This window comes from Pedococcus sp. P1_H8 (assembly GCF_056405175.1).
The window spans coordinates 1-57,671 of the sequence record NZ_JBFUCP010000002.1; the positions used below are offsets into that span (position 1 = coordinate 1).

Here is a 57,671-nt window from a genome sequence, read left to right on the forward strand (position 1 = left end):
GCTCGACGACGTCGGCCCCGGCTGGTTCGTCGACTGGTTCGTCGACCGGTACTGCTGGTGACACGACCTCGGGTCAGGACGCGACGGGTGGTGGCAACCAGGTCACCGCTCCGGCGGCGGCTCCGGTGTCGGCCAGCGGCAACGCCGTGTCGGTGCTGGGGGACTCCTCGTCCTCGGGCTCGACGGCGTCGGCCCCGGCTGGTTCGTCGACTGGTTCGTCGACCGGTACTGCTGGTGACACGACCTCGGGTCAGGACGCGACGGGTGGTGGCAACCAGGTCACCGCTCCGGCGGCGGCTCCGGTGTCGGCCAGTGGCAACGCCGTGTCGGTGCTGGGCGACTCCAGCACGACGGGGAGCACCAGCACGGACCCCGTGACGCCCAGTGGCTCGGATCCCGGCGCGCCGGGCAACCCTGGCACCTCCACCGGTGGTGAGCTGCCGCCCGGTGCTGCCACTGGCAGCGGCGACAGCGGGGGCGCCGCCTCCGCCGACGCTCCGGCCGCCTCCGCGGTGCCCTCGCTGTTCTCAGCGGCGCGGGCAGCGGCTGCCTTGGCCATGACTGGCAGTGACAGCTGGCCGTTGTTGTTGCTGGCCGTGCTGCTGCTCCTGGTCGGGGCTGCGTCCAGGATCACCAGTCGGCGTCTCGTCGCCGTGACGTGACGTTGCCCTGACCTGGCGTCGGCGGGAACGGACGGACCGCGGGCTCGTCGCGGTCCGTCCCTTCCCCCTGCCCGGCGTCGCCCTCCAGACTGGCGGGGTGAGCCCTGAACGCCTGCGCGACCTGCCCAACCTCGGGCCGGCGAGTGAGGCGATGCTGCTCGCGGCAGGCATCGCGACGCCCGACGAGCTCGACCGGCTGGGTCCGGTCGAGGCCTACCTCAGGGCGGTTCACGCGGGCGCTCCGCGACACACGATGTTGCTGTGGTCCCTGGATGCCGCACTGCTCGGCGTCGACTGGCGTGACGTCCCGCTCGAGCGACGACGTGAGGTCAGCGCCCAGGCAGACCGAGCGTTCGGCGCCCCGCCTGGCGCCGAACGCCGCTGACCCACCGAAGCGCCGGGCCAACGCTGCAGCACGAGCGCCGCCCGGCGCTGTTCCGTGGGACGCCTGTGCGTCGCCTCCGCAGTGACCTATACTCGAACACATGTTCGAATCCTGCGCGGTCGTGGATGCCCACGTCAGCCCGCCGCGCTCCTGACCCGGGCCGCCGCCTCAGCCCGGGTCCACAGGTCCAGAGGGTGCCCAGTGCGGCGGTGCCGCCGGGCTGGCCTCCACTCGTCCCGCCGCCGGAGTCGACCGGCTGGCAGGTGCCAGCGGTGTCGTGGTTGCTGGACTTCTGCCCGTCCGAGTACCGCCTGTATGCCGGGTGGCGTCGTCAGCCCGTCGCGTTGGCCTGGGTGACGACCCGGCACATCGACGCCCAGCTGGTGGCGATGCGTCAGGCCTATCGAGAGGTGCGGGTCGAGCTCGGCGACCACGTGACGGCCGAGGGGCTGGCGCAGGTGCTGGCGGACCTGGAGGCAGAGGGCGTCCGCCTGCTGGCGGCCCGACGCAGCGCGGGACTGGTCTACGACGCGTTGCAGGGCAAGCGCTACGTGCCGCGGCTCTGAGGTGAGCCGAAGGTCCTGCCGGGCACCGCGGCATACCGGTCGGGGTGTGCAGGCCGGCTGGGCGCGCGGGACGGGGGTGCACGCACGCCCAGCCGGGGTACTGGGAGGTGGACTTCAGCCCTTGACGCCGGCCTCCGTGGCGTCTGGGACAAAAGTAGCGCTGGAAGGTGACGAACAGGAGGGCTACCGGAATAGTGGTGAGTCGAGATCGTGGCGACCGCGCGAGGCTCGTCCAGAGAGGGAGCACCCTTGAGCACCGAGCAGGCGCCACGCCAACCGTGGCTGCACGACCTGTCGATCATCGTCCACGGCAACGCGACGGCGTTGTCCGCCGCGGACGGCGACCTGCGTCCCGACGCCGGCCACGGATTGTTCGTCGACGACGTCCGAGTGCTGTCTCGCCTCGAGCTGACCGTGTCCGGTGAGGCCCCGAGCGCCGTGGCGTCCGAGGCAGGCGGAGCCGTCGCTGAGTTCTTCGGGGCCGCCAGGGGACTGGGCGACGTGGGCGCCGATCCCACCGTCGAGATCCGCCGGCTACGCACTCTCGTCGACGGCGTGATGCGCGAGGACGTCACCGTCACCTCGCGGGCCGCCCAGACCGTCCGGGCCCACCTCCGGCTCGAACTGGCGTCCGACGGAAATCCCATCGCGCAGGTGAAGTACGGACTCGTCGACGTTCCCGCCGTGCAGCCCGTCGCAGTGGAGGGCGCGGGCAACGGAGCCGTCACCTTCAGCACCCCGCGCCACCTCACGACGGTCGACTTCGACCCAGCCCCCACCTCACTCGAGATCACGCCCGACAGGGTCGTCGTCGCGCACGAGGTCGTGGTGGAGCCGGGCGAGAGCCAGCGGTTCCGGATCAGGGTCACTCCCACCCGGACCGCGGCCTCGGAGTTCGACGCCGACCCCGGCAGCGACGGGGTCCACTGGGATGCCATCCGCGTCGTCGCCGACGAACCACGCCTCGCCCCGCTCGTGGCCCAGTCCGTCAACGACCTCCAGCACCTCCTGCTGCGTGACCCGCTCGACCGGGCGGATGTCTTTGCTGCGGCTGGATCGCCTTGGTACCTCACGCTTTTCGGACGCGACTCGATCTGGACCGCGCGAATGATGCTGCCGTTCGGCACCGCGCTCGCCGCCGGCACCCTGCGCGCCCTGGCCCGCCGCCAGGGGACTCGGCACGACATCGACTCGGCGGAGCAACCAGGCAAGATCCCGCACGAGGTGCGCCGCACGGCCTACACAGGGTCGCCACGCAAGGGCGACCTGTCCCTGCCGCCGCTGTACTACGGCACCGTCGATGCCACTGCCCTCTGGGTGACCCTCCTCGTCGAGGCCTGGCGATGGGGACTGCCAGAGGTCGAGGTGCGCGCGCTCCTGCCTCACCTGCAGGCAGCGCTGACCTGGCTGACCGGCGACGGGCAGCCCGACGACGACGGTTTCCTCAAGTACCTCGACACCACCGGACACGGGCTGGTCAACCAGGGCTGGAAGGACTCCGGCGACTCGATGCGGATGCGGGACGGCCGCGTCGCCGAGGCGCCGATCGCGCTCGTCGAGGCGCAGGTCTATGCCGTGGAGGCCCTCCTCGCGGCCGCCGAGCTCCTCGACACGCTGGGTGAGGCAGGTGCCGACCAGGCCCGCGCTGACGCGCACGCACTGCGCGACCGGATCCGGGCTGCGTTCTGGGTGGACGGCGACGCGGGGCGCTACCTCGCCATGGCCCTGGACGGCTCACGAAAGCCGGTCGACGGGCTCGGGTCCAACATGGGTCACGCGCTGGGCACCGGTGCCCTCGACCGGGCCGAAGCCGCCGCCGTGGGCGCGACCGTCACCGGTCCCGAGCTGCTCGACACCTTCGGGGTGCGCACCCTGGGCACCGGAAACGGCGGGTTCAACCCGATCGGCTACCACACGGGCTCGGTGTGGACCCACGACTCGGCGATCGTTGCGCTCGGACTGGCCAGGGAGGGCCTCACTGCGCAGGCCGCCCGCGTCGTAAAGGCCCTCGTGGCGTCCGGCGAGGCCTTCGACTACCGCTGGCCCGAGCTCTACTCCGGGTTGCCGATGCTCGGCCGGCCGTCGCCCTACCCCGCCTCCTGCCGTCCGCAGGCGTGGTCGGCGGCCTCGGCCGGCGCCCTCCTGACCGTGGCCCTGGGACTTCGCGCAGACCTGCCCGCCGGTGTCCTGCACGTCGCACCGATCCGGCCCACACCGTTCGGCGCACTGCACGTGGAGGGCCTGCGGCTCGGCGCGTCCGAGTTCACGGTCACGGTGACGCGTGACGGCGAGGTCGAGGTCACTGGGGTGCCGCAGGAGGTCGAGATCAGGCGGGGCGCATAGACTCGGGCGGTTCCCCTGCAGTGACAGGGCCCCTGTGTTGATCACCACCGGAAAGGACGGCGTGCGTGGGACTGCTCGAGACCATCAACGGCCCGGCCGATCTCAAGGCGTTGACGCCTGCCCAGCTCACGCGGCTCGCCCAGGAGATCCGGGACTTCCTGGTCGAGTCCGTCTCCAAGACCGGTGGGCACCTCGGTCCCAACCTCGGTGTCGTCGAGCTGACGATCGCGCTGCACCGGGTCTTCGACAGCCCCCGGGACGCCATCGTCTTCGACACGGGCCACCAGTCCTACGTCCACAAGCTGCTCACCGGTCGTCACGACTTCAGCAAGCTCAAGAAGCAGGGCGGCCTGTCCGGCTACCCCAGCCGGGCCGAGTCCGAGCACGACGTCGTCGAGAACTCGCACGCCTCCACCGCACTGTCCTGGGCCGACGGCATCGCGAAGGGGAGGCGGCTGCGCGGCGAACGCGGGCGGCATACCGTCGCGGTGATCGGTGACGGTGCCCTCACCGGCGGGATGGCCTGGGAGGCCATCAACAACATCGCCGCCGACAAGGACCTGCCGCTGACCATCGTCGTCAACGACAACGAACGGTCCTATGCGCCGACGATCGGCGGGCTGGCCGACCACTTGGCCACACTGCGGACGACCCGCGGCTACGAGCGCTTCCTCGACTGGGGCAAGAACACGCTCAGCCGCACGCCGGTCGTCGGGGGAGCGATGTACGAGACCCTCCACGGCGTGAAGAAGGGGATCAAGGACATCGTCGCCCCCCAGGGGATGTTCGAGGACCTCGGCCTCAAGTACCTCGGCCCCGTCGACGGCCACGACGAGCAGGCCGTCGAGTCCGCGCTGCGCAGGGCGCGGGCCTTCGGTGGCCCGGTGCTCGTCCACGTCATCACCGAGAAGGGTCGCGGCTACGACCCGGCCCGCCGGCACGAGGGCGACCAGTGGCACGCCATCGGCAAGTTCAACCCCGAGACCGGACTGCCGTTCGAGGTCAGCGGGAGGATCTGGACCGACGAGTTCAACGACGAGATGGTGGCCATCGGGAGCGAGCGCAAGGACGTCGTCGCGCTCACCGCCGCGATGCTCATCCCCGTCGGCCTCGACGGCTTCGCCGCCGCCTACCCGGAGCGTGTCTTCGACGTCGGCATCGCCGAGCAGCACGCCGTCACCATGGCGAGCGGCCTCGCGTATGCCGGCCTGCATCCGGTCGTGGCGGTCTACGCCACCTTCCTCAACCGCGCCTTCGACCAGCTGCTCATGGACTGCGCACTGCACCGAGCCGGCGTCACGTTCGTGCTCGACCGCGCCGGGATCACCGGCAGCGACGGCGCCTCCCATAACGGGATGTGGGACATGACCATCGCCTCGGTCGTCCCCGGCCTGCGACTGGCCGCTCCTCGCGACGGCGACCAGGTCAAGCGTCAACTCCGCGAGGCGATCGACGTCACCGACGGGCCGACGGTCATCCGCTTCCCCAAGGGCGACGTGGGTCCGGCAGTGGCGGCAGTCCGTCAGGAGGGGGTGGTGGACGTGCTCCACGAGACCTCGGCCGAGGCGTGCGATCTCCTGCTCGTCGGTGTGGGTGCGTTCGCTGCCATGGCCGTCGAGATCGCGGGAAAGCTTGAAGCGCAAGGACATTCGGTCACCGCAGTGGACCCCCGCTGGGTGCTGCCCGTCAGTGATGACCTCGTCGCGATGGCTCGTCGCGCCGGTGCCGTCGCCGTGGTCGAGGACAACCTCGTGAGCGGCGGTGTGGGGGCTGCCGTGACGCTGGCACTGCGGGACGCCGACGTCGGCGTCCCGGTGCACGTGCACGGCATACCCAAGCGTTTCCTCGACCACGCCTCACGCGGTCAGCTCCTCGAAGAGGTCGGGCTCACAGCGGACGCAGTGGCTACATCGTTGGCGTCCCGCCTGCGCTGAGTCGCATCAGGCGCAGTGCCAGCTGGAGCTCGAGGGCGTCGTCGGGGCGCTGCCAGTGCGGTCCGAGCAGCGCGGAGATGCGTTCCAGGCGCTGGCTGACGGTGTTGACGTGCACGTGCAGGTCGGTGGCTGCGTGTCGAGGACTGCCGCCGGCGTCGAAGTAGGCCTGCAGGGTCTTCACCAGCTCCGACCCACGACGCGCGTCGTAGTCGAGCAGCGGTCCGAGGTGCTGGCGGACGTAGCCGCCGACGTCCGGAGCCGAACCGACGACGAGCCCGGCGAAGCCCAGGTGGTCGGCACTGGCACCGGTGCCGGCCAGCCCGAGGGAGACCAGCGCGGAGACAGTGCGGACCGCTTCGCGCCAGATGGCTGGGACGTCCTCGGTCAGCGTCGTCGGTCCCGCGGCACCGACGGTCACGGTTGCCAGGCGGCTGAGCCGACGGGCGAGCTCCGTGGCCGACTGGTGCGGGTCATCGGACGGGAGCAGGGCGACGACGTGTCCATCGTGCTCGCCGACCACTGATCCGTGGCCGGCTGCCGCGTGGGCGGCGAGCAGAAGGGTGCGACGTGGGGTGTCGGCGTCCGCGTGTGCCACGAGCACAGCGTGGGGCGCAGACGGGTCGATGCCTTGGGCGCGGGCACGGTTCGCCAGCGAGGTGGTGTCGCCACGACCACTGAGCAGGTCGGCGACGAGGTCCGTCCGAACCCGTTGTTCGGCCTCGGCGGCGGTGCGCTCGAACAGCAGGACCAGGGCGCTGACGACCGAGGCGCGCTCTACGGTCCGCCGGTCGGCATCGTCGAGCACTCCGACTCCACCGAGGACGAGGATGCCCAGAGGGGTCTGTGGAGCCTTGACCACGATCGCCCACTGGTCCCTGCGGGCGTCGTGCGCGAGCCGACCCGACGCCTCGGTCTCGCGGACGACCGACGAGCGCGCCAGCGCCGCGCCGGCACCATCCTCGGGCAACGGTGCCGGGCCATGGCTGCTCAGGGTCTCGCCCTCGGAGTTGAGCAGCACCACCCAGCCGCCGAGCAGGTCGCCCAGCGCCTTGGTGATGTCGTCGACCCCTCCGCCCGCCAGCACGAGCTCGGCGAACCGGTCGTGCGCCGCAGCGGCCCGCTCGACCCCTGCGGTGTGTCGGCGGACCTCCTCGGCACTGCGGGTCTGCACGATCGACACGGCCGCGAGGGCCGCCAGCGACCCGAGGAGGGCGACCTGGTCGGGAGAGAACGGCCGCGGGGAGCGGTTGGCGGCGAAGAGCACTCCGACGAAGTCGTCCTCGACCACCAGCGGCGTGCCGCAGATCGAGACCAGGCCCTCGTCGCCGACGGCGCTGTCGATGGTGCCGGTGTGCTGGAACCGGTGGTCGTGGAGGTAGTCCGCGCTCCAGTAGGGCTTGCGCGTGGAGGCCACAAGCCCGCCGAGGCCGTCGCCGAGAGACAGGCGGACCACCTGGAACTCCGCACTCACCGAGCCGTCGGTGGCACGCATGAAGGTGTCCCCGGCCTCAGGGTCGAACAGCGTGAGGTAGGCGACGTCGGTGCCCAGCAGGGCCCGTGCCCGGCGCACGATCGCCTCGAGGATGCCGCTGGGGTGGCGCAGGGCCGCGAGGTCGCGCGCAGTCTCGACGAGCCCCGTCAGCTCGGCTTCTCGGCGACGGCGGGAGTCGAATGCCGCCCGCACCCGCAGGGCGAGCTCGCGGGCCTCTCCGGACTCGTCGCTGACGGTCTCGAGCTCGGAGGCGGGCGCCCCCTCAGCGAGCAGGCGCAGCAGCGCTATCGCGGGGGAGTCGTCGTGGGCGTCCATCGAGACGGATCCTAGGCGCCGGACCCCCTCAGTGGGCGGTCCAGCCGCCGTCCATCGAGAAGGACGAACCGGACACCGAGTCAGCAGCCGGGCCGCAGAGGAACGCGACGAGCTCAGCCACCTCGTCCGCCTCCACGAGGCGCTTCACGGCCACGGGCTCGAGCATCACCCTCGTGATCACGTCGTCCTCGCTGATGCCGTGCGAGGCGGCCTGGTCGGCGATCTGCTTCTCGACAAGGGGGGTCCGCACGTAGGCAGGGTTGACGCAGTTGCTCGTGACGCCGTGTTCGGCGCCCTCGAGCGCCGTGACCTTGGACAGCCCCTCGAGGCCGTGCTTGGCCGAGACGTAGGCCGCCTTGTAGGGGCTGGCCCGCAGCCCGTGGACGCTGGACACGTTGACGACCCGGCCCCAGCCCTGGGCGTACATGTGCGGGAGCACGCGACGCGTGAGCCGGAACGGCGAGGTCAGCATCAGCCGGATGATCAGGTCCCAGGTGTCGACGGGGAACTCGTGGATCGGAGCGACGTGCTGGATGCCCGCGTTGTTGACGAGGATGTCGATCGTGCCGGGGAGGGCGTCAACCACGTCGAGGTCGGCGAGATCGAGGGGGATGGTCTCCACCGCACCGAAGCCGGTGAACCTGGACAGGCCCTCGGCGTCGCGGTCCACGGCATAGACGCTCGCCTTGGCGGCGACCAGGCGCTCGACGCACGCAGCCCCGATGCCGCTCGCGGCGCCCGTCACCAACGCCGTGCGTCCGGACAGGTCGAGCAGCGCTGGCGTCGTCGGCATCAGGCGAGACTAGGTCTGCCGTCAGCACCCGAGCATGTGGTGGCGAGCCACAGTTCGGCATGATCCTGTGTGGGTGAGCACACAGGGACCTGCGCCGGCCAGCTACTGCACGGAGTCGAGGACACGAGCTGGGAAAGTGAAATGAGCCTGACGAAACCGTCAGGCTCATTTCACTTTCCGGAGATCAACCCGCGAGGGTCGGCACGCTCGCGGCGCCGGGCGGGAGGAAGCGCTGGCCGGTCACCTTCTCGGCGACGCCCTCGCGGTCGAGCAGAGGAGTGAGGCCGCCGTTCCAGAACTGGAAGCCAGCACCGGTGATCATCGCCAGGTCGAGGTCCATCGGAGCCGCAACGACGCCTTCGTCGAGCATCCGACGCGACTCGTCTGCGAGCACGCCGAGCACCCGCTCACGGACCTCCTCGGTGGACAACACGACCGGGTCGGCCGGCTTGTCGAACAACGCCTCGACCTCCGGGTCGACGACCGGCTTGCCCTCGGGCCAGACGTAGATGGCCGACTTCTTGGCCGCGACGACCTTGCGCAGGTTCTCCGAGACGTAGAAGCGGTCGGGGAAGGCCTTGGCCAGGGTCTCGTTGTTGTGCAGGGCGATGGCCGGACCGACCAGGCCGAGCAGGATGAACGGCGGCATCGGGGCAAGCCCGGCGAAGGCGCGGTCGGCGACCTCGATGGGAGTGCCCTCGTCGACGACCTTGGCGACCTCGCCCATGAAGCGACCGAGGAGGCGGTTGACGATGAAGGACGGGCTGTCCTTGACCAGGATGGTCGTCTTCCTCAACGTCTTGCCGGTCGCGAACGCCGTGGCCAGCGTCGCGTCGTCGGTCTGCTCGCCCCTGATGATCTCGAGCAGCGGCATGACGGCGACCGGGTTGAAGAAGTGGAAACCGACAACCCGCTCGGGGTGCTCCAGCTCCGCGGCCATCTCGGTGATCGACAGCGAGGACGTGTTGGTCGCGAGGACGCACTCGGGGGTGACGATCGCCTCCACCTCGGCCCAGACCGTCTTCTTGACGGACATCTCCTCGAAGACCGCCTCGATGACGAAGTCGGCGTCCGCGAAACCCTCCTTGGACGTGGCTCCGGTGACCAGGCCCTTGAGCCGGTTGGCCTTGTCGGGGCTGACCCGGCGCTTGCCGAGCAGCTTGTCGACCTCGGCGTGGACGTAGCCCACTCCCTTGGTCACGCGCTCCTCGTCGAGGTCGGTCATCACGACCGGCACCTCGAGGCGCTGGGCGAACAGCAGGGCGAGCTGGCTCGCCATCAGCCCGGCGCCGACGATGCCGACCTTGGTGACCTTGCGGGCCAACGCCTTGTCGGGGGCGCCCGCGGGACGCTTGGCCCGGCGCTGCACCAGGTCGAAGGAGTAGAGACCTGCGCGCAGCTCGTCACCCATGACGAGGTCGGCGAGCGCCTCGTCCTCGGCAGCGAAGGCGTCGTCGCGAGTGGCGGTGCGAGCGGCCTCGACGAGGGCGAGGGCGCGGTACGGCGCCGGTGCCTTGCCGCCGGTCTTGAGGTCGACCAGGCTCTTGGCGGCCTTGAGGGCGGCGGCCCACTGCGCCTCGTCGCGGGAGATCCCGTTGCCGTCCTTGGTGCTGCGTTCGACGACGGTCTCGCCCGTGAGGACGCCTGCTGCCCACAGCAGAGACTCCTCGAGGAAGTCTGCCGGTGCGAACAGCGCATCGGCGATGCCCAGCTCGAAGGCCTGCGGGCCCTTGAGCATGCGGTTGGTGTTCATCGGGTTCTCGATGATGACCTTGAGCGCGTTCACCGGACCGACCAGGTTGGGCAGCAGGTAGCAGCCGCCCCAGCCCGGGACGAGCCCGAGGAACGTCTCCGGCAGCGCGAGCGCGGGCACTCCTGCGGAGATGGTGCGGTAGTCGGCGGACAGCGCGATCTCCACACCGCCACCCATGGCGGCACCGTTCACGAACGCGAAGGTCGGGACGGGCAGGTCCATGATCGCCGCGAAGGCCGCGTGACCGGCGCGGGCGACCTCGATCGCCTGCTCCCGGTTGCCGGCCTGCGACACGGCCTTGAGGTCCGCGCCGACGGCGAAGATGAACGGCTTGCCGGTGATGCCGACCGCCTGGATCTCACCGGCGTCAGCGCGGGTGCGCAGCCCGTCGATGGTGGCCTTCAACCCGGCGATGGTCTGCGGGCCGAACGTGTTGGGCTTGGTGTGGTCGAAGCCGTTGTCCAGCGTGACCAGCGCGAGGGTTCCCGCCCTCCCCGGGAGGACGACGTCCCGCACCGGGGTGTGGGTCACGACCTCTTCGAATGCGGGCGTCTGGGACGTGGTCGAGTCGCTGTCCATTGGCTCGCTTCCACGCTCACTCCGCGCCTCGCTCGTACCTCGCTCGGGTGCTCGTTTCGCTGTCCGCTCGCTCATGCCGCGACCTCCTTGCCGTAGTCAGCGTGGTGGGGGTTCTCCCAGATGACGCTGGCGCCCATGCCGATACCGATGCACATGGCGGTCAGGCCGAAGCGGACCTCCGGGTGCTCCTCGAACTGTCGGGCCAGCTGGGTCATGAGCCGCACGCCCGAGGAGGCGAGCGGGTGACCGATCGCGATGGCGCCGCCGTACTGGTTGACGCGGGGGTCGTCGTCCGCGATGCCGAAGTGCTCGAGGAACGCCAGCACCTGCACGGCGAAGGCCTCGTTGAGCTCGAACAGGCCGATGTCCTCGATCGAGAGGCCCGCCTTGGTGAGGGCCTTCTCGGTGGCCGGAACCGGGCCGATGCCCATGACCTCGGGTTCGACGCCCACGAAGGCGAAGTCGACGAGGCGCATCTTCACGGGCAGTCCGAGCTCCTGTGCGGCCTGCTCGGAAGCGAGGATGCACGCGGTGGCACCGTCGTTGAGCCCGGCCGAGTTGCCGGCGCTGACGTTGCCGTGCGGACGGAACGGCGTCTTGAGCGAAGCCAGGTCCTCGACGGTGGTGCCGGGACGCGGTGGCTCGTCCTGGGTGGCCAGGCCGTAGCCCAGCTCCTGGTGGCGGGTGGCGACCGGCACGAGGTCGGGCTGGATCTGGTCGTTCGCGTAGGCCTTGGCGAGCTTGTCCTGGGACCCCACCGCGAACGCGTCGCTGCGGTCCTTGGTGATCGACGGGTACCGGTCGTGCAGGTTCTCGGCGGTCGAACCCATGACGAGGGCGGAGGGGTCGACCAGCTTCTCCGCGACGATCCGCGGGTTGGGGTCGACGCCCTCACCCATGGGGTGGCGGCCCATGTGCTCGACGCCCCCGGCGATCGCGATGTCGATGGAGCCGAACGCGATCGAGCTCGCCGCCGTGGTCACGGCGGTCATGGCGCCGGCGCACATGCGGTCGATCGAGTAGCCGGGCGTGGTGTTGGGCAGGCCGGACAGGAGGGCAGCCATGCGCCCGAGCGTGAGGCCCTGGTCGCCGATCTGCGTGGTGGCGGCGATGGCGACCTCCTCAACGCGCTCCGGGGGGAGCTCGGGGTGGCGGCGCATCAGCTCGCGGATGCAGCGGATGACGAGGTCGTCGGCGCGCGTCTGGGCATACATGCCCTTGTCGCCGGCCTTGCCGAACGGTGTGCGAACGCCGTCGACGAACACGACCTCATGAAGGGTGCGGGGCACGGGTGGCCTCCCTTGGAGTGAGTCTTGGGGTGATTGAGTCCTGGGTGCGGATTCACCGGTATGCCGGTGGGTACGGCACCGATGCTACTTCCCGGTAACAACCAGGTCACCAGAACGCGCGCGTGAGAGCCGTCACCCGCCTCAGGCGTCGGGGTTGGCCTCGAACGCCGCCTCGATCATCGGCGCGACCACGCTGGCCTGCCAGTGCCTGGCGCCGAGGGCGGACAGCGCGTCGGCGAACCCGGCGGCGGTCTGGTCGGCCGGGGGCGTCCAGATCACCCGGCGCAGCGGCTCCGGCGACAGGACGTTCTCGATCGGGATCACGTGCTCGGCGGCGAAGGCCGTCAGTGCCTCGCGCGTGGCGGTCAGCCGGGCGGCCGCGACGGGGTTGCGCTCGGCCCACGCCCGTTGGGGCGGCGGACCGTCCGAGCGCAGGGTCATCGGCGGCAGGTCACCTTCGGGGATCGCGTTCGCCCGGGTGACGGCGTCCAGCCACTGGCGCTGGTAGCGCCGGATGGAGCGGTGCCCGCCGGGAAGCGTGCCGGGGTTGGTCGGCGACTCCATCGCCACCTCGACCAGCACCGCGTCGGGCAGCACGCGCCCGGGGGCGACATCGCGGTCCTGGGCGATCTGGTCGCGGGTCTCCCACAGCTCTCGCACGACCGCCGCGATCCGGCGGTGGCGGACGCGGTGCATGCCGCTCGTGCGTCGCCAGGGATCGATGCGCTGCGCCGGTCCCATGAAGTCGAGCAGTGCCTCGAATTCCTCGCGCGCCCAGCTGTCCTTGCCCTGCTTCGCGAGGTCGACCCCCATCAGGTTGCGCACGTCCACCAGCACCTCCACGTCGAGGGCGGCGTAGCGCAGCCACGGCTCGGGCAGTGGCCTGGTGGACCAGTCGACCGCCGAGTGCTCCTTGGCCAGGGACAGACCCAGGTAGTGCTCGACGACCGCAGCCAACCCGACACGGGGCAGGCCCAGGAGCCGCCCGGCGAGCTCGGTGTCGAACAGCTGCTGAGGTCGAAGTCCCACCTCCGCGAGACAGGCGAGGTCCTGGGTGGCCGCGTGCAGGATCCACTCGGCACTGCCGATGGCGTCGTTGAGCGGCGACAGGTCGGGGCACGCGATCGGGTCGATCAGCCAGGTGCCCGAGCCCTCGCGTCGAAGCTGCACGAGGTAGGCACGCTGTCCGTAGCGGTAGCCGCTGGCACGCTCGGCATCGAGGGCAACAGGGCCCTCGCCGGCGGCGATTGCGCGGGCGGCCTCCATCAGCGCCCGCTCGGACTCGACGACCGGGGGCACGCCGTCGACGGGCATGTCGAGCGGGGTCAGCGGGTCGGCTGGCTCCTGCTCGGGCTCCTCCGTCGGCACGGCCTGCATCTGCAGGGCCTGCGACTGGTCGGCCGCAGTCTGCTCGGCCGCAGTCTGCTCGGCCTCGGTGTCGGTCACCGGATCAACCTACCCGGCCGACGCCATGGAACACGCCCCGAGAAGTCAGCACTCCACTGTTAACGGCGTGGTCCGGGCAGGGCGATGACGCCCTCCGGCAGCGGTGGCAGACCCGCGATGGTGCACAGCAGGTCGGACCACGCGACCAGGTGGGCGCCGACGTTGCCGGCCACGGGGGTCCACGAGGCGCGGACCTCCATCTCGACGCTGGCGGGCCGGTCGGCGAGACCGGCGAAGCTCTCGGAGACCACCCTCGTGACCGTGCCGGCCTCGGCGGTGTAGCCCAGGTGGTGACTGGCCAGGGCGTCGGTCAACCAGGACCAGCCGACCGCACCCAGCATGGGGTCGTTGGCCAGTTCGGGCTCGAGCTCGGCCCGGGCGAACGTCACCGCACGCCAGGCCCCGTCCCAGGGGTCGGGGACCGAAGGGTCGTGCAAGAGCACGAAGCGTCCCGACGCCAGCTCGTCCTCGTCATCCGCGGCGCCCAACACCTCGGCCGTGAGGGCCACGGCATACGGCGCGATGCGCTGGGGAGCGGGCACCTCGGTGAGGCGGACCTCGGGGCGCAAGCGTGCTCCGCGCAGGTCACTGAGCGCCTGCGTGAACTCGGGGGATTGGTCGCCAGGGACCGTTCGGCTGCCCACCATCAGAGGGTATGCCGCGATGTCGAATATCACAGGGAGGTTGCCGTCCGCGTCGTGTCGCGTCACCGGTACCGTGCGGCCATGCTCTCCCTGCTCGCGCTCGCGTCCAGCGCGAGCTGGGGGACGGCGGACTTCTTCGCCGGGCTGTACTCCCGGCGGCGCCCGGCAGTCGCGGTCGTGGGGTGGACGCAGTCACTGGCGTTCCTCGTGCTCTGCGTCGCCGTCGCCCTCCGCTGGGACCACCTCACGTGGACGGGCTGGCCCCTGTGGTCGGTCGGCGCTGCGGTATCAGGGGTGACGGGGCTGCTCTGCTTCTACACCGCCCTCGCGAGCGGCACCATCGGCGTCGTCGCCCCGATCGCGGCGCTGGGCGTGGCCGTCCCCGTGCTGCTCGGCGTGGCCACCGGCGACGAGCCGTCCTCCTGGACCTGGGTGGGGATCGTGGTCGCCGTCGTCGGGGTGACCCTGGCGTCCGGGCCGGAGCTCAGCGGCGGAGTCTCCCCGAGACCGGTGGTGCTGGCGGGTGTGGCGGCGGTGGGGTTCGGTTTCGCGCTGTTCTGCATCGACCGCGGCGCCCGTTCGTCGACCCTCATGACCCTGTGGGGGATGCGCGGGGTGTCCTTCGTCGTGTTCCTCACCCTGGCGTTGGTGCTGCGGTCCCGGGGAGGCGTGCAGCCCCGCGAGCTGCCGGCCCTGCTCGCCATCGGCTGCGGTGACATGGGCGCCAACCTGCTGTTCGGGATCGCCTCGTCGCGTGGACAGGTCAGCGTGGCGAGCGTGCTCGCCTCGCTGTATCCGGTCGTCACCATCGTGTTGGCGCGCATCCTGCTGCGCGAGAGGCTGCGCAGGATCCAGCAGGTGGGCGCCGTGTTGTCGCTGGCGGGGGCGGCGATCATCGCCCTCTGAGCAACTTAGGATTGCGGGGTGACCTCCCCCCACGACTCCGCCCTCGTCCGTGCTGCCCGCTGCCAGCCGGTGAGCCACACGCCGGTCTGGTTCATGCGTCAGGCTGGGCGCTCGCTGCCGGAGTACCGCAAGGTCCGTGAGGGCGTCGGGATGCTCGAGTCCTGCCGGCGCCCCGACCTGGTCACCGAGATCACCCTCCAGCCGGTGCGCCGCCACGGCGTCGACGCCGCGATCTTCTTCTCCGACATCGTCGTGCCACTGGCCGCGGTCGGCGTCGACCTCGACATCGTCGCCGGCGTCGGGCCGGTCGTCGCCAAACCGATCCGAACGCGCGGTGACCTCGACCGCCTGCCCGAGCTGACGCCGGACCAGGTCCCCTACATCACCGAGGCCGTCCGGCTCCTGACCGCGGAGCTCGGCGACACCCCCCTCATCGGTTTCGCGGGGGCACCGTTCACCCTGGCGAGCTATCTCGTCGAGGGCGGCCCGAGCAAGAACCACGAGCACACCAAGGCGCTGATGTACGGCGACCGGCAGCTGTGGCACGACCTGTGCGCCCGCCTGGCCCAGATCTCCGGCGCCTTCCTCGACGTGCAGGCCGCCGCAGGCGCCTCAGCCGTCCAGCTGTTCGACTCCTGGGTCGGCGCCCTCCCGCGGGCCGACTATGAGCGCTTCGTGGCCCCGCACTCGACCACCGCGCTCGCCGCGGTGGCGGCCCGCGGCATACCCACCATCCACTTCGGGGTCGGCACCGGTGAGCTGCTGCCTGCCATGGGCGCTGTGGGTGCCGACGTGGTCGGCGTCGACTACCGCGTGTCCCTCACTGATGCCCTCGCCCGCCTCGACGGTTCGTATGCCGTGCAGGGCAACCTCGACCCCGCCCTGCTCTTCGCGCCCTGGGAGGCGCTGGAGGCCAAGGTCCGCGCGATCGTCGAGGAGGGCCGGGCCGCGCCCGGTCACATCTTCAACCTGGGCCACGGGGTGCTGCCCGACACCGACCCGGACGTCCTGACCCGCGTCGTCGAGCTCGTGCACGAGGTCGGCCAGCGCTGAGTCGCTGACCGACCTCGCCCCTGCCGTAGTGGGGGCTACTGCGGCAGGACGGCGGGCGGCGGCGTCACCAGACGACGGCGGCGCACGTACCACCACACCGGCAGCCCCATCAGGCCGAGCACGACGAGGAACGGCAACATCGCACCGAGGACCGTGAGCAGCACGGTCGCGGAGCCGGTGAAGGCGTCCCACCCGCCCTTGAGCCCCACGAGGAAGCCAGCCTGCTCGGGCTCCTCCACGATGGCGTTCGGCTCGGTGGTCAGGCTGATCTGGACGGGGGAGCGGGCCACGCTGCCCTTGAGGGAGGCCAGCTGCGCCTCGAGGGACTCGAGGTCGGACTGGCGCCGCGTCAGCTCGGCCTCCATGGCGACGATCTGGTTGAGGTCCTTGGCGTCCTTGAGGAAGGCGCGGACCCGCTCGACGCTGACCCGCATCGTCTCGAGTCGCGACGCCGTGTCGACGATCTGGCCGCCGACGTTCTCGCTCGAGCTCGTCGAGCGGATCACGGTGCCGACCGACCCGAGCTCGGCGATGACCCGGTCCAGCTCTGCGGACGGCACCGAGATGGTGATCTCGGCGTAGGTCGTGGCGGTCACCTTCGCGCCGTCGGCCAGCGGGACACCGCTGTTCGCCGTCCCGATGTTCTCCGACAGGACGATGCCTTGGGCGGTCGCTGTGGTGGCCCGCACCTTGGCCACTGCCTGGCCGATGTTCTTGACCTGCAGCGCGACCGTGGCGCGACGGGCGAGGGACGCCTGGTTGGCCGCGAGGTTGGCTGCCGTGACTCCCGTTGCGCCGGTGCCCGATGCGGGCTTGGCCGAGTCGCCTCCCGAGACGGGGCTGTCGCCGGCGGACGGCACGGCCGCCCGGCCGGACGACTCGTTGGAGCCACCGTTCGCGACCGAGGCGGCGCTGTCGCCGCTGGAGGAGTCGGAGCCGCCACCCCCGCAGGCGGCGAGGGCGAGCGTTGCGAGGAGAGCTGCGCCGACGACGGCGATGCTGCGGTGCGGACGAATGCGGAACATGGCGACCCCCTGGTCGTGTCGAGCTGGTCGTATCGGGCGGTGCGGAATACCGGTGCGACTCGCGTCGTGCGCTCGACGTTCCCACCCGGTGGTGTCGAAACAGTCACGATCTTGAAAGGGTGTGGGCATGGTCGGATCACGAATCCTCATCGTCGGGGGAGGCATCGCTGGACTTGCCTGCGCTTGGGAGCTGTCGCGTGCGGTTCCCGACGCGACCATCACGGTCCTCGACGCGGCAGACCGACCCGGCGGCAAGCTCCGACGCGAACCCGTGGCAGGCGTTGCGCTGGACGTGGGGGCCGAGTCGATGCTGGCCAGACGACCCGAGGCGCTGGACCTGATGTCCGAGCTCGGGCTGGACGGCGAGGTCGTCCACCCCGACACGACCTCGGCCTCGGTCTGGTCGCGCGGCGACCTGCACCCGATGCCCAGGGGCACCCTGATGGGGATTCCCTCGCCGGCCGCGTCCGCGCTCGGCATCCTGTCGGCAGACGAGGTCGCGCGAGCCGAGTGCGAAACGTCCTGGGACAGAGGCGATTTCGAGGACGTGTCGGTTGGTGACTACGTCGCCGCGCGGCTAGGCGACGCGGTCGTCGACCGTCTGGTCGAGCCGCTCCTCGGGGGCGTGTATGCCGGCCAGGCTCGGTCTCTGTCGCTGCGCGCCTGCCTGCCATCCGTGTTCGCGGCGGCTCGGCGAGGCGAGTCCCTCACCGAGACGGCGGCGGCGACGGCGGGGCAAGCTGGCCGGGCCGGCCAGCCGAGCCAGGAGGCCGCGCCGGTCTTCGCAGGGCTGGTGGGTGGCGTAGGTCGGCTCGCCGAGTCGCTGACCGAGTCGCTGCGAGCTCGCGGCGTGACGATTCGCAGCGGCACCATCGTCCGTGAGCTGCACAGGGAGCCGGACACTGCCGGTGGCGGCTGGTGGGTCGTCTTGGGCCCGCAGCCACGGCCCGAACGACTGTCCGCGGACGCGGTGGTCATCGCCGTTCCTGCCGCCCCTTCGAGCCGGCTGCTGGCCAGGCACCTGCCGGAGGCGGCCCGGGCGCTGCGTGAGGTCGAGTACGCCTCGATGGCGATCATCACCCTCGCCGTCGGGGCGGACGGACCTGGCACCGTGCGGCTTCCGGGCTCCGGGTTCCTGGTGCCGGCCGTCGAGGGCAGGACGATCAAGGCCAGCACCTTCTCCTCGACGAAGTGGCGATGGACCGCTGAGGCCGCCGGCGACCTGTCCTTCCTGCGCGCGTCCGTGGGCCGGTTCGGCGAGACCACCGACCTGCAGCGCCCCGACGAGGAGCTCGTGGCGATCGCCGTCGCAGAGGTCAGCGAGGCACTCGGACACCAGCTGCCCCGGATCGTCGACACCCACGTCCAACGCTGGGGAGGGGCGCTGCCGCAGTACACCGTCGGGCACCTCGACCGGGTGGCCCGCATCCGGGCCGCAGCGGCCGCCGCGCCGGGGCTGGAACTGGCCGGCGCGGCATACGAGGGCGTGGGGATCCCGGCGTGCATCGCGAGTGGGCGTTCGGCGGCGCAGGCGGTGGCCACCCACCTGCGGACGCGCGCGGTCGGCGCGGGAGGATAGGGGCATGAGCGAGCCGCACCCGTCCAACCCGAACGCCGCCCGGATCCGCGAGATCAACGACTCGATTCGCTATGCCATGTGGTCGGTGTTCTCCGTCACCGCGCCGCTGGGCGACAACCGGGACGTGATGGCCAAGGAGGTCGAGGACCTCTTCGCCCAGCTCGAGGCCGAGGGCGTGGTGACTCGCGGCGTCTACGACATCGGGGGCCTGCGGGCGGACGCCGACTTCATGGTCTGGTGGCACGCCGAGCGGATCGAGGACGTGCAGCGGGCCTACCGCTCGCTGCTGCGCACCGAGCTGGGTCACCTGCTGGAGCCCACCTGGTCGGCGGCGGCGCTGCACCGCCCGGCCGAGTTCAACAAGAGCCACATCCCGGCGTTCCTGGGCGACGAGCCGCCCAAGGACTTCATCTGCGTCTACCCGTTCGTGCGGTCCTACGAGTGGTACCTGCTGCCGGACGCCGAGCGCCGCGACATGCTGCGCGAGCACGGTCAGCAGGCGCGTGACTACCCCGACGTGCGGGCCAACACGATCGCGTCGTTCGCGCTGAACGACTACGAGTGGGTGCTGGCCTTCGAGGCCGACGAGCTGCACCGCATCGTCGACCTGATGCGTGAGCTGCGCGCCTCGCGGGCCCGCATGCACGTCCGCGAGGAGCTGCCCTTCCACACCGGTCGACGCGTGCAGGTCGACGAGCTCCTCGCCTCCCTCCGCTGACCCCGACTTCCCCTTTATCGGGTTTAGGGACTTGGTTGTGCTTCACCCGAGAAGCGTTCTCGGGTGAAGCGCAACCAAGTCCGGTCAAGTGTCTGAGCCGCCTCGGCGGTCTCCGTCCACAGGTCTGAGCATCGGCACCGTTGCGTCCACAGGCGGGCCGTCGCTCTGTGGAGCTCGCGTTGGTGCACACCCGACAGTGGCGCGATGGACACACATCTTGTTGACCTCGCCACGGCCCAGGGCGGCCTCATCACGACGGCACAGGCCCGCGCGGCGGGAGTGGACCGATGGGGGCTGCGACGGCTCGTCCGTGACCGACAGCTCGTGGGCGTCACCCGTGGTGTGTATGCCGCGTGGACCGAGCTGGAGGGCGGGCTCAGTGCCGAGGCGAGGCACCTTCGGCTCGGGCAAGCCATGGCACTCCTCTACCCCGACTGCCGGCTGGCTGGGCACACGGCGCTCATCGCCATGGGCCTGCCCGCGTGGGGCGCCGACCTAGCTCGAGCACAACTAGAGCGGCCGCTTGCGAGGGAGGTGCTGACGCAGGACGCGGTGATTCGTCCGGTGTTCGACACGCCGGCGAGGATGCCGGAGGGCCAGCAGGTGCAGGCTGCGACAGAACAGGACGTGAGTCGTCCGCCGACGGTCGCGCCGGGACTGGCGGTGGTCCAGCACACCCTGCAGCATGGTGCTGCCCCCGGCATCGTCTCGGCCGACGCGGCTCTGCACGGCGCACTGGTCGACGTCGACGAGCTGGAGAGGCTCGCCATCCGCGTCCGCGGATGGCCCCGGTCCAGCCGAGTGCAGACCATGCTGGCCCATCTCGACGACAGGTCGGAGTCGGTCGGCGAGTCGCGGCTCCGGTTTGCGATGGCGCTGCTGGGCGTCGAGCTGACTCCCCAGGTCCGGATCCAGGACCACCGGGGCGTGGTTGTCGCCCGGGTCGACTTCCTGGTCGCCGGGACAAATGTCGTGGTCGAGTTCGACGGTCTGGTGAAGTACCGAGAGGGCGGGTCCGAGGCGCTCATCGCGGAAAAGCGCCGGGAAGACGAACTGCGTCGACTGGGGTACATCGTCGTACGCGTGGTCTGGTCCGACCTCGATCGCCCGGGCGTCATTGCTGCCCGGATCCGGGCCGCAGCCTCCCCGGGGATGGTTGCGCTTCACCCGAGAACGCAAGTCGGGTGAAGCGCGGGAGGTCAGGGGCGGGTCGGGCGGGTCGGGCGGGTCGGGGGGAGGTTAGGCCTTGGGGCGCAGGGTCATCGAGATCGAGTTGATGCAGTAGCGCTGGTCTGTCGGGGTGCCGTAGCCCTCGCCCTCGAAGACGTGCCCGAGGTGGCTGCCGCAGTTGGCGCACCGCACCTCGACCCGCTTCATCCCCATGTCGTAGTCCTCGAGGTACTCGACCGAGTCGCCGGCGAGGGGGGAGTAGAACGACGGCCACCCGCAGTGGCTGTCGAACTTGGTGTCCGAGGTGAACAGCTCGGCACCACAGGCTCGACAGGCGTAGACGCCCTCGGCCTTGGTGTCGGTGTACTCCCCGACGAACGGCCGCTCGGTGCCCGCCTGCCGGAGTACCTGGTACTCCGCCGGGCTCAGCTCCTCGCGCCACTGCTCGTCGGTCTTGGTGACGGCATAGGTGCGGTCGGTCTGGTCCATGCTCACGCTGCGACTCCTTCGGGGGACGGTGACGGTGCTTCGTCGGCGGTACTTCATCAAGAGGTGCCTCACGACCATCTCAACGCAATCGGTGCCCATTCTGGTCCCGCCCATCCTTACGGCGCGATGACGGGCTCACGGAGACGGCGCCCCGGATAGGCTCGCGCCATGGCGGCCAAAGCAACCGAGCTGGAAGTCCCCGGGGGACCTGACGGACCGCGACTGGTGCGGGTTTCTAGCCCGGAACGGCTGATCTGGCCTGACGACGGCATCACCAAGCTCGACCTCGCGCGCTACGCCGTCGACGTCTCGGACGGGTTCATGCGCGCGCTGGGCAACCGCCCGGTGACGCTCCAACGCTTCCCCGAGGGCATCATGGGCGAGGAGTTCTGGACCAAGAACCCGCCCAAGGGCATGCCCGACTTCATCCATCCCGTCATGTGCACGTACCCCTCGGGTCGCAAGCACCTCCAGGTCGTCGTCGAGGAACCGGCGGCCGTGGTGTGGGCGATGCAGATGAACACCGTGACCTTCCACCCGTGGCCGGTTCGCACCAGCAACGTCGACAACCCCGACGAGCTGCGCATCGACCTCGACCCGCAGCCGGGACGCGACTTCAAGGACTCCGTCGAAGCCGCCCTCGTGCTCCGCGAGCTGCTCAGCGAGCTCGGCCTGACCGGTTGGGCCAAGACCTCCGGCAACCGTGGCGTGCACGTCTTCGTCCGGGTCGCGCCCACCCACGAGTTCCTCGACGTGCGACACGGAGTCATCGGCATCGCGCGCGAGCTCGAGCGCCGCCTGCCCGACCTCGTGACCACGTCGTGGTGGAAGGAGGAGCGCGGCGAGCGGGTCTTCGTCGACTTCAACCAGGCGTGCCGCGACCGCACCATCGCCTCGGCCTACAGTCCGCGCCCGCTGCCCGGAGCGCCCGTGAGTATGCCGGTGAGCTGGGCTGCGCTGGCGGGTGTCAGCCCCGGCGACTTCACCGTGCTGACCGTTCCGGGGATCGTCGCCGCGGATGGTGATGCGTGGGCGGCGATGGACGATGCCGTCGGTGACGTCTCCGCGGCAATCGCGCTGTGGGACAAGGACGTGAACGAACGTGGTCTCGGGGAGCTGAACTTCCCACCGGACTACCCCAAGATGCCCGGAGAGCCCCCGCGGGTGCAGCCGAGCAAGCGGCGCAAGGACAAGTCCGACGAGGACTACATGCCCCCCAAGGCGGAACGCGACGCAGACCTGCGCTCGGTCTGGGGTCCGGTGGTGCCTCCCGTCGCCCCGATGCTGGCCAAGCCGGTCAAGGGGATCCCCACGGGCGACTACCTCTTCGAGCCCAAGTGGGACGGGTTCCGCTCGATCATCTTCCGGTCCGGCGACCAGGTGGAGATCGGCAGCCGGAACGAGAAGCCGATGACCCGGTACTTCCCCGAGGTGGTGCAGGCCGTCCTCGCGAACTTCCCCGAGAAATGCGTCGTGGACGGCGAGATCGTGCTGATCGGCGGGACCGGTGACCGGCTCGACTTCGACGCACTGCAGCAGCGGATCCACCCCGCAGCCAGCCGGGTGAAGAAGCTCGCGGCCGAGACCCCCGCCAGCTTCGTTGCGTTCGACCTGCTCGCGATCGGCGACGACGACCTCACCGAGCGCCCTTTCTCGGAGCGCCGCGCGCGCCTCGAGGAGGCCCTGGTCGACGCGCAGCCGCCCATCCACCTGACGCGGGCGACCGACGACCCGAGCGTTGCGCAGGAGTGGTTCGAGCAGTTCGAGGGCGCTGGGCTCGACGGCGTCATCGCCAAGCCCCTCGACATCGGCTACGTGCCCGACAAGCGGCTGATGCTCAAGATCAAGCACGAGCGGACCGCGGACTGCGTCGTGGCGGGCTACCGCACCCACAAGAGCGGCGACGACCTGATCGGGTCACTGCTCCTCGGCCTCTACACAGCTGAGGGGTCCCTGATGAGCGTGGGCGTGATCGGGGCTTTCCCGATGGCGCGACGCAGGGAGCTGTTCGACGAGCTGCAACCGCTGGTCACCGACTTCGACGACCATCCCTGGGCCTGGGCCAAGGAGGAGATGGGCAGTCGCACTCCGACGGGCGGGGCGACGTCGCGCTGGAACGCCGGCAAGGACCTGTCGTTCACACCGCTGCGGCCCGACCGCGTGGTCGAGGTGAGGTACGACCACATGGAGGGCGCCCGGTTCCGCCACACCGCCCAGTTCGTCCGCTGGCGGCAGGACCGCACCCCGCAGTCCTGCACCTACGACCAGCTCGAGGAACCGGTCAGCTTCGACCTCGCCGACGTGCTGGGGGACAGGTAGTGGCCACCGGGACGACCCCGATGTCTCCAGCCCGCAAGGCGGCCATCGCGGGTGCCGTGACAGCAGGATCGGCGCTGGCCGCCGGTGCCCTGACCACCATGGGTGCCGCGACGTACTTCGCGCGCAGGGTGCTCACCCCCGACCGGCAGCGTCCCGATGACACCCAGATCCTTGCCGTCACCGACGACTCGGTGACCCTGGGCGTCAGTCCCGAGACGGTCTCTCCCGGACGGTACGGCCTGTGGCTCGACGGGGAGAGCGGTCACGCGCGACTCGGCGAGGTCCTCGAGCTCGACCAGGGTTCGGGGCGGGTGCGTCGAGAGCTGCTCGGTGTCGACTTCGGACACCTCGCAGGGGGGTTCGGCCGCTGGAACCAGTACTACTACCCGAGCCCTCCGGACCGTTCCCTGGGTCTGCGCACCGAGTACGTCGACGTGCTGACCGAACTGGGCACCATGCCGGCCTGGGTGGTGCCCGCTGCATCGCAGTCGCACCGGTGGGCGATCCTGGTCCACGGCCGTGGCGCGAGACGCCACGAGGGGCTCAGGGCCGTGAAGCCGCTGCACGACAGCGGGATCAACGTGATCATTCCCAGCTACCGCAACGACATCGGAGCACGCAGCGGACCGGACGGGCGCTACAACCTCGGCCTCTCGGAGTGGCGCGACATCGAGGACGCCGGCCTGCACGCGGTGCAGCGGGGGGCGCGGGAGCTGCTGCTCGTCGGGTGGTCGATGGGAGGGGCCATCGTCCTGCAGACCCTGAGCCGCTCGTGGCTGGCCGACCACGTCACCCACGTGGTCCTCGATGCGCCGGTCATCGACTGGGGTGACGTGCTGGCCCACCATGCGCGGGCCAACGGCATCCCGGCCCCGATCGGCGGTCTCGGCCGTGCCCTGATGGGCCGCCGCTCGGCGCGGCGACTCGTCGGCGTGCACGACCCGGTGGACGTGGCCAAGACGAACTGGGTGGCGCGCGCGGGCGAGCTGCAGCACCCCATCCTGCTCATCCACTCGGTGGACGACGAGTTCGTCCCCGTGGGCCCGTCCCGGGCTTTGGCGCAGGCGCGGCCGGACCTGGTGACGATGGAGCCCTGGCACACCGCGCGGCATACCAAGGAGTGGAACGTCGACCCGGTCCGCTGGGAGCGATCAGTCGCCGAGTTCGTGGCCAGCTGAGACGTCCTGGCCGGGTGACGAGGTCCGTCCGTCCCGTCAGCGGTTGACGAACGTCAGCGGTTGACGAACCAGCGTCCGAGGATGCTGCCATCCTCCTCGAGCAGGACCGCGGGGGAGGCGGGGACGTTCACGGCTGGTCCACTGACGATGGCAGGGTGCTGGCCGCCGAGGATGATCGGTGACCAGGTGAGGTCGAGCTCGTCGACAACACCTGCCTTCAGCAGGCTCCCGAGCAGGCTGGGACCCCCCTCGCAGAGGATCTGTCGAAAACCCTTGTCCTCCAACATGTTTCTCATCCGCACCAAGTTCACCGAGTCGGTGCCCGAGGTGAGGACGAACTCCTCACCGATCAACTCCCGTGAGGCGTCCAGGGCGCGCGGGTCGGCGCCGGTGCGCGTGACGAGCAGGACAGATCCGGGAGGTCCATCGGCAACGCTCACGGGCAGCTGTCCCGAGTGGCTGACGACGACGAGCGTCGGTGCCGCCGCATCCTCGGCCTTCAGGGAGGGGTAACCCTCAGCCCTGACGGTGCCGGCCCCGACCACGACCACGTCGGTCATGCGGCGCAGCAGGTCGAAGACCACGTGGTCTGCCTCGGTGTTGATGCTCCCCGACTTCTGGTCGGGTCCGTTGGCGGCACCGTCCAAGGTCGCCACGAAGTTGGCACGCAGCCATCGACGGGCAGGTGGGGCATACAGATCCGCGAGGGCGGCGTCGTCGACGAGGTCACCGGGGGCATGGGTGCCGGACGAGTCAAGCAGCAGGCGCATGGGCACAGTCTTGCATTTCCCTCGATCTTCGTTCACTAGGCTCCACAGCGTGCCCGGCTCCCTCCTCGACCGCTCCCCGCAGCTGGACCGCGCGCGATTGGTGCGCGAGCTCGTGCCGCCTCCTCGTTTCGGAGCCGAGCGGTTCACGACCTACCGGCCTGATCCGTCCGAGCCGTCCCAGGCGGCGGCCGTCGAGCGACTCGAGGGGTATGCCGCGTCGGTGGGCCAGCGTGCCGGTGGCCGATGGTTCGCACGACGGAAGGCGACCGCAGGGGACGGCCGCGGGGTCTACCTCGACGGCGGCTTCGGAGTCGGCAAGACCCACCTGCTGGCGTCGTTGTGGCACGAAGCCAACGGGACCAAGGCCTTCGGCACCTTCGTCGAGTACACCAACCTCGTCGGCGCGCTCGGCTTCCAGCCCACCGTCGAGGCACTCAGTGGTCACCAGCTGGTCTGCATCGACGAGTTCGAGCTCGACGACCCGGGCGACACGGTCTTGATGGCGACGCTGCTCGGGCGACTGGCCGCAGCGGGTGTCTCGCTGGCCGCGACGTCCAACACGCTGCCCGACGCGTTGGGGGCTGGGCGGTTCGCGGCGGAGGACTTCCTCCGGGAGATCCAGGCCCTGTCGGCCCGGTTCGAGGTCCTGACGGTCGACGGCCCCGACTACCGGCATCGCGACCGGGTTGACAGCCCACCTCCGTCCTCCGAGGAAGAGGTGCGTGCGGGCGCGGACATCGACGGTGGCGTTCTCGACCACTTCGTCGACGTGACACGCCACCTCGCGACGGTCCACCCCAGTCGCTACCGCTCGATGCTTGACGGCGTCACCGCTGTGGGGTGGACCCACGTCCGCCCCGTGACCGACCAGGCCGTCGCCCTCCGGCTGGTCGTCCTCGCGGACCGCCTCTACGACGCAGACATCCCTGTCTTCGCCAGTGGACTGCCGCTGGGCGACGTGTTCTCCGAGGAGATGCTGTCAGGCGGCTATCGCAAGAAGTACTTCCGCGCGATCTCGCGGCTGACAGCCCTCGCGCGCCACGACCTGCGATGACAGGATGCGTCAATGCGCAAGGGGAAGCACGACGCCAGGACCAAGGGCAGCAAGAAGTCCGAGGGTGACAAGAAGTCCAAGGGTGGGCCGAAGTCCAAGGTCGCGGGTCTGGACGCCACTGCTGCCTCCGACAAGGGAGTGCCCGAGCCGGCGGCCTTCGCCGACGCGCTGAGGGTCACTGACGGGTTCATCCTCGCGGACTGTGACCCACGTTCCACCCCGGGCTTCGACGGTGACAAGGCGGCCGGCGAGGAGGCTCTCGCGGCACGGGCGGGGGAGATCAGCCAGTTCCAGGAGCGGCTGTATGCCGAGTCCAAGGGCGACGTGAAGCGCTCCCTCCTCTTGGTCGTCCAGGGCATGGACACCTCCGGCAAGGGCGGCATCATGCGCCACGTCGTGGGCCAGATGGACCCGCAGGGCGTCAAGTACACCGCCTTCAAGGCGCCCACGGCCGAGGAGCGCAAGCACCCCTTCCTGTGGCGGATCCGCAACGCACTGCCCGGCCCCGGCCAGGTCGGCGTCTTCGACAGGTCGCAGTACGAGGACGTCCTCATCGTCCGGGTCCACGAGCTCGTGCCGCGTGCGACGTGGTCGCGGCGCTACGCCCAGATCAACGACTTCGAGGCCAAGGCCGTTGCTGACGGGACGACGGTCGTCAAGGTGATGCTCCACGTGTCGGCGGACGAGCAGAAGGCCCGTCTCACCGAGCGGCTCGAGCGCGAGGACAAGCACTGGAAGTACAACCCGGGGGACGTCGACGAGCGCCTGCGCTGGCCGCAGTACCAAGAGGCGTACCAGGCGGTGCTCGAGAAGACCTCGACCGACGCAGCCCCGTGGTTCGTGGTGCCTGCCGACCGCAAGTGGTACGCCCGGCTGGCGGTCCAGAACCTGGTCCTCGAGCACCTGGCGCTGATGGATCCGCAGTGGCCCCCGGCCGCCTTCGACGTCGAGGTCGAGAAGGACCGGCTGGCCAAGTCCTGAGCACCGCCAGCCGACCGATGAGTTTGCCGCGTCGTCTGGGTCGGTACTGATAGTCCTCACCACCGGGTCGTCACCGGCTCGTCGTCACACGAAGGGATCAGCCATGCTCCAGGACTCGAAGGCGTTCAGCGGCTTCTCGGTGCCCGACACCGAGGCCGCCCGCACGTTCTATGCCGACACCCTCGGGCTCGAGGTGACCGAGGCCAACGGCATCCTCACCCTTCACCTCGGCGGTGGGCACCGGGCCATCGCCTATCCCAAGCCCGACCACGTCCCGGCGGGGTTCACGATCCTGAACTTCCCAGTGGGCGACATCGAGGCAACGGTCGACGAACTGACCGATCGGGGAGTGGTCTTCGAGAAGTACGAGGGGACGCCGATGGAGACCGACGCCAAGGGCATCTTCCGCAAGGGTGGGCCGCTCATCGCCTGGTTCACGGACCCGGCGGGCAACGTCCTCTCCGTGATCGAGGACTAGCCGATCCAGAGCACCGGTGTGCTGATCGCCCCGGTGCCCCACAGGAGCAGCCAGACAGCAAGGACGGCGCCCACGCACAGACACCCGATCCAGACCTGTCGGATGCCCGTGGAGGGGTGCGCCTCCCCGCCGGCCCCGGCCCCCGCTCCGCGGGGAGTGGGCACGACGACGGCGCCAACGATGGTGCTGAGGACGATGATCGGCATCCCCATGACAAGCAGCGGGTCACCGATCTCGTAGAAGTCGCCCTGGAGGGCAGCGGGGAGCAGGATCAGGGCCGCCGTGATGAGCATGCCGAGGGCAGCGCCGATCAGGGCGCCCCGCGCGGGACTGCCCCGCATCAGCCGGCGAACGCGCGGTCGATGATCGTGCGCGCGTGCTGGGTCGAGAGTCCCGCGTCGAGGGTGCCGAAGGTGACTCCGTGCTGGCCTCCGAGGCGGCTGGCAACGAACGCGTCGGCCACCTCGGTCGGCGCGTAGCGGGCCAGCAGAGAGGCCTGGAGCGTCACCGCGAGGTGTTCCACGACGTGACGCGCACCCGCCTGCGCGCCCGGCTCCGCGGCATACGCGATCACGTCGTCGACGCGGGCGATGGCCTCGTCGAGGACGGTGCTGTGGCCGTGGGCGAGGGCAAGCTCCTTGCGGAAGGCCTCGACCGACAGGGGCTCACGGGTGATCGCCCGCAGGACGTCGAGGGCGTTGACGTTGCCCGAGCCCTCCCAGATCGAGTTGAGCGGCGCCTCGCGGTAGAGCCGGGCGAGGCCGTTCTCCTCGACGTAGCCGTTGCCGCCGAGGCACTCGAGCGCCTCGGCGACCATGGGTGAGGTGCGCTTGCAGACCCAGTACTTGCCGACGGCGACTCCGAGCCGCGACAGCGCGGTGTCACCCTCGTCGACGGCGTGGGCGAGGCGCAGCGCGAGCGTGGTGGCGGCCTCGACCTCGAGGGCGAGGTCGGCCAGGACGTTCTGCATGAGTGGCTGGTCGACGAGCAGGGCTCCGAACGCCGAGCGGTGGCGGGCATGGTGGATCGCCCGCACGAGGGCCGCCCGCATCGTCGACGCCGACCCGAGGATGCAGTCGAGTCGGGTGGCGGCGACCATGTCGAGGATCGTGCGGATGCCGCGACCGTCGTCACCGACGCGCACGCCCCACGTGCCGTCGAGCTCGACCTCGGAGGAGGCGTTGGACCGGTTGCCCAGCTTGTCCTTGAGTCGTTGCAGCGCAAAGGAGTTGCGCGCACCGTCGTCGAGCGCGCGCGGCACGAGGAAGCAGCCCACGCCGGCATCGGTCTGCGCGAGCACGAGGAACGCGTCGCTCATCGGGGCCGAGCAGAACCACTTGTGCCCGGTCAGCCGATAGGTCTCCCCGCCCTCGATCGGCCCATCCGGCGTCGCGACCGCCCGCGTCGTGTTGGCGCGGACGTCGGAACCGCCCTGCTTCTCGGTCATGCCCATCCCGACCAGCGCCCCGCGCTTGTCGGCCAGCGACCGCAGCCCGAAGTCGTAGCTGCGCGAGGCGAGCTGGGGCAGCCAGCGCCCCGCGAGAGTTGCGTTGGCCGCGAGGGCCGGCGCCGCGGCATACGTCATGGAGATGGGGCAGAGGTGACCCTGCTCGTTCTCGGACCACGCGATGAAGCCGGCTGCCCGCCGCACGTGCGCGCCGCTCGCCGCAGGCTCGGTCCACGGCTCGGCCGTGAGCCCGGCGCCGACGGCGACGGCCATGAGTGAGTGCCACGCAGGGTGGAAGACGACCTCGTCGATGCGTTCGCCGGTGGGGGAGTGGGTGCGCAGGACGGGCTCGTTCTCGTTGGCCTGAATGGCCCATTCACGTGCCTCGGCGCTGCCTGCCCGGGCGCCCAGCGCACTGACTTCGTCGTATGCCGCGGGGCTGGTCCAGCGTCTCAGGCCCTCGTCCAGAGCCGGCTGGGACGCGACCGTGTTGCACTCGGGCAGTGGGGGCACCTGGTTGGTGACGGCGTGGGTGGGCACGAGGGCACACTATGCCGGGATACCGTGACGGGGTGACACCCAAGGCCCGGCTACGCCGCGCGCTGCTGCGCGTGCCCGGCGCCATGCCCGCGGCCAAGCTGACCGTGGAGACGATCCGGGTCTGCCTGCGGTATCGCGTGACCGGTCTGGCGTCGGAGGCGGGCTTCTTCATGCTGCTGTCGCTGCCGCCTTTGGTGCTGGGGTTGTTCGGTGGTGTGGGCTACGTCGGTGGCTGGCTCGGCAACGACATCGTCAAGGACCTGATCAAGGGCATCCAGGACTTCTCGTCGGAGTTCCTCGTCGCGAACGTCGTCGACCAGATCATCCTGCCGACCGCGAACGACGTGCTGCAGAACGGTCGTGGTGACCTGATCTCGCTCGGCTTCCTGCTGTCGATCTGGTCGGGCTCGAGGGCGCTCAACGTGTTCGTCGACACGATCTCGATCATGTACGGGCAGTCGGGCGAGCGGGGGATCGTGCGGACCCGTGCACTGTCCCTGACGCTGTACTTCCTGTCGCTGCTCGTCGGGATCGTCGTCATCCCCCTGGTGGTGATCGGCCCGTCGTGGCTCGGTGACCTGCTGCCCGAGGGAGTGCACTTCCTGACCTACCTCTACTGGCCCGTGGTCAGCATCCTGGCCGTGGCGAGCATCGCGACGCTGTTCCACATCTCCACGCCTCGGCGTTCTCCGTGGCTGCGGGATGTGCCCGGCGGGGTGCTCACGCTCGTCATCTGGGTGCTCGCGTCGTTCGTCCTGCGTGGCACGTTGACGGCGTCGGTCAGCGGCGGGACCTCGATCTACGGGCCCCTGTCCACGCCCATCGTGCTCCTGATCTTCCTGTACGCCCTGGCCATCGCGGTCCTCATCGGTGCCGCCCTCAACGCCGCGATCCGCGGGATGTGGCCCTTGGCGGATCGGCTCTCCTTCCGCGCGCAGCTGGTGAAGCGGATCAAGGCCCGGGTGTCGGCGCGCAAGACCGCCTCGCTGCCCATCAACGCGCCGACCAGTGATGATCCGTCGGCGCTCGATGGGGCGCGGGACGAGCTGGCGTCTTCGGTGAAAGGGCTGCGGGACGAGGCGCGAAAGCCGCTGACCCCCATGCCTCGTGGGTCGGAAACCGCCGGGGACGACACCCAATTTGGAGACGACGCCGATGATCGGATAATGTCTGCACGCACGCGCAGCGGGTGAAAAACCCCGTTCAACACCAATAGCGCGTGTATGCGGATGTAGCTCAGTTGGTAGAGCGCAACCTTGCCAAGGTTGAGGTCGCCGGTTCGAGCCCGGTCATCCGCTCGGAGGGTTTTGACCGCCTTCACGGTGGAGTGGCCGAGAGGCGAGGCAGCGGCCTGCAAAGCCGCGTACACGGGTTCAAATCCCGTCTCCACCTCAGACGACTTGAACCCTGAGTCGAACCCAGCACCACCCAGCACGACGACCACCCAGCACGACCCCGGGCGATTGGCGCAGTGGTAGCGCGCTTCCTTGACACGGAAGAGGTCACTGGTTCAAACCCAGTATCGCCCACCATCGATAGACAGCCCCTGACCTGCGGAAATGCAGGTCAGGGGCTGTTTCGTTGTCCTTGCCCCATGGGAGGCTGAGCCTGACTCCGACTCACACGTCGACGGTGGCTGCCCGCTCGATGAGCTGGGTCAGGGCAGCCAGGGCTTGGTCGACGGCGGCCGCCGCGGCAGGCACCCGCGGCGCGAGCTGCCAGTAGGCGTGCATGAGGTCGGGGTGCTCGAGGAGGACGGTCTCGACGCCGTCGGCGGCCAGCCGACCGGCATACCACGTGGCGTCGTCGCGCAGCGGGTCGTAGCCAGCGCTGGTCACGATGGCCGGCGCCACGCCCGCGAGGCTGGCAGCGGCACCTGGTGCGGCAAAGGGCTGCGTGCGCAGGGCGATGTCGGGGACGTAGCAGTCCCAGTCGAAGGCGAGCGACGCAGTCGTCAGCAGGTAGCCCTCACCTCGTTCCCGGAACGAGCTGCCCCGCAGGGTCGGGTCGATGACAGGGTAGATGAGCAGCTGGGCGGCCAGCCGGATACCCCTGTCACGCGCGGCGATCGCCACACAGGCCGCCAAGTTTCCACCAGCGCTGTCGCCCACGACGCTGAGGGTCCGGTGCGGTTGGGCCGCGGCCCATTCCAGCACCGTCAGGCAGTCCTCGAAGGGTCCCGGGTACGGGACCTCGGGAGCCAGCCGGTAGTCGACCGAGACCACTCGCGCCCCGGTCCTCGCGGTCAGCGTCCGGACCTCGTGGTCGTAGGAGTCGAGGTCGCCACTGATGAACCCGCCGCCGTGGATGAAGACGACCACGTCCACCGCGACGTCGTGCTCAGGGCCGGGCTCGTAGATCCGGACGGGCACGTCGACCGGGCCCGGCACCACTTCGTCGTGCACGCGTCCGACGTGCGGAGAGACGACCGGGCCGCCACGGAGCATCTCCACCATCACCCCGAACGTGGCACGGGCGATGGTGATCGCAGCAGCGCCGACCGGAGCAGGACCGGCGGCAGCCGCAGCAGCATTCACCTCGTCCACGAGCGCCTGCGCCTCGGCAGCCAGCGGCACCTGGGTGACCTGGTCGGTCTCGGTGGTGGTCATCTCGCGTCCTCCGTGGTCAGGGTCGGGCCTGTGGTCGGGTGTGTCGGGCCGTGGTGTGGCATGTGGGGGCCGGTGCGAGGCAGCGCCGTGCGAGCGCTGCCCCGCACCGGGGATGCGGTGGGCGTGGTCAGCTGGCCGGCTTCCAGTCGAGGACGTCGACGACGCCGCCCTCGGTCACGTTGCCGGGCTTGGTGACGCCCTTGGTGAAGACGTAGTACGGGTTGGACCCGACCGGGATGAACCAGGCCTGCTCGACGGCCGCCCGGTTGAGGGCCTGGGCCTTGGTTGCCAGCTCGGACTCCGGGGCCGCCGCGAGCTGGTCGAAGGCTCCGAGCACCTCGGCGCCCTTGCTCTGGAACGGGTTCAGCGGCGAGACCGGAGAGGTGAAGTTCTGCAGGGCGTTGGTGAACATCGACCCTCCGACGTTGAACGACACCGCGGCGAACTTCTTGGAGGCCATGTCGGCGATGAGCTGGTTGAGGTCGGCACCGGTGCTCTTGAGCTTGACCTTCACGCCCACCTTGGCGAGCTGGGAGACGACGGCCTGCGAGACGACGTCACCGCCTAGCAGCGCCGTCGAGACGAGGTCGAAGGAGAACCCCTTGGCGTAGCCGGCCTCGGCCAGGAGGGCCTTGGCCTTGGCGGGGTCGTAGGGGTAGGCGTCGTCGAGCTCCTTGACGTAGCCGTCGGTGCCCTCGGTGGCGACCTGCGCAGTCGGCTTGTAGGCGGCGCCGAGAGCCTTCGCGACTGCCTTGCGGTCGATCGCGTAGTTGAGCGCCTGGCGGACGCGGACGTCCTTGAGGGCGGGAGCGGTCACGCCGTCACGGTCCATGAGGAAGATGGCCGAGGTGATGTTGACTCCGCCGATCACGTCCGCCCCGGCAGCCTTGGCCTGGTCAGCCAGCCGGTCGGAGGCGTTCATGTCGATGTCCACCTGGCCGCTCTTGAGCGCTTGGAGGGCGGCGTTCTGGTCGGGGATGATCTTCAGGACGATCTTGTCGTAGGTCACCCCGCCGGCGTTGTAGTACTTGGGGTTCTTGACGAACGTGTAGTGGTCACCGGCGACCGTCCCCGCGCTGTCGAGCGTGTAGGGGCCCGCTCCGTGGGTGGTGTTCGCCAGGGCCTTGGTGTCCTTGAGGCCTGCAGGACTGATGATGTCGCCCCAGTTGGCCGCCTGGCTGAAGACCAGCGGCAGGATCGGGTTGGGCTTGTCGAGCTTGACGGCGACGACGTCGTCACCCTTGGCCTCGAAGCCGGTGATGCCGTAGAGCCAGTGGCTCAAGGGGGCGGGTGTCTTGAGGTAGCGCTCGAGGGTGGCCACGACCGCGGCGGCGTTGACGGGGGTGCCGTCGGCGAAGGTGACGCCCTTTCGCAGGGTCAGCTCGAAGGCCTTGTTGCCGGTGCCGACGTAGCCCCACTTCTCGGCGAGGCCGGGAGCCATCGTCCCGTCGGACTTGGCGCGGATGAGCGGCTCGTAGGTGAGCCACTGGACGATGTTCTGCCCTCCGTTGCCGTTCTGGCCGGGGTCGAGACTCTGGGGCGGGAAGCCGAAGGCAACGGTGAGCGTGCCGCCCTTCACGGCGGCCCTGCCACCGCTCTGGGCGTCCTTGGCGACGCCGGCGCACCCCGAGGCCATCGTGGCCACGGCGGCTGTCGCCAGCAGGGAGGTCAGCAACCGCCTACGGCGGCGCGGTGTGGTGGTCATGGTGGTCCTCTTTCTGTATAAGGCTCAGGTGTTGTCCGGCTGGGTTGGAGTCGTGCGGGCGGTGCGGGGGTATGCCGTCTGACCGGGGTCCGGGGGTCAGGTCTCGGCGGTGGCGAGGCGCAGGTGGCGTCGGGCCTCGCGGCGTTCTTGCTGCTGCTGCGGGTGCGCGATCGGCGCGGCCGCCAGCAGCCGCTTGGTGTAGATGTGGGCCGGGGTCTCGCAGACGACCGAGGCTGAGCCCTCCTCCACGAGCACGCCCTGCCGGAGCACTCCGACCTCGTGGCAGAGGTGGCGCACCACCTCGAGGTCGTGGCTGATGAACAGGTAGGAGACGCCGAGGTCGCGCTGCAGGTCGACGAGCAGGTTGAGCACCTGAGCCTGGATCGACAGGTCGAGCGCGCTCACGGCCTCGTCACAGATCACCAGGCGAGGCCGGGGCAGCAGCGCCCTGGCGATGGCGATGCGCTGGCGCTGACCACCCGAGAACTGGCTCGGGTAGCGGTCGATCGCGGTCGCACCGATGCCGACCCGCTCCAGCGCCTCGCCGACCCTGCTGCGGACCTGCGCAGCAGAGAGGTCGCTCTGCACCTCGAGGGTCTCGGCGACCGACTGGCCGATGGTGCGGCTCGGGTTGAAGGAACCGTAGGGGTTCTGGAACACCACCTGGATGTCCTGGCTGAGCCGGCGACGGGCCGCACCAGTGACGTGGGTGATGTCGTTGCCGTCCAACAGGATCCGGCCGGACTCGACGGGCGCGAGGCCGAGGACGGCCTTGCCGAGGGTGGACTTGCCCGACCCCGACTCGCCGACCAGCCCGTAGGTCCGGCCCTGCGCGATGCTCAGGCTCACGTCCGTGAGGGCGGGGGTGACCGCGCGCCGGCGGCGGCGGTAGGTCACCGACAGGGACTCGATCTCAAGAAGCTCCGACATCGTGCAGGCTCCTCTCCGGGGTCGTGGCGGTCGTGGCGGTCAGCGGGTGGAGGCACCGCACGGCCGAGCCGCTGGTGGCGAGGGTGACCGGGACCGGCCCGGAGCCGCACGCCTCCGTGGCGAGGGCGCAGCGCGCCTGGAACCGGCAACCGGTCGGCCACGTGCCAGGAGCGGGCACCTGGCCGGGGATCGCTGCCAGCGGCTCCATCGGCGTGCTGCCGTGCGGGTTCGCCGCCAGCAGGGCTGCCGTGTAGGGGTGGCTCGGCGCGGCGAAGATGTCGGCGACGGTCGCGCTCTCGACGACCTGGCCGGCATACATCACCATGGCCCGGTCGCAGATGTCGGCGACGACGCCCCAGTCGTGGGTCACGATGATCAGGGCCATCCCCATGGTCGTCTGCAGGTCGCGCAGCAGGTCGAGGATCTCGGCCTGCACGGTCACGTCGAGCGCCGTGGTGGGCTCGTCGGCGATGAGCAGGTCCGGCTGACCGGCCAGGGCCCGGGCGATCGCGACCCGTTGCGCCATCCCTCCGGACAACTCGTGGGGGTGCTTGCGGGCCACGGCGGCAGGGTCGGGGAGCCGGACCAGGCCGAGCAGCTCCAGCACCCGGGCACGCAGTGCAGCTCCGCGGAGGCCCGTGTGCTGGCGCACGACGTAGCCGAGCTGACGACCGACGGTGAAGGAGGGGTCGAGGGCAGCCACGGGTTCCTGGGCGATGTACCCGATGCGAGTGCCACGAACCCGGCCCATCCGGGGCTCGTCGAGGGCGAGCAGGTCCTCGCCGTCGAAGGTGTACTCCTGGGCTGAGAGGGTGCCCTCGGGCGGCAGCAGCCGGAGCAGACCGGAGACGGTCATCGTCTTGCCGCAGCCGGACTCGCCGACCAGGCCGAGGGTCTCGCCGCGACGGACGTCGAGGGTGACCCGGTCCACGAGCGTCGTGTCGCCGACCGTGACGGTCAGGTCACGGACCGAGAGAAGGCTCCGTCCCGCGTGGTCGGCCTGACCTGCCAGGTATGCCGCGTCGCTGCGGTTGTCCGCGGGGCTGTCCGTCGCGTCGGACCGGGTGCGGAGGACCCGGGTCTGCATCGCCCGCCAGGACAGCGTGCGTCCGGCGAGGGTCGGATCGGCGGAGAGGTCGCGGACCACGTCGCCGAGCAGCCCGAGGGCCAGGGCCGTGAGGACAATAACCGCACCGCTGGGGACCAGCAGCCACGGCTGGGTGTCGATGGCCTGCGACGCGTCCGCGACGAGGCCACCCCAGCTGGGAGCAGGCGGCTGGATGCCCAGACCGAGGTAGTTGAGGCCGCTCTCGACCAGGAGCGCGGAGCCGGCGAGGAGGGCGGCCTGGATGATCACCGGGCCAGCGACCCGGGGCAGGACATGGCGACGGAGCACGTGCAACGGCGTCATGCCGGCCGTCACCGCGGCGGTGACGAACTGCTCGGCGCGGACCTCGATGGTCGATGCCCGCACCACCCGAGCGAGTCCGGCGGAGGCGAGGAAGCCGAAGGTGATCATCGCCGCGGTCTCGTTACGGCTGAAGACCGCGAGGACAACGAGCAGGATGACGACGATCGGGATCGACATCAGCATGTCGCACACCCGCATGACGAGGCGCTCGGTCGCGCCCCCGGCATACCCGGCGAGCAGACCCAGCCCGAGGCCCATGGCGACGAACACCGCGACGGCCTCCAGGACGGCGGGGAGGCTGACCTGCCCGCCATGGAGGATGCGCGACAGGATGTCGCGGCCGAGCTGGTCGGCGCCGAGCCAGTGGCTTGCGCTCGGTCCGCTGTAGGTGGCGACGAGGTCCTGCTCGAGAGGACCGTACGGTGCGACGGCGGAGGCGAAGAAGCTGCCGAGGGTCACCGCGAGCAGCCAGGCGACACAGAGTGCGCCGAGCGGCCGTCGTAGCACACGCCTCAGCATGCTGAGGCCGATGGCCCGGCGAGGGGCGCTGCCCGGGGTGGCCGGCGCGAGGGCGGCGGCGGTCTCGGCGGTCATGCTGCCTCGATCCTGGGGTTGAGCCACGCGTACGCGAGGTCGGTGGCGAGGTTGAGGACGACGACGATGAGGGCGTAGGCGACGACGACGCCCTCCAGGACGGGTAGGTCGTGCTTCGCGGTGGCCGTCACGGCGAGGCTGCCGATGCCCGGGAGGGCAAAGACCTGCTCGACGAGGATCGTGCCGCCGAGGAGGCCGACCATGATGAGGCCGAGGACGGTCACGACCGGGACGGCTGCGTTCTTGAGCCCGTGCCGCAGCAGGATCGCGCGGGGGCGGACGCCGTTGGCGCGCAGCACCCGGATGTACTCCTTACCGAGGACGTCGATCATCGCGCCGCGGGTCTGCTTGGCGACCATGGCGATCCCGCCGACGGCGAGGGCGATGACCGGGAGCACGAGGCAGACGAACCAGGCTGCGGGACTCTGGGTGAGTGGCACGTAGCCTGTGGCAGGGAACAGGGGAAAGCGCACCGCCGCAACGAGGACCAGGAGCAGCGCGAACCAGAAGGTCGGCACGCTCATGCCGAACAGCGACAGGGCGTCGACGGCGCGGGCCACCCAGCCGCCGACGACGGCGCTGAGCGTGCCGAGCCCGACCCCGACCACGGCGCACACGAGGGTGGCTCCGAGGATCAGCGAGAGGCTGACACCGGCACGCTGGGCCAGGATCGTCGAGACGGACTCACCGGTGAACAGCGACTCGCCGAAGTCCCCGCGGACGACGCCCGACAGCCAGCTGGTGTACTGCGTCGCCAGGGACTGGTCGAGGCCGAGTTGGGTGCGGACCTGCTGGTACGCCTCGGGGTTGGTGTTGGTCCCGAGGACCGTGCGGGCGGCGTCACCGGGGGTGAGCCAGGCAAGCACGAAGGTGAGCGCCGACACGAGCAGGACCATCGGTGCCGACCAGAGGAGGCGCTGAGCCACGATCCGTCGCATGTCCGCCACTCCGTTCCAGACCTGCCGACCCTCGTTGGCCGGCGAGAGTCATCGGACCACGGGAGGCCTGACCACCTGAACGGAGAAAGAGTCCACACCCTGACCCGGACATGGGGGATACCTGTCAGTCCGTGCGGTGGAGTGATGCGGAGGTGTGGCGGAGGTGCGGGACTGGACCGCCTGTCAGAGTCAGTCGGAGGGGGAGCCCTGGCCGACGGTCGCGTCCAGCCGGCGCAGTCGCAGTGCGAGCTGGAGGTCGAATGCGCGCTCCGGGTCCTTCCAGTCCTCGCCGAGCACCTCGGTGATCCGGTCGAGGCGCGCGTACAGGGTGTTGGCGTGGACGTGCAGGCGGGCGCAGGTGTTGGCGTGGTGGCGTGACTCGGCGAGGTAGGCCTCGAGCGTGGGCACGAGGTCGCGTCGGTGGGCGCGGTCGTGGTCGACGAGCGGTCCGAGGGTGGCCTGGACGAAGACGTCGATCTCACCGCGTCCGCTGCGACTGAAGACGGTGCGGTAGATGCCCAACTCGGGGGACAGGGCGCAGGAGGCCGTGCGGCCGAGTCCTCGCAGGATCGCCGTGCACTGGTCGGCGCTGCGGTAGGAGTCGCGCACTCCAGCCGTACCCCCGTCACTGGGGGCAATGCCGGCCGTGCCCGGGAGCTGGCCTCCCGCCAAGGCCTCCAGTCGCGTTCGCACCGCGGTGAGGTCGTCCTCGCGGAGCAGCGCGACTGCCCGGCCCGCATGTTCCGCCGACCAGCCGCCCAAGGCCGAAGCAAGCCGGCCGACGAGCGACGCTGCCCTGGCGGCGTCACCCGGCGTGGGGGAGAGCACGACGACCGACTGCACGGTGGCGAGGTCGACGCCCGCAGTGCGGGCGCGCCGTCGCAGCGACTCCTCGTCGAGGCTGCCGAGCAGCACGGCACTGACGAGCTCGCCCCGCGCGCGCAGCTCTGCCTCGCCGACGGCCCGCTCCGAGGCGATGGTGAGCGCGATGACGGTGCTGCCCGTCTCCAGCAGGCGCAGCTCGTCGGCATTGAGGGGACCGTCGGTGCGCGCCACCACCGAGCCGACGATCCGTTCGCGCAGCGACACCGGGGTGACTGCGAGGTGCTCGCCCTCGACCTCCACCGCACCACTCGCCGCGCCGTGCTCGGTGAAGTGCTCGGCGACGGACGGTGACCCGAGCAGCTGGGCCAGCGTCGGTGGCATGTGAGTCGAGCCCGAGCCGGCGTGGGCTCGGCCTGAGGCAAGCGCCTGGTCCTGCTCGTCGTAGACCGCGATCCTGGCGGCCAAAGCGTCCTCGAGTGCGTCGGCGACCTGGGCTGGCCCACCCCCTCCGAGAACGACGCTCATGAGGCGGTCGTGCAGCCGGATGGCGCGCTGGTTGGCTTCGGCGGTGTCACGCAGCCTGACGTTGCCCTCGGCGAGCTCCTGCGCGGCAGAACGGGTTTCGTCGAACAGGTGGGAGTTGCGGATGGCCACGGCTGCGTGCGAGGCGAGCGCAGCGAGCAGGGCGACCTCACGGTCGGCGAACTCGCGCGGGCTGCGGTCGGCGGCGAGCAGGACCCCGATGGTCGCGTCGCCCTGGAGGAGCGGGACGCCGAGGATGCCGCCGAGCTGCTCGCTCTCGGCAGCACGGTCGAGCCACGACGTGTGCTCGATCGCGACGTCCTTGACGTAGTTGGAGGTCCAGATGGGTACTCCGGTGGCCAGCACCCGACCGCCCAGGCCCTCGCCGGGGCCCAGCTCGATGCCGCGCATCACCGTGCCGAGCGACCCGTCGATGGTCTCGATCCGCAGCTTGCCGTCGGCCTGGAGCAGCATGAGGTAGGCGACGTCGACCGCGAGGAAGCGGCGAGCCTGCCGGGCCACCTCGGCGAGAGTCTCGGACGGGTCGCGTAGCGTGGACAGGCCCCGGGCGAGGTCGTTGAGGACCCCGAGCTCCTCGGCGTGCCGCTTGTGCTCGCGGAGCAGGTCGCTGAGCTGACGGGCCCTGGCTGCGTCCTCCTCGACACGGCCCCGATCGTCGTCGGGGGCAGAGCCGAGGAGGGTGCTGCGATGGGTGTCGAGCTCGGCGCCCGAGGCGCCGGCGAGCAGCAGCTCGAGCCAGCCGCGTCCGTGAGCTGTGGCCATAGTGCTCCCACCTCTCCGTGGCTCCGGCACCGTTGCCGTCAGGACGATTCAACCACCCGGAGGCTCGAACGTCGGAGGAATGCTCCCGTGCCTGTCCTCGACGCCGGTGGTGTGATGGGGACATCGACCAGAGGAGTTCGAGATGCCGCAGTTCCAGACGAGCGACGACGTGACGCTGGCCTACACCGACGAAGGCGTGGGCACGCCGGTCATCCTCGTCGCCGGGTTCACGGCGCCGGCGACGAGCTGGTACTTCCAGGAGCAGGCGCTGCTCGCAGCGGGGTACCGCGTGATCGGCTTCGACCGGCGCAACCACGGGCTGTCGGAGACGCCCACCCACGGCCAGCGCCTCTCCCGACACGGCAAGGACCTGCACGAGCTGCTCGACGCACTCGGTCTCGACGCGGCATACCTCGTCGGTGGCTCCATGGGCGCGAGCGCGATCTGGGCCTACCTCGACTTGTTCGGGTACGACCGCTGCCTGGGCATGGCCTCCGTGGACCAGACGCCCAAGATGCTCAACGCGGACGGCTGGGACAACGGCTTCTACGGACTCACGCCCGAGAACGTGGGGACGTTCTTCGAGGCCGGGATCCCCCAAACCGGACGAGGCTTGGGCATCGAGAAGACCCTGGTCGGGCTCTCGGCCATGGCGGCAGCCATCGGTGCGATGCCCGTCATGGGCGATGCTGCCGACCCCGTAACCCGCCCACTGCTGCAGGACCACGCCGCGGCGGACTGGCGAGACGTCCTCGTGCGGTCCACCGTGCCGATCCTCATGATCGCCGGGGCCGACAGCCAGTACTGGCCGTCCGACCACGCCACCTGGATGGCCAAGGAGAACCCGCTGGTCAGCGCCGTCGTCATCGACGCCTGCGGTCACGCCGCCAACTTCGACGAGCCGGACGCCGTGAACCGCGCGCTTCTGGCCTTCGTCGGTCGCTGACGGTTCCTCGGGGAACGCAGGAGGGGACATGATCGAGGACCTGGTGTCGACGCTGCCCGCGGGCGCCGTGATCACGGCCACCGAGTCGATGGCACGTTATGCGCACGACGAGGCGGAGTGGGCTCCGTATGGCGCGCCGCTGGCCGTCGTCCGGCCGTCCTCGACCGCGGAGGTCGCCCAAGTAGTGTGTTGGTGCATCGCGGAGGCAGTGCCGATCGTGGCGCGGGGCGCCGGGACCGGGCTTTCCGGAGCGGCGAACGCCGTGGACGGCTGCGTCATCCTCTCGATGGAGCGGATGGCCGCTGTCCTCGAGGTCAACGAGGCCGAGCGCTGGGTCCGTGTCCAGCCCGGAGTCGTCAACGACGACCTGCGCGCATCCGTTGCGGGACAAGGACTCTGGTACCCACCTGACCCGGCGAGCTCGCCCTGGTCGACCATCGGCGGCAACATCGCGACGAACGCGGGCGGCATGTGCTGCGTCAAGTACGGAGTCACGGGCGACTACGTGCTCGAGCTCGAGGCCGTCACGGGAACTGGTGACGTCGTGCGGGTCGGCCGCAGGACCGCCAAGGGTGTCGCCGGGTACGACCTCCGGGGCCTTCTCGTCGGGTCTGAAGGGACTCTCGCGATCGTCACCGAGGCGACCCTTCGGCTGCGGTTGCTTCCGTCGCCGGCCCGAACCGTGGCGGGGTACTTCGGCTCGGTCGTGGACGCCGGCCGGGCGGTCGCCCTCGTCGCGGCGTCCGGCGTCGTCCCGTCGGCGCTGGAGCTGGTCGACCGCTACTGCCTCGAGGCCGTCGATGCCTGGAAGCACATGGGCCTCGCCGTCGACGCGGAGGTCGTGCTGATCGGGCGCACCGACACGCCTGGAGCCGCGGGAGACGCCGAGGCCGCCGAGCTGGTGCGTTGCTTCGAGGAGGGCGGCGCGACCTTCGCGGCGCAGTCATCGGACGAGCAGGAAGCCGAGGCCCTGTTTGCCGCCCGGCGGCTCGCGTACCCCGCCCTGGAGCGGCTCGGACCGGTGCTGACCGAGGACGTGTGCGTCCCGATCGGGATGGTCCCCGAGATGCTCCTGCGTATCGAGAAGACCGCGAAGGCCCACGACGTGCTCATCGCCAACATCGCCCACGCAGGGGACGGCAACCTGCACCCCCTCATCATCACCACACCGGGCGATGAGGCGGCCCAGGCTCGGGCCAAGGCGGCCTTCGAGATCATCATCGGTGACGCGCTGGATCTTGGCGGCACGGTCACGGGCGAACATGGCGTCGGACTGCTCAAGATGAGTGGCCTTGCTCGCGAGCTCTCCGCACCGGTCATCCGGATGCACCACGCCGTGAAGAAGGCGCTCGACCCTCACGGGATTCTGAACCCAGGCAAGGCGATCCCGTCGCTCGACTCCGTCATCCGGCCTTGACACTTCTCGAGTCGGCCGGGCCTACTTCGATCCACGTCTGGGGGGAGGCCTCCACGAGTACGCGTTCACCACCGATGGCTCGGCCACCTGCATCCACGGCGGCGGGTTATCGGGGTGAGTGACTAAAGCTGTGACGACGACCACGGATGTGAGCGGACGTCGGCGGACGGTGGGGGAGTGGTGCGTGCTCAGAACGACGTCGACGGACGTCTGCGGACCGTGTGAAAGTCGTTGACACGGACGAGGTCACTGGTTCAGACCCAGTATCGCCCACCAACACGAAACGGCCCCTGACCTGCGGAAACGTAGATCGGTGGCCGTTGCCGTAGCCGCGCATTCGGGCCGTGGCCGGCGGTCGTCTGGCGCAGACTGTGGCTGGGTTGGGGCTCAGGTCGGGGGACGGGTTCCCCAGTCAGGGTTCCCTGAGTTTCCGTGCGTGAGCTGGGTGAGGTTGCTTCCGTCGATGTTGGCGGTGTAGACGCTGCGACCCTCGCCGGATGGTTCGTTGACGATAAAGGCTATCTGCTTGCCGTCGGGTGACCACGTCGCGTCGAAGCAGCCGCGCGACTTTGGGTCCGCTTTGGGTCCGCCGCAGGGGATGGGGCTGTCAAAGTGGATTTCGTGCAGGCCGCTGCCGTCGGCGTGGACGACCCAGATGGCAGCGCGCGCACCAGCGTTGACGCCTTGCGCGAAGACGATCTCGTTGCCTTGAGGTGACCAGTCGCCCCATTTGTTACCGCCGAGCAGAGCCCCAGTCGGAGTGATCTGCTTGAGACCAGTTCCGTCGGCGTTGATGACGAAGAGTCCCACTGATGACCCGTCGTGGTTGAAACGCGCGAACACGATCCGTTTGCCGTCGGGCGAATAGCTGCCTGGGCGGTCGTCGAGAACAGGGCTAGCGGTGACCTTGCGCAGATCCGACCAGTCCGATGCGCGGATCGTGTAGATGCCGGAGTTCTGGTCGGCCGAGTTGAGGCTGTCGCATGCCAACCGCTGGGCATCGGGTCGCCAGACGAAGCAGTCCATGAACACGCCCCCGGAGTTCGGGATGTCGACGACGGCGCCGGTATCGACATTCACGACGTGGCCGGCGATCGTTCCGGACGCGGCTGCCATGCCGGCGATGGACTTTCCGTCGGGAGACCATTGCGGGGCTTCGAACGGCGCGGGGGACGCCAACGTGACGACGCCCGTCCCATCAGGGTTCATGATGGAGACCACGGACTCGTAGGGGGCCTTGTTGCGCAGCTCAAACGCGATCTGACCGTTCTGCTGGGTGGTTTTTGCCGTGGCAGGCGGCGCAGTAGCAGCGGAGGTGGTTGCGGTGGCGCCCCGAGTGTCGCTGCTACACGCCGCGGCGGTCAGGGCGAGCAGCCCGACACTGGTCGCGATGGCTATCCGTCGCCGACGCCCCAAGGCTCGAGCGCGCGTCGAGGTCGGGGGTGCGGGCTGTCTGGATGTCATGGCCTGGCGTCCCTTCGTGATTCTTCGAGGATTTCAAGGCTCGCCGATCGGGACCGCCCAGACATCCGGGTCAACCCGCGGACCACCCACATCGAGGCTTGTGGCCAGCCACACCCTCGGCCGCGTCGCCGTGCCGGGCTCGACTGCGGTGAGCCTCGTCGGATGCCCTGGTGATCAGGTGCGAAGGAAGGTGAGAACGGCCAACACCCGACGGTGCACATCGGCGGTCTCGGGCAGTCCGAGCTTGAGGAAGATCTGGGTGATGTGCGCCTCGACGGTTCGTTCGGTGACCACCAGTCGGGAGGCCAGGGCTTTGTTGGACATGCCCTCGGCGACGAGGCCAAGCACCTCGCGCTCACGCGCGGTGAGAGGCCCCAACGGGTCGACACTCCGGCGTCGCCCCACCAGCTGGGCCACGATGGTCGGGTCGATGACGCTCTCGTCGTCGGTGATCCTGCGCAAAGCGTCGACCACCGTGGCGATGTCGAAGACTCGTTCCTTGAGGAGATAGCCGATCCGCTCGGTGTGGTCCGTCAGCAACTGCATCGCGTACGCGGGTTCGACGTACTGGGACAGCACCAGGACGCCCACCTCTGGATGGGCTGCGCGGATCCGACCGGCGGCCACGAGTCCCTCGGTCGTGTGGGTCGGGGGCATCCGGATATCGACGAGGGCGATGTCTGGCCCGGTCTGGTCGACCAAGTCAAGAAGTTCGGCGGCGTCCGAGGCCTGCCCGACCACCTCCACACCAGCCTGTCCAAGCAGGGCGACGATGCCGGCCCGGGTCAGCAGGGTGTCGTCGGCCACCACTACGCGCACGGGATCTCCAGCCGACAGGTGGTGGGCTCGAGGGTAGTGGTGCCCCCGAGAGCACCAACTCGGTCGACCAGATCCATCATCGGCGAACTGCGCGGCGTGCCGTTGTCGTGGAGCACCAGCACCACTCGAGACTGCTCGCTGTGCACGAACACCTGGGCGCTGGTGGCTCCCCGGTGGGAGGCGTCTTCGACCGCCTCGACCACGGCGAAGTATCCGGCGGCCTCCACGGATGCCGCGTGGCGTTCCTGGTCGGCAACCCGCAGGTCGATCGGGATCGGTGCGACATCGGCGAAGCTGCGCAATGCCTCCGCCAGACCCACTTCGGCCAGAGCTGCGGGAAAGATCCCCCGGGCGAGCTCGCGCAGGTCGCCCAGCACCTGCTGGGTGATCTCGGTCGCTCGGCGCAGGCTCGTCTCGGTGCGGTCGTCGCCCTCGGCCGCGGCGGTTGCGGTGGCGAGGCGAACGTCGTAGGACAACGCCAAGAGACGCTGTTGGGCGCCGTCGTGGAGGTCGCGCTCGAGCCGTCGACGTTCCAGGTCGCCTGCCTCGACGAAGCGCTCGCGCGAGGCGCGAAGCTCATCCAGGCGGGCCAGGCTCTCGGCTTGGAGCCGCTCGTTGTCCAGGCCCAGCCGGACCGCGGATCCTAGGTGGTTCTCAAGGTGCTGGTTCGTGCTCGCGTGCGTGACGACGGCGATGGCTCGGCCCTGGCGGGTCAGGGTGGTGACCTGACGCTCGTCGCCAGGATCATCCTCGGTTACCCGTCGACCTCGGGCGTCCACCAGGCGCGTCGGGTCCTCCACCGGGTAGGCAAGGCGGAGCCCGGGATCGCCCAGCGCGCTGCCAAGCGCTGCCTCCATCCGCCCGGCGACCGGAGTTGCGGCCAGCTCGGAGGCCAGTCGGGCCAGGGCTTGGCGCCTGCGCTGCTGAAGGACGACGCCGAGACACAGCCCGCCGGCGAGCAGGCCGAGACCCACACACGTGACCAGGTTCAGGCCGTAGAGGATGTCGTTGGACGGGTCCTCCTTGGGTCGCTGCAGGCTCACTGCGGCGTGGGCCGCGACAGACGCCCCCACAACTATGGCCGGGGCGGCCAGCGGGAGTGACCGACGCCGCATGCTTGACGGCCTGGCTGCCAGTTGAGCCACCCCGAGGCCGGCCAAGAGCAGGCCCGCCCCCGCGACGAACCATCGTTCGATGGTGTCGACGCCCCGAACGAGGTCGGGCGAGCTGTGGACGAGGAAGGGGTTGACGGTGCAGTTGGCGAAGCAGCTGGGGTCGAGATAGGGATCCCGGAAGAGTGCCAGGAGGACCGCTGCTGCCACCGATACGCCATACGTGGCGACGACGAGGGTGCGCCACCGGCGGGCCGGGCGGGTGAGGCCTCGGACGACCAGGTGCAGGACAAGGGGCAGCGTCATCCCTGTGCCCATCAGGGCGATGCCGCGCACCAGCGGGGGCCCCTCTGTCCACCCGACGAGAGTGGGGCAGAACCAGGTGAGCCCGATCAGCTGAGCGAGGTCGCCCTCGGCGGCCGGCCTGCGACCCAGCGAGGTGACCAGGCCTGCGGCGACGAGGGCCGTGCCGGTGGCAAGCGTCAGGATCGCCGACATGCTGGAGCGGCCGGCATACGAGGTGTAGCGGCTGGGACCGGTGGCGACGGAGAAGGCGGCCGCCCCGACAAGGATCACCAGGACCCCCGCGCAGATCCGCAGGGTGTCGACCAGCGCCGTGCGCCCGGGCACCATGGCCGGATCCTAGCGATCCAGGTGGTGGCGTGTTGCGGATACCGGATGCGGTGTCCCGGCCGGCTCCCTACGATCGGGGACACGCGAGGGGACGGAGAGGGCCATGTCCACAGCAGTCGATGGACGGGCCGCCCTCGTCGGCTTCGTCCTCGCCCTGAGCTGGGTGGCCGTTGCGTGCGGGGGTACCCCGGGCCGAGTGAGCCCGGCCGGGACGACAGCAACGAATCTGCCGAAAGCGTTTGAGGTCGTGGCGCGCTACTCCGCGACGACGCTGGGGCTGAAGCGTCCCGACGCTCTCGCGCTCGGGCCGGACGGCAACCTCTACCTCACCGACAGCAGCCAGCGGGTGAGCGTCATCTCCGCCGATGGACGACCGCTGCGTAGCTGGGGGAGACCGGGCAAAGGGCCGGGCGCGTTCAACTTCGTCGGCCCCGACCCGTCGGACCCGGCCGGGGTATCGGGGAAGATCACGGTTGGCCCGGACGGATCGGTCTACGTCTCGGACAGCGGCAACGCTCGCGTTCAGGTCTTCACCCCCCAGGGCCGATTCCTCCACGAGTTCGGAAGCTACGGTTTCCGTGCCGATCAGTTCCAGATTCCCTTCGACCTCGTCGTGGATCGTTCCGGCAACGTCTACCTCGTAGATGACCAGCGACAGACAGTCAGCAAGCTCACACCGAGCGGCACGCTGGTGTGGCAGATCGGTGGGGGCTCCTCTGGTCGCGATCCCGACCTCGTCGGGAACTTCCACCTGGTGATGATCGACGTGCACGACCGGTTGGTGGTCGCCAACGACAACGCCGGCCGGATCCTCTACCTGGACGGCAACGGTCACACCGTCGACGCATTCGGTGGCAGCGGACTGCTCAGCGAGTACGGCCCCTGCGACGTCACCGTGGACGACCTCGGCGACACCTACGTCAGCCCGTGCAGGCCCGGGCCCACCTATGTCTTCGACCGCGAACACCGTGTCGTGGCAACGTGGCCCGTTGCGGAAGGAGCACTGGCGACGGCGCCGCGTTTCGGACGCGACGGCAGGGGATTCGCCCTCGGCATGGACGGCTCCATCCTGGTCGTCCGCCCGACCTTGGGGCGACCGTGACCAGGTCCAGGCGAGGCTGGTCCGTGTGCATCGCTCTCGCCTTGCTCGCGGCCTCGCTGGCGAGGTGCGGAACCCCCGACCGGGAGAGGGACAAGGCGGGGAGCGACACACGGGTCGTGCTGCGACTTGCCCAGACGGGTTACGCGCCGAGTAACTACCTTGCGCACTTCATCGAGGCGGTCGGCATCGTGTCCGGCGGTGATGTGCAGGTCGTGGTGCTCAACACCTTTGGCTCCTACGCACCCGACGCAGAGGTACAGGTCGTGCGCGCGGTCGCAGCGGGTGATGTGGACCTTGGCTGGGTCGGCAGCAATACCTTCGACTCGGTGGGTGTGACGAGCCTGGAGGCGCTGTCGGCGCCGTTGCTGATCGACTCCTACGCGGTGGAGAACGCGGTCCTGACCAGTCCGCTGGCCGACCAGCTGCTCGCGGGGATCGAACCGGCCGGGGTGACCGGCCTCGGTATGAGCCCCGGTGCCTTCCAGCTGCCGATGGGGGTGAAACACCCGCTCCTCACCCCCGGCGACTGGAGGGGCGTCTCCTTCGGAACCTACCCGTCCAAGGTGCAGGAGCAGGCGATTCGCGCCCTCGGGGCCACCCCCTTCCCCGCCATCGGGGACGGACGGACACATGCCCTCGACACAGGTCAGATTCAGGGCTTCAACATCGGCTTCCCCTTCTACGGTTCCTCTGACCTACCGGCCAGGGCGCCCTACGTGACCGCCAATGTCCGGCTGTGGGCGTCGATAGGCGTCGAGATCGTCAACCCCGACGTGTATGCCGGTCTGACCAGTCGGCAGCGCCGCTGGCTCGCCGCCGCCACCGCCGACACCCGGCGCTACGCGTCTGGTCGGGTGGCCGACCAGACGAACGCGATCCGCTCGGCCTGCGACAAGGGCGCCCAACTGGTCAACGCCACTCCGGTCCAGCTCGCCGCCCTCAGGTCAGCGCTCGAACCCGTCTATGCGGACCTGAACAAGGACCCCAGGACCCGCAGCGCAATTGCCCAGATCCGCAGACTCGCAGCCGCCACCCCTTCCGAGTCGCCAACGCAGATCCCTTCAACCTGCTCCACCAGGCCGTGAACGGGGGAGCCTGGCCACCAGCCGGGTGCCACCGCCTGGCGGACTGACCACCTCCAGCGTCCCGCCCAGGGCCGCGACCCGGTCCACCAGCCCCTGCAGTCCCGTGCCGCCCGTGGCGCCGGCGCCCCCGATGCCGTTGTCGGCCACCTGCACGACGACCTCCGCGGAGAGAACCTCCACGGTCACAGTGGCTCCCGATGCTCCGCTGTGCTTGACCGCGTTGGCCAGGGACTCCGAGCACACGAAGTAGGCAGCCGCAGCCAAGACCTGCGGGGCTTGGTCAACCGGACCGAGAGCCTCCACCGCCACGGGCAGCGGGCTCTCCGCGGCAAGGTCCGTCAGGGCGGCCACCAGTCCCCGTTGCGCCAGCTGATGGGGGTGGATCCCGCGAGCCAGTTGTCGCAGGTCCTGCTCGGCTCGTGAGAGCTGGCTCCGGGCCACGTCAATCCGCACGCTCACCTCGTGGCTGCCTGAGCTGACCCGTGCCTGGTCGAGAACGGCGCTCAGCTCGCCGAGACGGCTCATGGCGCCTTCTCGCACCCGGAGCTCCAGTCGGGCACGTTGCCCGTCGGCCGCCTCGACGATCCGGCGCCGGGACGCCTCCACGTCCGCGACCCAGCCCAGCACCTCGGCCTGCAGGCGTACGTTGGTGGTCACCAGAAGGGCGGCGGCGGCAACGGCGTCCACCACGAGGGGGTCGGACAGCGGCGTCGCCCGATGGACCAGGACGGCTACTGGTTGCCCGTCGCGCTCGATCGGCAGTACCGACCGGGTGTCTGCGTCGTGGTCCAGGTCCAGCCGCCGGCCCTGGGTGTCGACATATCCGGTTCCGTCGACCCAGTAGCCGACCTCCAGTTCGGGGTCGCCGAGCACTGCGGCAAGCTCGCCGCGAACTCCGTCGGTTCGAGAAGCTCCGAGCTCCACCACGAGGTCGGTCACGAGGGCCCGATCCGACCACGTCGACCGCAAGCCCACGGTCAGGACGATCGCGGCGACCGCGATGGTGGCCTGGTAGGTCACCAGGAGCAGGTGATCGTGCCGAGCACCCGAGTTCAACGTGCGGGCCAGTTCCTCACCACCCATCAGCATGGCCCACACGATGGCCACAGCGAGGGCCACGACCCGTGTGCGTCGCTCCGACCGTGAGGCGCCGACGTAACGGCCAAGGGCGACGATGAGAACCACGCCAGCCAGAGCCAACGAGAGGCCCGGCCGCGGCACGAAGGCCTGGGCGATAGAGAGGGAATATCCCAACGCGATGGCGGCGACCACCGGTGGCGATGCGGTCTCGCCACGGGGATAGGCGACCATGGCGTGCAGGAGAGGGCCGCGGTGGGCGAACAACAGTGCCGCGGCCACGGACCCGGTCAGGGTCGGTCCGACGTTGGACAAGTTCGGGGCGAACCAGAGCAGGCCGGCCGCCATCAATAGGGCGCCGGTCCACGCGCCGGGGCGGAGGCGTGCGGCGAACAGGCCACAGGACAGGAGGGTCAGACCGACCGCGAGGTCAGGCAGCCACCGCATCGCTTGGTCCCACGGCGACGCGGCCAACTCCGACCACAGCCCGAAAGAGGAAGCGGCAAGCCAGGCCCAGAGGGAGCTTCTGGGCATCCGCCTCATTCGAGCAGCGCCGTCAGCGACGCCCCGCACAGCACGTCCTTGGCAATGAAGCCACGTGCCTGCGTCTCCACGAGTCGACGGCCGTAGGAGTCCGGGTCACGGCTCGAGATCAGGACGACGATGGGCGGATCCGTCCCCTTGGCGACTTTGTCGGCCACCGCGAAGCCGTCGGCGCCCGGAAGTTGGATGTCGAGCAGCACGATGTCTGGTCGAAGCCCCGCAAGCAGGCGCAGAGCAGCCTCGCCATCAGCGGCCTCGCCGACGACGTCGAATCCCTCGGCCTGCAACATCGCCCCCGCCGAGCGGCGGAAGTCCGCATGGTCATCCACGATGAGGACGGTTGGCCGCATGTCGTCATGCTCCCATCCATGGAGTGCAGCAGTGGGGGGATACCGGAACCCCGGGCCCCCTGGCCACCGGGGTTCCGGCGTGGACGGGTCAGCGGCAGCTGACCGAGACGCACTGGAATGGGTTGCCGTTGCCCGCCGCGTGGTTTCCGCCCCCGTCGATCGTCCCCGGAACTGCGGCGATCCCGAGGTCACCGTTGTGCACCGCGACGTTGCCGGTGATCGTCGTGGTGGCTAGACCAGTGGACGGCCCGAGCACCTGGATGCCGTCGTCGACAGCACCGGTCACCCGGTTGCCCTCGATCACAGTGTCGAGGACAACGCCGCCGGCTTCCGGTCCGATCGCGATCCCCTCACCGGCGCTGTTAACGAGATTGTCCCGAACGACGGTCCCGACGACGGAATGGTGGTCCTCGTCCCCGAAGTCGTCGACCTCGATGCCGTAGCGGATCTGGTCGACCACGGTGTTGCCTGCGACGAGGTTGCCGTTGCCGCCGCCGATCTGGATGCCGATGCCGTCTGGGCCGACGCCGTGCAGCACCTGGTTGTTCGTGATCGTGTTGCCGTCACCGCCGACCCCTATGCCAGTGGAGGTGCCGCTGACCAGGTTGTGGTCCACCAGGTTGCCGTTCGAGAATTCGATCTGGAAACCTTGTTCGACGTCGCCGGACAGCGTGTTGTTGGACAACTGGTTGCCCACGGCGTCCTCCATCTGGACGCCCCATGAGTTGGCGTTCAGCGAGTTGTGCGAGACCGTCGCGTTCGTCGCTCCCTCGAGCCGGACGCCGGCACCACCGATGTTGCGCAGGCTGCGGTTGTTCCTGACTCGGGCGCCATCCGATCGGACGATCGCGATTCCCGAGGCCTGGTTGTCGGCGGAGGTGTTGTCCGTGACCACGGCGCCGTCAGAGCCGCCGACAAAGACGATCCCTCGCCGAGTCATCTGACTGACAGACATCAAGGTGACCGAGCCCGAGGGCGACCCGTCGAAGACCACGCCGCGCCAGAATCCCCGGAGGGTGCCGTTGGTGACCGTCACATGCTGATGCCCGGCGACCCGGATACCCATGTCGCTCGGGTCCTCGACCGTGTCGCCACTGACGACGTGTCCGTTCAGGTTGACCGTGATGCCGTCGCTACCGACAACGAGGCCGTCCCCGACACAACCGACCAGGTCCGTCGTCAAGGTGGTGTTCGCGGTCAGCACCGCTCCACACCCGATGGCATCCGTAGCGAGGGCCGGGGCCGAGTTGGCGATGGTCAGCACCGACGCCGCGATGAAGGCCTGTGTCCAGCGTGATCTGTTCATCCGAATTCACCCTTTGCCTGGTTGGTACGTGGGCTTCCAGCGTCAACGGAGGCGCGCAGCAGCACATCGAGGTGTGCCCTTGGTCCGTCGGGCCGCTGACCTGTGGCTGGCCACAGGTCAGGCCGGATGGGGGTGTGATGTGCGAGGTTACTGGGGCGGAAATGTTGGGGCGCGGTGGGTTGGCCCGGAGCCCCACGTGTGGCGAGGATGGGTCGTCGCGGGGCCGTCCCCTTCGGAGGATGCGGCCGTGTCCCCAGCGTTCACGTGGCAGTTGAGACGCTGGCGACGGTGATGATCGGATGAGTGACTAAGTGAGTGACAACGGGCCCGGATTCGGGCGGACGTTGACGGACGTCGGGGGAGTGGCTCGTGCTCGAAAATGACGCTGAGGGCCGTCTACGGACGGTGGGAAGTCGTTGACACGGAAGAGGTCACTGGTTCAAACCCAGTATCGCCCACCATCGATGAACAGCCCCTGACTCGCGGAGACGCGGATCAGGGGCAGTTTCGTCATTACGTGCGGCCCAGTGCAGTGTGCTCGTCAGTGGGCTTCGCGGCCGGACTTGAAGGCTGCGGTAGCCATCCACCTTGGCCGCAAGCGACGGCGCCCTCAGAGGCGGCTTGTAAGATTGTCGCTTGAATATTGTAGACAATAGGCAGTACGAGCCTCTACGGTGAGGCCCACCACGCGGCGAGCAACGGTGCCCGCCGCCCTCGGAGTCAATGGAGGACCGCAATGCGGCGAAACTTCGGAGCCATCGGACTGACCGCCCCTCTGGCGGTCGTCGCGGCCCTCGGCCTGGCAGGTTGTTCTGAGGGCACGAGCCCGACCAGCGCCAACGCCAACGGCTCGGGTGCCGCAGTCGACACGACGGCCGCAAAGGCAGAGATCGACAAGGCCAAAGCCCTCCCGTCGTTCACGGCGCCCGGCCCAAGCTTCGACGCGTCGAAGGCCAAGGGCAAGACGATCGTCAACGTCAGCCTGAACAGCACTGTCCCGTTCAACCAGATCGTCGATGCAGCGATGGGTGAGGCGGGCAAGGAGGCCGGGGTCAAGGTCGTCCAGTTCACCAACCAGGGCCAGGTCTCGCAGTGGATCCAGGGCGTGCAGAGCGGAATCGCGCAGAAGGCCGACGCCATCGTGCTCGAGGGCTCGCCGGACCCCAAGCTGCTCGGCCCCCAGCTCGCAGCCGCCAAGGCCGCAGGGATCCCGGTCATCAGCACGCACCTCTATGACGAGTCGTACGTCGAGAGCGCCAAGAAGGAGCAGCCGAACGTCGCGGCCTTCGTCGACGCCCACCACTACCGGGCCGGCACCCTCATGGCTGACTACGCCATCGTCAACTCGGGCGGGCACGTCAACGCCTACTTCGTGACCTCCAACGAGGTCCAGCCCGCAGCCGGCATCGCCAAGGCGTTCAAGGACGAGCTGGCGGCCAAGTGCCCCGACACGTGCAAGGCGCAGATCGTCAACATCCCGATCTCGGACTGGGCGACCAAGGTGCCCACTCAGGTGCAGACGGCCCTGTTGAAGGACCCGTCCATCAACTACGCGGTCCCGGTCTTCGACGGGATGACGCCCTTCCTCACCACCGGTATCACCCAGGCCGGCAAGACCGGCAGCGTCAAGATCGTCGCCTACAACGGCACGGCCTCGGTCATGAAGATGATCCAGGACAAGAACCTCGTCGTGGCCGAGGTGGGCGAGCCCCTCGAGTGGCTCGGCTGGGCGAACATGGACCAGGTCCTCCGGGTGCTGTCGGGCGTCGAGCCGCTGGCGAGCCAGAAGACGCCGTTGCGCGTGTTCGACGCGACCAACGTGGACGAGGCAGGCAAGCCCGTCAACCAGAAGGAAGGGTATGGCGAACCCAACCAGTTCAAGGACGGGTACCGGACCCTGTGGGGACTCAAGTAGATGTCTGACGTCCTCAAGATCGAAGGTCTGGCGAAGACGTTCGGTGGAGTCAAGGCGCTGCAGGGCGTGGACCTCACGGTGCGAGCCGGCGAGATCCACGGCCTGCTCGGCCAGAACGGCTCGGGCAAGTCCACCCTGATCAAGGTGCTGGCCGGCTTCCACCAGCCGGATCCCGGTGGCCACTTGCACATCAACGGCACGGAGGTCTCCCTGCCGCTCGCGCCGGGTGAGTACAAGGCGCTGGGCATGCGGTTCGTGCACCAGGACCTCGGGCTCATCCCGTCCCTGACCGTGCTGGAGAACCTCTTCCTGGACGAGCTCGCCACCGAGGCCTCGGTGGCGATCCCCTGGAAGCAGTGGCGCAGCAAGGCTCGGGAGCTCTTCGACCGGTATGGCGTGAGCCTCGGGACGTCGAAGCTCGTCAGCGACCTCCGTCCGGTCGAGCGGGCGCTGCTCGCGATCGTCCGGGCAGTGGCCAACGCGCCGAGCAACGGCCTGCTCGTCCTCGACGAGCCGACGGTGTTCCTGCCGCAGGACGACACGCAGATGCTCTTCGACGTGACGCGCAACGTCGCGGCCACCGGCACCGGAGTGCTCTTCGTGTCGCACGACCTCGAGGAGGTCAAGCAGCTCACCGACCGATTCACGGTCTTCCGTGATGGGCGGGTCGTGGGCGGCGGTGCCACCGCGGACCACACCCGCGAGCAGATCGTGCGCCTCATCGTGGGCCACGACCTCGAGGCAGTGAGCCACCGCAGCGCGGCACAGCTCGCTGCGTCCGCGGTCGCCGCGACGGTCACGGGTGCACGCGGAGGGCTCGTCGTCGAGGCGTCCCTCGTGGTCCACAGCGGCGAGGTCCTGGGCGTGACCGGCTTGTCCGGCTCGGGCTTCGAGGACCTTCCCTACCTGATGTTCGGCGCCGAGCGGGCCGACGCGGGTCGGATCGAGATCGGTTCTGCGGCAACGGAACTGCGCCGCCAGAACCCGACGAAGGCGTTCAACCAGGGACTGGCACTCGTACCGGCGGACCGACCGCGTGACGGGGCGATCCTGACCCTGTCCGTTCTCGACAACGTCAGCATGCAGACCCTGCGCACCTACCAGCAGGGTCCGTTCCTGCGGCGCAAGAAGATGCGCGAGGAGGCTCGGAAGGTCCTGTCGTCGTTCGACGTGCGACCCAACGACCCGACCTTGCCGTGCTCGAGCCTGTCCGGTGGCAACCAGCAGAAGGTCCTGATGGCCAAGTGGCTGCAGACCCGGCCCACCGTCCTCATGGTGCATGAACCCACGCAGGGCGTCGACGTCGGCGCCCGCGAAGAGATTTTCTCAGTGTTGCGGTCAGCGACCGCAGAAGGGATGGGCGTGCTATGCGCCAGCAGCGATCACGAACAGTTGGCGTTGATCTGCGATCGGGTCCTGATCTTCCGACAGGGCCGGATCGTGGCGGAGCTGACGGGGGACCAGATCAGCAAGGAGCGGATCTCGGAGCTCTCGTACGCGGTGCAGGAGACGGTGCCGGAGCAGCTCCAGCCGCCGACGGAGGTGGCGTCGTGAGTGCCGCCAAGACCAAGGGCGTGAGCCGCCTCGACATGGTGCAGCGTGTCGCGCTGCCGGTCGCCTGGCTGGTGCTCATCGTGGGATTCGGCATCGCGAACCCCGGCGTCTTCCTGACGGCGGCGACGTTCCAGACCATGCTCGGCTCGCAGGCCGTGCTCCTCGTCCTGACCCTGGCGCTCATCGTGCCGCTGACGGCCGGTGACTACGACCTGTCCGTGGCGGGTGTGCTGACGTTGTCGGCCATGATGGTCGCCATCCTCAACGTCCAGCACGGCTGGCCGATCTGGGCTGCCATCGTCGCCGCCCTGGTCATGGGGCTCGTCGTCGGTCTGGTCAACGGCCTGATCATGGTCTTCTTCGGCATCGAGTCGCTGATCGTGACCCTGGGCATGGGCACGCTCCTCACGGGAATCACCTTGTGGGCCAGCGACTCCGCCACCATCTCGGGCATCTCGCAGACGCTCGTGGACTACGTCATCGTCAAGCGCTTCGCCGGGATCTCGCTGGCCTTCTTCTACGCGATCGCCCTGTGCGCGTTGCTGTGGTGGGTTCTCGAGTACACCTCGGTCGGACGCCGCCTGCTCTTCGTGGGCCGCGGCCGCAGCGTCTCGAAGCTCAGCGGTGTGCGAGTGGGCCGCGTGCGGATCGGTGCCCTCATGGGTTCGGCTGCCCTGGCTGCGCTGGCCGGTGTGCTGTATGCCGGCACCTCTGGTGGGGCGGACCCCAGCTCGGGTTCGACCCTGCTGCTCCCGGCCTTCGCCGCCGCCTTCCTCGGCGCGACCAGCATCATGCCGGGCCGGTTCAACCCGTGGGGAACCGCGATCGCCGTGTACTTCCTCGTCACCGGCATCACCGGGCTCCAGCTCATGGGTGTGCAGTCCTACGTGCAGCAGCTCTTCTACGGTGGCGCCCTCCTCGTCGCGGTTGCGCTCTCGCAGCTGGCACGTGGCCGCGTGCCGCTGGACAACGGGTGATGGCCACGATGACGGAGCACGCCCCGCTGCGGACCGTCCTCGCAGGAGAGGCGCCCGACGAGTGTGTCGAGGGAATGATCGGGCTCGAGTTCGCCCACGTGGGGGCCAACCGCACGACTGCGGTGGTCACCCTGAGCCGCCCAGCCCAGCACAACGCGCTCAGCCTGGCTGGCTGGCTGCGGATCGGCGAGGTGTTCACGAGCCTGCTGGACCACACGTCCCTACGGGCCGTGGTCGTCCGTGGCGCGGGCGACCGGGCCTTCAGCGCCGGCGCCGACATCAGTGAGTTCCCTACCAAGCGACTCACGGCAGGCGATGCCGACACCTACAACGTCGCGATCGCCGCTGCGCTGCAGGCCGTCCAGGCGCTGCCGGTCCCGGTCATCGCGATGGTCGACGGCCTCGCGGTCGGCGGCGGGTGTGAGCTCGCGGCTGCCTGCGACATCCGGATCGCGTCGTCCCGTTCCCGGTTCGGCATCCCGATCGGACGCCTCGGCGTCACCCTGGGCCTCACCGAGACGCGGGCGGTTGCAGGTGCCCTCGGCCGGTCCAACCTCATGTACCTCGTGGCCAGCGGCAAGCTCATCGACGCCACGCAGGCCGCCTCGATGGGCTTCGTGCAGCAGGTCGTCGAGCCCGAGTTCCTGCAGGTGGAGGTGAACGCCCTCGTGGCGAACATCGCGGCCAGCTCCGAGGTCACCATCCGTTCCACCAAGGTGACGGCGGCCCTGGGTCTCGACCCGGCCGTCACCGACGACCACCCCAAGCTCCGAGCCTTCCACGAGACGGCCTACGGCGGAGCAGACCTGAAGGAGGGCGTCGCGGCATTCCTCGCGGGCCGCGCTCCCGAGTTCACCACCGAGAGGACCTCCGGTCATGGCAGCGCTTGACGGACTGAAGGTCGTCGACCTCACCCGCTATCTCTCCGGCCCCACGCTCACGATGTTGCTCGCCGACCTGGGAGCCGACGTCGTCAAGGTCGAGACGCTGCCCACGGGTGACCCGGCCCGGCAGTCCGGGCCGTTCCACGACGAGGAGAGCGTCTACTACCTGGCGTCCAACCGGAACAAGCGGTCGCTCGCGGTGGACCTGCGCCGGCCGGAGGGCCTCGACCTGCTCCTGCGGCTCATCGACGACGCCGACATC

The 57,671-nt window shown here is 69.7% G+C and carries 47 protein-coding genes, 3 tRNA genes and 1 pseudogene (1 of these 51 running past the window's edge); 28 read left to right on the forward strand and 23 right to left on the reverse strand.

Annotated features, from left to right (window positions below; translation table 11 throughout):
* The 5 genes and pseudogenes from AC1DYG_RS02010 to dxs form a co-directional block, all read left to right on the forward strand.
* A pseudogene (locus AC1DYG_RS02010) lies at positions 1-662 on the forward strand (hypothetical protein); the annotation flags it as partial.
* A gap of 97 nt (positions 663-759) precedes the next feature.
* Positions 760-1,047, forward strand: a complete 288-nt coding sequence (locus AC1DYG_RS02015; RefSeq protein ID WP_477638230.1) for a TfoX/Sxy family protein — start codon at positions 760-762, stop codon at positions 1,045-1,047.
* Positions 1,048-1,319: 272 nt separating this feature from the next.
* On the forward strand, positions 1,320-1,613 hold the full coding sequence (locus AC1DYG_RS02020) for a hypothetical protein (protein WP_477619260.1): 294 nt from the start codon (positions 1,320-1,322) through the stop codon (positions 1,611-1,613).
* A gap of 249 nt (positions 1,614-1,862) precedes the next feature.
* Entirely contained in the window at positions 1,863-3,956 is a 2,094-nt protein-coding gene (locus AC1DYG_RS02025) for a glycogen debranching N-terminal domain-containing protein (protein ID WP_477638231.1), read from the forward strand.
* 65 nt (positions 3,957-4,021) lie between these two features.
* Positions 4,022-5,890 carry a 1-deoxy-D-xylulose-5-phosphate synthase gene (gene dxs, locus AC1DYG_RS02030; RefSeq protein WP_477638232.1) on the forward strand — a complete coding sequence of 623 codons (1,869 nt, stop codon included), beginning with the start codon at positions 4,022-4,024 and terminating at the stop codon, positions 5,888-5,890.
* Here the strand turns inward: dxs and AC1DYG_RS02035 are convergent.
* The 6 genes from AC1DYG_RS02035 to AC1DYG_RS02060 form a co-directional block, all read right to left on the reverse strand.
* A complete protein-coding gene (locus AC1DYG_RS02035; RefSeq protein WP_477638233.1) occupies positions 5,862-7,697 on the reverse strand; it encodes a helix-turn-helix domain-containing protein in 1,836 nt (611 codons plus the stop codon). The two genes, dxs and AC1DYG_RS02035, sit on opposite strands and share 29 nt — an antisense overlap.
* A gap of 28 nt (positions 7,698-7,725) precedes the next feature.
* Positions 7,726-8,490: a 3-hydroxybutyrate dehydrogenase gene (locus tag AC1DYG_RS02040; protein WP_477638234.1), complete on the reverse strand. Its 765-nt coding sequence runs from the start codon at positions 8,488-8,490 to the stop codon at positions 7,726-7,728.
* Positions 8,491-8,674: 184 nt separating this feature from the next.
* On the reverse strand, positions 8,675-10,822 hold the full coding sequence (locus tag AC1DYG_RS02045; protein WP_477638235.1) for a 3-hydroxyacyl-CoA dehydrogenase NAD-binding domain-containing protein: 2,148 nt from the start codon (positions 10,820-10,822) through the stop codon (positions 8,675-8,677).
* Between the two features lie 71 nt (positions 10,823-10,893).
* The gene (locus tag AC1DYG_RS02050; RefSeq protein ID WP_477638236.1) at positions 10,894-12,111 is read right to left on the reverse strand and encodes a thiolase family protein; all 1,218 of its coding nucleotides are present in this window, start codon (positions 12,109-12,111) and stop codon (positions 10,894-10,896) included.
* 141 nt (positions 12,112-12,252) lie between these two features.
* On the reverse strand, positions 12,253-13,488 hold the full coding sequence (locus AC1DYG_RS02055; RefSeq protein ID WP_477638492.1) for an HRDC domain-containing protein: 1,236 nt from the start codon (positions 13,486-13,488) through the stop codon (positions 12,253-12,255).
* 128 nt (positions 13,489-13,616) lie between these two features.
* Entirely contained in the window at positions 13,617-14,204 is a 588-nt protein-coding gene (locus AC1DYG_RS02060; protein WP_477638237.1) for a DUF3000 domain-containing protein, read from the reverse strand.
* A 78-nt stretch (positions 14,205-14,282) separates the two neighbouring features.
* Between AC1DYG_RS02060 and AC1DYG_RS02065 the strand changes: the two genes are divergently transcribed.
* Complete coding sequence (locus AC1DYG_RS02065) at positions 14,283-15,107, forward strand: EamA family transporter (protein WP_477638238.1); 825 nt, start codon at positions 14,283-14,285, stop codon at positions 15,105-15,107.
* An 18-nt stretch (positions 15,108-15,125) separates the two neighbouring features.
* Positions 15,126-16,160 carry a uroporphyrinogen decarboxylase gene (gene hemE, locus AC1DYG_RS02070; protein WP_477638239.1) on the forward strand — a complete coding sequence of 345 codons (1,035 nt, stop codon included), beginning with the start codon at positions 15,126-15,128 and terminating at the stop codon, positions 16,158-16,160.
* A gap of 35 nt (positions 16,161-16,195) precedes the next feature.
* Here hemE and AC1DYG_RS02075 read toward each other — a convergent pair whose 3' ends face one another.
* Positions 16,196-17,185, reverse strand: coding sequence for a DUF4349 domain-containing protein (locus tag AC1DYG_RS02075; protein ID WP_477638240.1), 990 nt, complete (start codon positions 17,183-17,185; stop codon positions 16,196-16,198).
* A 127-nt stretch (positions 17,186-17,312) separates the two neighbouring features.
* Here AC1DYG_RS02075 and hemG point away from each other — a divergent pair, with 127 nt between their 5' ends.
* From hemG to AC1DYG_RS02090, 3 genes are all read left to right on the forward strand, one after another.
* On the forward strand, positions 17,313-18,764 hold the full coding sequence (gene hemG, locus AC1DYG_RS02080; protein WP_477638241.1) for a protoporphyrinogen oxidase: 1,452 nt from the start codon (positions 17,313-17,315) through the stop codon (positions 18,762-18,764).
* A gap of 4 nt (positions 18,765-18,768) precedes the next feature.
* Complete coding sequence (gene hemQ / locus AC1DYG_RS02085) at positions 18,769-19,482, forward strand: hydrogen peroxide-dependent heme synthase (RefSeq protein ID WP_477638242.1); 714 nt, start codon at positions 18,769-18,771, stop codon at positions 19,480-19,482.
* Between the two features lie 204 nt (positions 19,483-19,686).
* Positions 19,687-20,670, forward strand: a complete 984-nt coding sequence (locus AC1DYG_RS02090) for a type IV toxin-antitoxin system AbiEi family antitoxin domain-containing protein (RefSeq protein WP_477638243.1) — start codon at positions 19,687-19,689, stop codon at positions 20,668-20,670.
* 51 nt (positions 20,671-20,721) lie between these two features.
* On the opposite strand, the gene msrB is transcribed toward AC1DYG_RS02090, so the two are convergent.
* Positions 20,722-21,141 carry a peptide-methionine (R)-S-oxide reductase MsrB gene (msrB, locus tag AC1DYG_RS02095; protein WP_477638493.1) on the reverse strand — a complete coding sequence of 140 codons (420 nt, stop codon included), beginning with the start codon at positions 21,139-21,141 and terminating at the stop codon, positions 20,722-20,724.
* A gap of 168 nt (positions 21,142-21,309) precedes the next feature.
* On the opposite strand from msrB, the gene AC1DYG_RS02100 reads away from it, so the two are divergent.
* Together AC1DYG_RS02100 and AC1DYG_RS02105 are read left to right on the forward strand one after the other, a co-directional pair.
* Positions 21,310-23,460, forward strand: a complete 2,151-nt coding sequence (locus tag AC1DYG_RS02100) for an ATP-dependent DNA ligase (RefSeq protein ID WP_477638244.1) — start codon at positions 21,310-21,312, stop codon at positions 23,458-23,460.
* Positions 23,460-24,638 (forward strand): alpha/beta hydrolase family protein, encoded by a 1,179-nt coding sequence (locus AC1DYG_RS02105; protein ID WP_477638245.1) that lies wholly within the window; start codon positions 23,460-23,462, stop codon positions 24,636-24,638. Before AC1DYG_RS02100 ends, AC1DYG_RS02105 begins: the two co-directional genes overlap by 1 nt.
* A gap of 53 nt (positions 24,639-24,691) precedes the next feature.
* Here the strand turns inward: AC1DYG_RS02105 and AC1DYG_RS02110 are convergent, their stop codons facing one another.
* The gene (locus AC1DYG_RS02110) at positions 24,692-25,408 is read right to left on the reverse strand and encodes a dihydrofolate reductase family protein (protein ID WP_477638246.1); all 717 of its coding nucleotides are present in this window, start codon (positions 25,406-25,408) and stop codon (positions 24,692-24,694) included.
* 49 nt (positions 25,409-25,457) lie between these two features.
* On the opposite strand from AC1DYG_RS02110, the gene zapE reads away from it, so the two are divergent.
* From zapE to AC1DYG_RS02125, 3 genes are all read left to right on the forward strand, one after another.
* Positions 25,458-26,462: a cell division protein ZapE gene (gene zapE, locus AC1DYG_RS02115; protein ID WP_477638247.1), complete on the forward strand. Its 1,005-nt coding sequence runs from the start codon at positions 25,458-25,460 to the stop codon at positions 26,460-26,462.
* 12 nt (positions 26,463-26,474) lie between these two features.
* Positions 26,475-27,443 carry a polyphosphate kinase 2 family protein gene (locus AC1DYG_RS02120; protein WP_477638248.1) on the forward strand — a complete coding sequence of 323 codons (969 nt, stop codon included), beginning with the start codon at positions 26,475-26,477 and terminating at the stop codon, positions 27,441-27,443.
* Positions 27,444-27,546: 103 nt separating this feature from the next.
* Entirely contained in the window at positions 27,547-27,921 is a 375-nt protein-coding gene (locus AC1DYG_RS02125; RefSeq protein WP_477638249.1) for a VOC family protein, read from the forward strand.
* On the opposite strand, the gene AC1DYG_RS02130 is transcribed toward AC1DYG_RS02125, so the two are convergent.
* Positions 27,918-28,262, reverse strand: coding sequence for a hypothetical protein (locus AC1DYG_RS02130; RefSeq protein ID WP_477638250.1), 345 nt, complete (start codon positions 28,260-28,262; stop codon positions 27,918-27,920). The genes AC1DYG_RS02125 and AC1DYG_RS02130 overlap by 4 nt on opposite strands.
* On the reverse strand, positions 28,262-29,908 hold the full coding sequence (locus tag AC1DYG_RS02135; RefSeq protein WP_477638251.1) for an acyl-CoA dehydrogenase family protein: 1,647 nt from the start codon (positions 29,906-29,908) through the stop codon (positions 28,262-28,264). Before AC1DYG_RS02135 ends, AC1DYG_RS02130 begins: the two co-directional genes overlap by 1 nt.
* A 32-nt stretch (positions 29,909-29,940) precedes the next feature.
* On the opposite strand from AC1DYG_RS02135, the gene AC1DYG_RS02140 reads away from it, so the two are divergent.
* From AC1DYG_RS02140 to AC1DYG_RS02155, 4 genes are all read left to right on the forward strand, one after another.
* Entirely contained in the window at positions 29,941-31,101 is a 1,161-nt protein-coding gene (locus AC1DYG_RS02140) for a YihY/virulence factor BrkB family protein (RefSeq protein WP_477638252.1), read from the forward strand.
* A 32-nt stretch (positions 31,102-31,133) separates the two neighbouring features.
* Positions 31,134-31,206, forward strand: a tRNA-Gly gene (locus tag AC1DYG_RS02145).
* Positions 31,207-31,229: 23 nt separating this feature from the next.
* Positions 31,230-31,300, forward strand: a tRNA-Cys gene (locus AC1DYG_RS02150).
* 65 nt (positions 31,301-31,365) lie between these two features.
* Positions 31,366-31,440: transfer RNA gene (locus tag AC1DYG_RS02155), tRNA-Val, on the forward strand.
* Between the two features lie 87 nt (positions 31,441-31,527).
* Here the strand turns inward: AC1DYG_RS02155 and AC1DYG_RS02160 are convergent.
* The 6 genes from AC1DYG_RS02160 to AC1DYG_RS02185 form a co-directional block, all read right to left on the reverse strand.
* Entirely contained in the window at positions 31,528-32,517 is a 990-nt protein-coding gene (locus AC1DYG_RS02160) for an alpha/beta hydrolase (protein WP_477638253.1), read from the reverse strand.
* Positions 32,518-32,644: 127 nt separating this feature from the next.
* Positions 32,645-34,222 (reverse strand): ABC transporter substrate-binding protein, encoded by a 1,578-nt coding sequence (locus tag AC1DYG_RS02165; protein ID WP_477638254.1) that lies wholly within the window; start codon positions 34,220-34,222, stop codon positions 32,645-32,647.
* 96 nt (positions 34,223-34,318) lie between these two features.
* Positions 34,319-35,152 (reverse strand): ATP-binding cassette domain-containing protein, encoded by an 834-nt coding sequence (locus tag AC1DYG_RS02170; protein WP_477638255.1) that lies wholly within the window; start codon positions 35,150-35,152, stop codon positions 34,319-34,321.
* Positions 35,136-37,157 carry a dipeptide/oligopeptide/nickel ABC transporter permease/ATP-binding protein gene (locus AC1DYG_RS02175; RefSeq protein ID WP_477638256.1) on the reverse strand — a complete coding sequence of 674 codons (2,022 nt, stop codon included), beginning with the start codon at positions 37,155-37,157 and terminating at the stop codon, positions 35,136-35,138. Before AC1DYG_RS02175 ends, AC1DYG_RS02170 begins: the two co-directional genes overlap by 17 nt.
* The gene (locus AC1DYG_RS02180) at positions 37,154-38,083 is read right to left on the reverse strand and encodes an ABC transporter permease (RefSeq protein ID WP_477638257.1); all 930 of its coding nucleotides are present in this window, start codon (positions 38,081-38,083) and stop codon (positions 37,154-37,156) included. The genes AC1DYG_RS02175 and AC1DYG_RS02180 overlap by 4 nt, the downstream gene beginning before the upstream one ends.
* A 201-nt stretch (positions 38,084-38,284) precedes the next feature.
* The gene (locus AC1DYG_RS02185) at positions 38,285-40,225 is read right to left on the reverse strand and encodes a helix-turn-helix domain-containing protein (protein WP_477638258.1); all 1,941 of its coding nucleotides are present in this window, start codon (positions 40,223-40,225) and stop codon (positions 38,285-38,287) included.
* 142 nt (positions 40,226-40,367) lie between these two features.
* Here AC1DYG_RS02185 and AC1DYG_RS02190 point away from each other — a divergent pair, with 142 nt between their 5' ends.
* Entirely contained in the window at positions 40,368-41,171 is an 804-nt protein-coding gene (locus tag AC1DYG_RS02190; RefSeq protein ID WP_477638259.1) for an alpha/beta fold hydrolase, read from the forward strand.
* A 28-nt stretch (positions 41,172-41,199) separates the two neighbouring features.
* Complete coding sequence (locus AC1DYG_RS02195) at positions 41,200-42,588, forward strand: FAD-binding oxidoreductase (RefSeq protein ID WP_477638260.1); 1,389 nt, start codon at positions 41,200-41,202, stop codon at positions 42,586-42,588.
* A 387-nt stretch (positions 42,589-42,975) separates the two neighbouring features.
* Here AC1DYG_RS02195 and AC1DYG_RS02200 read toward each other — a convergent pair whose 3' ends face one another.
* The 3 genes from AC1DYG_RS02200 to AC1DYG_RS02210 all read right to left on the reverse strand — a co-directional run bounded on the left by AC1DYG_RS02200 (position 42,976) and on the right by AC1DYG_RS02210 (position 46,616).
* Positions 42,976-44,052 (reverse strand): TolB family protein, encoded by a 1,077-nt coding sequence (locus tag AC1DYG_RS02200; protein ID WP_477638261.1) that lies wholly within the window; start codon positions 44,050-44,052, stop codon positions 42,976-42,978.
* A 174-nt stretch (positions 44,053-44,226) separates the two neighbouring features.
* Complete coding sequence (locus tag AC1DYG_RS02205) at positions 44,227-44,871, reverse strand: response regulator transcription factor (RefSeq protein ID WP_477638262.1); 645 nt, start codon at positions 44,869-44,871, stop codon at positions 44,227-44,229.
* A complete protein-coding gene (locus AC1DYG_RS02210) occupies positions 44,862-46,616 on the reverse strand; it encodes a sensor histidine kinase (RefSeq protein ID WP_477638263.1) in 1,755 nt (584 codons plus the stop codon). The genes AC1DYG_RS02205 and AC1DYG_RS02210 overlap by 10 nt, the downstream gene beginning before the upstream one ends.
* A 103-nt stretch (positions 46,617-46,719) precedes the next feature.
* Here AC1DYG_RS02210 and AC1DYG_RS02215 point away from each other — a divergent pair, with 103 nt between their 5' ends.
* Together AC1DYG_RS02215 and AC1DYG_RS02220 are read left to right on the forward strand one after the other, a co-directional pair.
* Positions 46,720-47,718, forward strand: a complete 999-nt coding sequence (locus AC1DYG_RS02215; protein WP_477638264.1) for an NHL repeat-containing protein — start codon at positions 46,720-46,722, stop codon at positions 47,716-47,718.
* Positions 47,719-47,741: 23 nt separating this feature from the next.
* Positions 47,742-48,803, forward strand: a complete 1,062-nt coding sequence (locus tag AC1DYG_RS02220; RefSeq protein WP_477638265.1) for a TRAP transporter substrate-binding protein — start codon at positions 47,742-47,744, stop codon at positions 48,801-48,803.
* On the opposite strand, the gene AC1DYG_RS02225 is transcribed toward AC1DYG_RS02220, so the two are convergent.
* The 3 genes from AC1DYG_RS02225 to AC1DYG_RS02235 all read right to left on the reverse strand — a co-directional run bounded on the left by AC1DYG_RS02225 (position 48,780) and on the right by AC1DYG_RS02235 (position 52,079).
* The gene (locus tag AC1DYG_RS02225; RefSeq protein WP_477638266.1) at positions 48,780-50,327 is read right to left on the reverse strand and encodes a sensor histidine kinase; all 1,548 of its coding nucleotides are present in this window, start codon (positions 50,325-50,327) and stop codon (positions 48,780-48,782) included. The two genes, AC1DYG_RS02220 and AC1DYG_RS02225, sit on opposite strands and share 24 nt — an antisense overlap.
* A 92-nt stretch (positions 50,328-50,419) precedes the next feature.
* Positions 50,420-50,773 (reverse strand): response regulator, encoded by a 354-nt coding sequence (locus AC1DYG_RS02230; protein ID WP_477638267.1) that lies wholly within the window; start codon positions 50,771-50,773, stop codon positions 50,420-50,422.
* A gap of 88 nt (positions 50,774-50,861) precedes the next feature.
* On the reverse strand, positions 50,862-52,079 hold the full coding sequence (locus tag AC1DYG_RS02235; protein ID WP_477638268.1) for a NosD domain-containing protein: 1,218 nt from the start codon (positions 52,077-52,079) through the stop codon (positions 50,862-50,864).
* A 736-nt stretch (positions 52,080-52,815) separates the two neighbouring features.
* On the opposite strand from AC1DYG_RS02235, the gene AC1DYG_RS02240 reads away from it, so the two are divergent.
* The 5 genes in view from AC1DYG_RS02240 to AC1DYG_RS02260 are tightly spaced (each overlapping or abutting the next) and all read left to right on the forward strand, a layout consistent with a single transcriptional unit that may run on beyond the window.
* Complete coding sequence (locus tag AC1DYG_RS02240) at positions 52,816-53,994, forward strand: sugar ABC transporter substrate-binding protein (protein WP_477638269.1); 1,179 nt, start codon at positions 52,816-52,818, stop codon at positions 53,992-53,994.
* Positions 53,995-55,548, forward strand: a complete 1,554-nt coding sequence (locus AC1DYG_RS02245) for a sugar ABC transporter ATP-binding protein (protein ID WP_477638270.1) — start codon at positions 53,995-53,997, stop codon at positions 55,546-55,548.
* Entirely contained in the window at positions 55,545-56,525 is a 981-nt protein-coding gene (locus tag AC1DYG_RS02250) for an ABC transporter permease (RefSeq protein WP_477638271.1), read from the forward strand. The genes AC1DYG_RS02245 and AC1DYG_RS02250 overlap by 4 nt, the downstream gene beginning before the upstream one ends.
* Entirely contained in the window at positions 56,525-57,415 is an 891-nt protein-coding gene (locus tag AC1DYG_RS02255) for an enoyl-CoA hydratase/isomerase family protein (RefSeq protein WP_477638272.1), read from the forward strand. Before AC1DYG_RS02250 ends, AC1DYG_RS02255 begins: the two co-directional genes overlap by 1 nt.
* A protein-coding gene (locus AC1DYG_RS02260; RefSeq protein ID WP_477638273.1) for a CaiB/BaiF CoA transferase family protein crosses the window boundary here: on the forward strand, positions 57,402-57,671 show its 5' portion. Its footprint extends 969 nt past the window's final position; only the first 270 of its 1,239 coding nucleotides appear in the window; the start codon lies at positions 57,402-57,404; its stop codon lies beyond the right edge, outside the window. The genes AC1DYG_RS02255 and AC1DYG_RS02260 overlap by 14 nt, the downstream gene beginning before the upstream one ends.

Coding starts and splice junctions, on each gene's coding strand:
- AC1DYG_RS02170 (WP_477638255.1), bottom strand. CDS start 35,152: ATGTCGGAGCTTCTTGAGATCGAGTCCCTGTCGGTGACCTACCGCCGC.
- hemG (WP_477638241.1), top strand. CDS start 17,313: ATGGTCGGATCACGAATCCTCATCGTCGGGGGAGGCATCGCTGGACTT.
- AC1DYG_RS02075 (WP_477638240.1), bottom strand. CDS start 17,185: ATGTTCCGCATTCGTCCGCACCGCAGCATCGCCGTCGTCGGCGCAGCT.
- AC1DYG_RS02230 (WP_477638267.1), bottom strand. CDS start 50,773: ATGCGGCCAACCGTCCTCATCGTGGATGACCATGCGGACTTCCGCCGC.
- AC1DYG_RS02175 (WP_477638256.1), bottom strand. CDS start 37,157: ATGACCGCCGAGACCGCCGCCGCCCTCGCGCCGGCCACCCCGGGCAGC.
- AC1DYG_RS02185 (WP_477638258.1), bottom strand. CDS start 40,225: ATGGCCACAGCTCACGGACGCGGCTGGCTCGAGCTGCTGCTCGCCGGC.
- AC1DYG_RS02035 (WP_477638233.1), bottom strand. CDS start 7,697: ATGGACGCCCACGACGACTCCCCCGCGATAGCGCTGCTGCGCCTGCTC.
- AC1DYG_RS02040 (WP_477638234.1), bottom strand. CDS start 8,490: ATGCCGACGACGCCAGCGCTGCTCGACCTGTCCGGACGCACGGCGTTG.
- AC1DYG_RS02190 (WP_477638259.1), top strand. CDS start 40,368: ATGCCGCAGTTCCAGACGAGCGACGACGTGACGCTGGCCTACACCGAC.
- AC1DYG_RS02125 (WP_477638249.1), top strand. CDS start 27,547: ATGCTCCAGGACTCGAAGGCGTTCAGCGGCTTCTCGGTGCCCGACACC.
- AC1DYG_RS02130 (WP_477638250.1), bottom strand. CDS start 28,262: ATGCGGGGCAGTCCCGCGCGGGGCGCCCTGATCGGCGCTGCCCTCGGC.
- AC1DYG_RS02255 (WP_477638272.1), top strand. CDS start 56,525: ATGGCCACGATGACGGAGCACGCCCCGCTGCGGACCGTCCTCGCAGGA.
- AC1DYG_RS02200 (WP_477638261.1), bottom strand. CDS start 44,052: ATGACATCCAGACAGCCCGCACCCCCGACCTCGACGCGCGCTCGAGCC.
- AC1DYG_RS02060 (WP_477638237.1), bottom strand. CDS start 14,204: ATGGTGGGCAGCCGAACGGTCCCTGGCGACCAATCCCCCGAGTTCACG.
- AC1DYG_RS02100 (WP_477638244.1), top strand. CDS start 21,310: ATGGCGGCCAAAGCAACCGAGCTGGAAGTCCCCGGGGGACCTGACGGA.
- AC1DYG_RS02195 (WP_477638260.1), top strand. CDS start 41,200: ATGATCGAGGACCTGGTGTCGACGCTGCCCGCGGGCGCCGTGATCACG.
- AC1DYG_RS02165 (WP_477638254.1), bottom strand. CDS start 34,222: ATGACCACCACACCGCGCCGCCGTAGGCGGTTGCTGACCTCCCTGCTG.
- AC1DYG_RS02225 (WP_477638266.1), bottom strand. CDS start 50,327: ATGCGGTGGCTGCCTGACCTCGCGGTCGGTCTGACCCTCCTGTCCTGT.
- AC1DYG_RS02210 (WP_477638263.1), bottom strand. CDS start 46,616: ATGGTGCCCGGGCGCACGGCGCTGGTCGACACCCTGCGGATCTGCGCG.
- AC1DYG_RS02045 (WP_477638235.1), bottom strand. CDS start 10,822: ATGGACAGCGACTCGACCACGTCCCAGACGCCCGCATTCGAAGAGGTC.
- AC1DYG_RS02160 (WP_477638253.1), bottom strand. CDS start 32,517: ATGACCACCACCGAGACCGACCAGGTCACCCAGGTGCCGCTGGCTGCC.
- AC1DYG_RS02090 (WP_477638243.1), top strand. CDS start 19,687: ATGGACACACATCTTGTTGACCTCGCCACGGCCCAGGGCGGCCTCATC.
- msrB (WP_477638493.1), bottom strand. CDS start 21,141: ATGGACCAGACCGACCGCACCTATGCCGTCACCAAGACCGACGAGCAG.
- AC1DYG_RS02110 (WP_477638246.1), bottom strand. CDS start 25,408: ATGCGCCTGCTGCTTGACTCGTCCGGCACCCATGCCCCCGGTGACCTC.
- AC1DYG_RS02235 (WP_477638268.1), bottom strand. CDS start 52,079: ATGAACAGATCACGCTGGACACAGGCCTTCATCGCGGCGTCGGTGCTG.
- AC1DYG_RS02065 (WP_477638238.1), top strand. CDS start 14,283: ATGCTCTCCCTGCTCGCGCTCGCGTCCAGCGCGAGCTGGGGGACGGCG.
- hemQ (WP_477638242.1), top strand. CDS start 18,769: ATGAGCGAGCCGCACCCGTCCAACCCGAACGCCGCCCGGATCCGCGAG.
- AC1DYG_RS02240 (WP_477638269.1), top strand. CDS start 52,816: ATGCGGCGAAACTTCGGAGCCATCGGACTGACCGCCCCTCTGGCGGTC.
- AC1DYG_RS02245 (WP_477638270.1), top strand. CDS start 53,995: ATGTCTGACGTCCTCAAGATCGAAGGTCTGGCGAAGACGTTCGGTGGA.
- AC1DYG_RS02120 (WP_477638248.1), top strand. CDS start 26,475: ATGCGCAAGGGGAAGCACGACGCCAGGACCAAGGGCAGCAAGAAGTCC.
- AC1DYG_RS02055 (WP_477638492.1), bottom strand. CDS start 13,488: ATGCAGGCCGTGCCGACGGAGGAGCCCGAGCAGGAGCCAGCCGACCCG.
- AC1DYG_RS02215 (WP_477638264.1), top strand. CDS start 46,720: ATGTCCACAGCAGTCGATGGACGGGCCGCCCTCGTCGGCTTCGTCCTC.